The organism is Frankia sp. R82 (assembly GCF_023716925.1).
Lineage (GTDB): Bacteria > Actinomycetota > Actinomycetes > Frankiales > Frankiaceae > Frankia.
On the sequence record NZ_JAMQQG010000001.1, the window covers coordinates 127,887 to 180,920 of the forward strand.

The 53,034-nt window shown below is 70.0% G+C and carries 47 protein-coding genes and 3 pseudogenes; 26 read left to right on the forward strand and 24 right to left on the reverse strand.

Going from position 1 to position 53,034, the window contains the following annotated elements; genetic code table 11:
• Positions 1-284: 284 nt before the first annotated feature.
• Positions 285-1,739, reverse strand: coding sequence for a recombinase family protein (locus tag ND747_RS00555; protein ID WP_251730901.1), 1,455 nt, complete (start codon positions 1,737-1,739; stop codon positions 285-287).
• Positions 1,740-1,802: 63 nt separating this feature from the next.
• Between ND747_RS00555 and ND747_RS00560 the strand changes: the two are divergent.
• A pseudogene (locus ND747_RS00560) lies at positions 1,803-2,291 on the forward strand (SAM-dependent methyltransferase); the annotation flags it as partial.
• Between the two features lie 72 nt (positions 2,292-2,363).
• Positions 2,364-3,401: a GTP-binding protein gene (locus ND747_RS00565; RefSeq protein WP_251730902.1), complete on the forward strand. Its 1,038-nt coding sequence runs from the start codon at positions 2,364-2,366 to the stop codon at positions 3,399-3,401.
• 24 nt (positions 3,402-3,425) lie between these two features.
• On the opposite strand, the gene ND747_RS00570 is transcribed toward ND747_RS00565, so the two are convergent.
• Positions 3,426-3,710: a hypothetical protein gene (locus tag ND747_RS00570; protein WP_251730903.1), complete on the reverse strand. Its 285-nt coding sequence runs from the start codon at positions 3,708-3,710 to the stop codon at positions 3,426-3,428.
• A gap of 394 nt (positions 3,711-4,104) precedes the next feature.
• Here ND747_RS00570 and ND747_RS00575 point away from each other — a divergent pair, with 394 nt between their 5' ends.
• The 3 genes from ND747_RS00575 to ND747_RS00585 all read left to right on the forward strand — a co-directional run bounded on the left by ND747_RS00575 (position 4,105) and on the right by ND747_RS00585 (position 9,610).
• Positions 4,105-5,178 (forward strand): CocE/NonD family hydrolase, encoded by a 1,074-nt coding sequence (locus ND747_RS00575; RefSeq protein WP_374216113.1) that lies wholly within the window; start codon positions 4,105-4,107, stop codon positions 5,176-5,178.
• Between the two features lie 314 nt (positions 5,179-5,492).
• Positions 5,493-6,686: a phosphoglycerate dehydrogenase gene (gene serA / locus ND747_RS00580; RefSeq protein WP_251730905.1), complete on the forward strand. Its 1,194-nt coding sequence runs from the start codon at positions 5,493-5,495 to the stop codon at positions 6,684-6,686.
• A gap of 26 nt (positions 6,687-6,712) precedes the next feature.
• Positions 6,713-9,610, forward strand: coding sequence for an FAD-binding and (Fe-S)-binding domain-containing protein (locus tag ND747_RS00585; RefSeq protein ID WP_251730906.1), 2,898 nt, complete (start codon positions 6,713-6,715; stop codon positions 9,608-9,610).
• A 210-nt stretch (positions 9,611-9,820) separates the two neighbouring features.
• Here ND747_RS00585 and ND747_RS00590 read toward each other — a convergent pair whose 3' ends face one another.
• Positions 9,821-10,945 carry an alcohol dehydrogenase catalytic domain-containing protein gene (locus ND747_RS00590; RefSeq protein ID WP_251730907.1) on the reverse strand — a complete coding sequence of 375 codons (1,125 nt, stop codon included), beginning with the start codon at positions 10,943-10,945 and terminating at the stop codon, positions 9,821-9,823.
• A 227-nt stretch (positions 10,946-11,172) separates the two neighbouring features.
• Here ND747_RS00590 and ND747_RS00595 point away from each other — a divergent pair, with 227 nt between their 5' ends.
• Positions 11,173-11,541, forward strand: a complete 369-nt coding sequence (locus ND747_RS00595; protein WP_251730908.1) for a nuclear transport factor 2 family protein — start codon at positions 11,173-11,175, stop codon at positions 11,539-11,541.
• Positions 11,538-12,551, forward strand: coding sequence for a phosphotransferase family protein (locus ND747_RS00600; RefSeq protein ID WP_251730909.1), 1,014 nt, complete (start codon positions 11,538-11,540; stop codon positions 12,549-12,551). Before ND747_RS00595 ends, ND747_RS00600 begins: the two co-directional genes overlap by 4 nt.
• A gap of 42 nt (positions 12,552-12,593) precedes the next feature.
• Here the strand turns inward: ND747_RS00600 and ND747_RS00605 are convergent, their stop codons facing one another.
• Complete coding sequence (locus tag ND747_RS00605; RefSeq protein WP_251730910.1) at positions 12,594-13,307, reverse strand: TetR/AcrR family transcriptional regulator; 714 nt, start codon at positions 13,305-13,307, stop codon at positions 12,594-12,596.
• A gap of 125 nt (positions 13,308-13,432) precedes the next feature.
• Between ND747_RS00605 and ND747_RS00610 the strand changes: the two genes are divergently transcribed.
• Together ND747_RS00610 and ND747_RS00615 are read left to right on the forward strand one after the other, a co-directional pair.
• A complete protein-coding gene (locus ND747_RS00610) occupies positions 13,433-15,160 on the forward strand; it encodes an amidohydrolase family protein (protein WP_251730911.1) in 1,728 nt (575 codons plus the stop codon).
• 60 nt (positions 15,161-15,220) lie between these two features.
• Positions 15,221-16,447, forward strand: a complete 1,227-nt coding sequence (locus ND747_RS00615) for an amidohydrolase family protein (RefSeq protein WP_251730912.1) — start codon at positions 15,221-15,223, stop codon at positions 16,445-16,447.
• Between the two features lie 114 nt (positions 16,448-16,561).
• Here the strand turns inward: ND747_RS00615 and ND747_RS00620 are convergent, their stop codons facing one another.
• The 4 genes from ND747_RS00620 to ND747_RS00635 form a co-directional block, all read right to left on the reverse strand.
• Positions 16,562-17,221 carry a TetR/AcrR family transcriptional regulator gene (locus tag ND747_RS00620; RefSeq protein WP_251730913.1) on the reverse strand — a complete coding sequence of 220 codons (660 nt, stop codon included), beginning with the start codon at positions 17,219-17,221 and terminating at the stop codon, positions 16,562-16,564.
• A 185-nt stretch (positions 17,222-17,406) separates the two neighbouring features.
• Complete coding sequence (locus ND747_RS00625) at positions 17,407-18,279, reverse strand: TIGR03619 family F420-dependent LLM class oxidoreductase (RefSeq protein WP_251730914.1); 873 nt, start codon at positions 18,277-18,279, stop codon at positions 17,407-17,409.
• Positions 18,276-19,061, reverse strand: coding sequence for an SDR family NAD(P)-dependent oxidoreductase (locus ND747_RS00630; protein ID WP_251730915.1), 786 nt, complete (start codon positions 19,059-19,061; stop codon positions 18,276-18,278). Before ND747_RS00630 ends, ND747_RS00625 begins: the two co-directional genes overlap by 4 nt.
• Entirely contained in the window at positions 19,058-19,570 is a 513-nt protein-coding gene (locus ND747_RS00635; RefSeq protein ID WP_251730916.1) for a nuclear transport factor 2 family protein, read from the reverse strand. Before ND747_RS00635 ends, ND747_RS00630 begins: the two co-directional genes overlap by 4 nt.
• Before the next feature lie 179 nt (positions 19,571-19,749).
• Between ND747_RS00635 and ND747_RS00640 the strand changes: the two genes are divergently transcribed.
• The 3 genes and pseudogenes from ND747_RS00640 to ND747_RS29960 form a co-directional block, all read left to right on the forward strand.
• Entirely contained in the window at positions 19,750-20,475 is a 726-nt protein-coding gene (locus ND747_RS00640; RefSeq protein WP_251730917.1) for a hypothetical protein, read from the forward strand.
• Between the two features lie 68 nt (positions 20,476-20,543).
• Positions 20,544-20,783, forward strand: coding sequence for a hypothetical protein (locus tag ND747_RS00645; RefSeq protein ID WP_251730918.1), 240 nt, complete (start codon positions 20,544-20,546; stop codon positions 20,781-20,783).
• Positions 20,735-20,872: pseudogene (locus ND747_RS29960) on the forward strand (LuxR C-terminal-related transcriptional regulator); the annotation flags it as partial. The gene ND747_RS00645 and the pseudogene ND747_RS29960, both read left to right, overlap by 49 nt.
• 110 nt (positions 20,873-20,982) lie before the next feature.
• Here the strand turns inward: ND747_RS29960 and ND747_RS00650 are convergent.
• The 3 genes from ND747_RS00650 to ND747_RS00655 are packed head-to-tail and all read right to left on the reverse strand — an operon-like array spanning position 20,983 to position 22,060.
• A complete protein-coding gene (locus ND747_RS00650; RefSeq protein ID WP_251730919.1) occupies positions 20,983-21,207 on the reverse strand; it encodes a hypothetical protein in 225 nt (74 codons plus the stop codon).
• A complete protein-coding gene (locus ND747_RS29965; RefSeq protein ID WP_374216110.1) occupies positions 21,165-21,356 on the reverse strand; it encodes a hypothetical protein in 192 nt (63 codons plus the stop codon). The genes ND747_RS00650 and ND747_RS29965 overlap by 43 nt, the downstream gene beginning before the upstream one ends.
• On the reverse strand, positions 21,353-22,060 hold the full coding sequence (locus ND747_RS00655) for an alpha/beta fold hydrolase (protein WP_251730920.1): 708 nt from the start codon (positions 22,058-22,060) through the stop codon (positions 21,353-21,355). The genes ND747_RS29965 and ND747_RS00655 overlap by 4 nt, the downstream gene beginning before the upstream one ends.
• Before the next feature lie 183 nt (positions 22,061-22,243).
• Between ND747_RS00655 and ND747_RS00660 the strand changes: the two genes are divergently transcribed.
• The gene (locus ND747_RS00660; protein WP_251730921.1) at positions 22,244-22,462 is read left to right on the forward strand and encodes a DUF1330 domain-containing protein; all 219 of its coding nucleotides are present in this window, start codon (positions 22,244-22,246) and stop codon (positions 22,460-22,462) included.
• Positions 22,428-22,652, forward strand: coding sequence for a DUF1330 domain-containing protein (locus ND747_RS29970; RefSeq protein WP_374216114.1), 225 nt, complete (start codon positions 22,428-22,430; stop codon positions 22,650-22,652). The genes ND747_RS00660 and ND747_RS29970 overlap by 35 nt, the downstream gene beginning before the upstream one ends.
• Here the strand turns inward: ND747_RS29970 and ND747_RS00665 are convergent.
• A complete protein-coding gene (locus ND747_RS00665; RefSeq protein ID WP_285899745.1) occupies positions 22,577-24,040 on the reverse strand; it encodes a DUF2252 domain-containing protein in 1,464 nt (487 codons plus the stop codon). The two genes, ND747_RS29970 and ND747_RS00665, sit on opposite strands and share 76 nt — an antisense overlap.
• Positions 24,041-24,315: 275 nt before the next feature.
• Between ND747_RS00665 and ND747_RS00670 the strand changes: the two genes are divergently transcribed.
• Entirely contained in the window at positions 24,316-24,921 is a 606-nt protein-coding gene (locus ND747_RS00670; RefSeq protein WP_251730923.1) for a potassium channel family protein, read from the forward strand.
• Between the two features lie 533 nt (positions 24,922-25,454).
• Here ND747_RS00670 and ND747_RS00675 read toward each other — a convergent pair.
• The 5 genes from ND747_RS00675 to ND747_RS00695 all read right to left on the reverse strand — a co-directional run bounded on the left by ND747_RS00675 (position 25,455) and on the right by ND747_RS00695 (position 31,156).
• On the reverse strand, positions 25,455-26,165 hold the full coding sequence (locus tag ND747_RS00675) for a response regulator (protein WP_251730924.1): 711 nt from the start codon (positions 26,163-26,165) through the stop codon (positions 25,455-25,457).
• Between the two features lie 73 nt (positions 26,166-26,238).
• Positions 26,239-27,147: a potassium-transporting ATPase subunit C gene (locus ND747_RS00680; protein WP_251730925.1), complete on the reverse strand. Its 909-nt coding sequence runs from the start codon at positions 27,145-27,147 to the stop codon at positions 26,239-26,241.
• A 3-nt stretch (positions 27,148-27,150) separates the two neighbouring features.
• Complete coding sequence (kdpB, locus tag ND747_RS00685; RefSeq protein ID WP_251730926.1) at positions 27,151-29,355, reverse strand: potassium-transporting ATPase subunit KdpB; 2,205 nt, start codon at positions 29,353-29,355, stop codon at positions 27,151-27,153.
• Positions 29,356-29,357: 2 nt separating this feature from the next.
• Positions 29,358-31,067: a potassium-transporting ATPase subunit KdpA gene (kdpA, locus tag ND747_RS00690; RefSeq protein ID WP_251730927.1), complete on the reverse strand. Its 1,710-nt coding sequence runs from the start codon at positions 31,065-31,067 to the stop codon at positions 29,358-29,360.
• Positions 31,067-31,156 (reverse strand): K+-transporting ATPase, encoded by a 90-nt coding sequence (locus tag ND747_RS00695; RefSeq protein WP_035953673.1) that lies wholly within the window; start codon positions 31,154-31,156, stop codon positions 31,067-31,069. Before ND747_RS00695 ends, kdpA begins: the two co-directional genes overlap by 1 nt.
• Positions 31,157-31,468: 312 nt before the next feature.
• Between ND747_RS00695 and ND747_RS00700 the strand changes: the two genes are divergently transcribed.
• The 3 genes from ND747_RS00700 to ND747_RS00710 all read left to right on the forward strand — a co-directional run bounded on the left by ND747_RS00700 (position 31,469) and on the right by ND747_RS00710 (position 37,220).
• A complete protein-coding gene (locus tag ND747_RS00700) occupies positions 31,469-34,198 on the forward strand; it encodes an ATP-binding protein (RefSeq protein WP_251730928.1) in 2,730 nt (909 codons plus the stop codon).
• 191 nt (positions 34,199-34,389) lie between these two features.
• Positions 34,390-35,937: a Na+/H+ antiporter gene (locus ND747_RS00705; RefSeq protein WP_251730929.1), complete on the forward strand. Its 1,548-nt coding sequence runs from the start codon at positions 34,390-34,392 to the stop codon at positions 35,935-35,937.
• Between the two features lie 11 nt (positions 35,938-35,948).
• The gene (locus ND747_RS00710; RefSeq protein WP_251730930.1) at positions 35,949-37,220 is read left to right on the forward strand and encodes an APC family permease; all 1,272 of its coding nucleotides are present in this window, start codon (positions 35,949-35,951) and stop codon (positions 37,218-37,220) included.
• A gap of 144 nt (positions 37,221-37,364) precedes the next feature.
• Here ND747_RS00710 and ND747_RS00715 read toward each other — a convergent pair whose 3' ends face one another.
• The 5 genes from ND747_RS00715 to ND747_RS00735 all read right to left on the reverse strand — a co-directional run bounded on the left by ND747_RS00715 (position 37,365) and on the right by ND747_RS00735 (position 41,236).
• A complete protein-coding gene (locus tag ND747_RS00715) occupies positions 37,365-37,988 on the reverse strand; it encodes a DUF305 domain-containing protein (RefSeq protein WP_251730931.1) in 624 nt (207 codons plus the stop codon).
• An 89-nt stretch (positions 37,989-38,077) separates the two neighbouring features.
• The gene (locus tag ND747_RS00720; RefSeq protein WP_251730932.1) at positions 38,078-38,545 is read right to left on the reverse strand and encodes a DUF6153 family protein; all 468 of its coding nucleotides are present in this window, start codon (positions 38,543-38,545) and stop codon (positions 38,078-38,080) included.
• A 281-nt stretch (positions 38,546-38,826) separates the two neighbouring features.
• Positions 38,827-39,345 carry a hypothetical protein gene (locus ND747_RS00725; RefSeq protein WP_251730933.1) on the reverse strand — a complete coding sequence of 173 codons (519 nt, stop codon included), beginning with the start codon at positions 39,343-39,345 and terminating at the stop codon, positions 38,827-38,829.
• Between the two features lie 5 nt (positions 39,346-39,350).
• Positions 39,351-40,232 carry an ABC transporter permease gene (locus ND747_RS00730; RefSeq protein ID WP_251730935.1) on the reverse strand — a complete coding sequence of 294 codons (882 nt, stop codon included), beginning with the start codon at positions 40,230-40,232 and terminating at the stop codon, positions 39,351-39,353.
• A complete protein-coding gene (locus tag ND747_RS00735; protein ID WP_251730937.1) occupies positions 40,229-41,236 on the reverse strand; it encodes an ABC transporter ATP-binding protein in 1,008 nt (335 codons plus the stop codon). Before ND747_RS00735 ends, ND747_RS00730 begins: the two co-directional genes overlap by 4 nt.
• Before the next feature lie 172 nt (positions 41,237-41,408).
• On the opposite strand from ND747_RS00735, the gene ND747_RS00740 reads away from it, so the two are divergent.
• Positions 41,409-41,867, forward strand: coding sequence for a BlaI/MecI/CopY family transcriptional regulator (locus ND747_RS00740; RefSeq protein ID WP_251730939.1), 459 nt, complete (start codon positions 41,409-41,411; stop codon positions 41,865-41,867).
• Complete coding sequence (locus ND747_RS00745; protein WP_251730940.1) at positions 41,864-42,790, forward strand: M48 family metalloprotease; 927 nt, start codon at positions 41,864-41,866, stop codon at positions 42,788-42,790. The genes ND747_RS00740 and ND747_RS00745 overlap by 4 nt, the downstream gene beginning before the upstream one ends.
• Before the next feature lie 119 nt (positions 42,791-42,909).
• Here ND747_RS00745 and ND747_RS00750 read toward each other — a convergent pair whose 3' ends face one another.
• A complete protein-coding gene (locus tag ND747_RS00750) occupies positions 42,910-43,617 on the reverse strand; it encodes a M23 family metallopeptidase (protein ID WP_251730941.1) in 708 nt (235 codons plus the stop codon).
• A 413-nt stretch (positions 43,618-44,030) separates the two neighbouring features.
• Here ND747_RS00750 and ND747_RS00755 point away from each other — a divergent pair, with 413 nt between their 5' ends.
• The 4 genes from ND747_RS00755 (at position 44,031) to ND747_RS00770 (ending at position 50,074) form a co-directional block, all read left to right on the forward strand.
• On the forward strand, positions 44,031-44,783 hold the full coding sequence (locus tag ND747_RS00755) for a serine/threonine protein kinase (RefSeq protein ID WP_374216111.1): 753 nt from the start codon (positions 44,031-44,033) through the stop codon (positions 44,781-44,783).
• 61 nt (positions 44,784-44,844) lie between these two features.
• The gene (locus ND747_RS00760; RefSeq protein WP_251730943.1) at positions 44,845-46,572 is read left to right on the forward strand and encodes a protein kinase; all 1,728 of its coding nucleotides are present in this window, start codon (positions 44,845-44,847) and stop codon (positions 46,570-46,572) included.
• 385 nt (positions 46,573-46,957) lie between these two features.
• Positions 46,958-48,793: an alkyl/aryl-sulfatase gene (locus ND747_RS00765; protein WP_251730944.1), complete on the forward strand. Its 1,836-nt coding sequence runs from the start codon at positions 46,958-46,960 to the stop codon at positions 48,791-48,793.
• Positions 48,794-49,189: 396 nt separating this feature from the next.
• Positions 49,190-50,074: a slipin family protein gene (locus ND747_RS00770; protein ID WP_251730945.1), complete on the forward strand. Its 885-nt coding sequence runs from the start codon at positions 49,190-49,192 to the stop codon at positions 50,072-50,074.
• Positions 50,075-50,174: 100 nt separating this feature from the next.
• Here ND747_RS00770 and ND747_RS00775 read toward each other — a convergent pair.
• Positions 50,175-50,956: pseudogene (locus tag ND747_RS00775) on the reverse strand (SDR family oxidoreductase).
• Between the two features lie 118 nt (positions 50,957-51,074).
• On the opposite strand from ND747_RS00775, the gene ND747_RS00780 reads away from it, so the two are divergent.
• Together ND747_RS00780 and ND747_RS00785 are read left to right on the forward strand one after the other, a co-directional pair.
• Complete coding sequence (locus ND747_RS00780; protein ID WP_374216115.1) at positions 51,075-51,962, forward strand: MerR family transcriptional regulator; 888 nt, start codon at positions 51,075-51,077, stop codon at positions 51,960-51,962.
• 23 nt (positions 51,963-51,985) lie between these two features.
• A partial coding sequence (locus ND747_RS00785) for a DEAD/DEAH box helicase (RefSeq protein ID WP_285899746.1) occupies positions 51,986-53,034 on the forward strand: 1,049 nt, incomplete at its 3' end.

Sequence of the window (53,034 nt, forward strand, 5' to 3'; positions counted from 1 at the left end):
CAACGAGCCTCACAGGCCGACCAGCGGACAGGAACCGACCAACGAGCCTCACAGGCCGACCAGCGGACAGGAACCGACCAACGAGCCTCACAGGCCGACCAGCGGACAGGAACCGATCCCCTCGCCACGGTCATCCGCCCCGACGGTCGTGATTCTCGCGGCGCGCGATTTCAGGCTCCCTGACGTGCTCGGGCATGTGGAAGCCGGACGGGTCGTGCTGGTTATTCCGACTTCCCCGTGAGCCACCTGCGGCGCGGACGCGAGGATGGATTTCCGTTCCGTGCTTAACGTGCTCGGCGGAAGCAAAGACCGTTTCCGAGGTCGCAAAGGCCGTTTCCGAGGTCTACGATTCCGTCCGCGCCGCTGGTGTCCGCGAAGCCCGCACCAATCTGAATTACCCACGCCCCGCCATGCTCGGAAAGCGCCATACCCCAGGCGCGCTGAATAGCGCGGACCATTCCCCGCTTAGCGTCGGTGTCGCTGCTTGTCCACATGTGGCCGACTGTCTGCCCGGTCTCCGCGTAGTCGTAGGAGTCAGGGACAATCTCAAATTGTTCGATGGCCGCCCGCAGGGCCTTACGGCTAGCAACCAGCTCATCAAGTTCGTCGTCGTCGTCCGTAGCGGAAAGACGACTTTTGATCTTGGCGAGTTCGGCGTGCATCTCGTCCAGCGTGTGCGCGTTTCCTGCCACACGCTGATAGGCAAGGATGGGTGTCGTGTCGCTGGACAGCATCGTCTCGATAGCGTCGATGATTGGCTGTGCGTCGCACCCCCGGAAAATACCGCACGCCAGACGCTTTTTGGGGTGCCCTCCGCACCGGAGCTTCGGAGTGCGCGGGTTTCCGGCCGGGGTGTGACCAGCATTGACGTTCAGCTTCGCACCGCACGACGGGCAGTCCAAAATGCCAGAGAGCCAGTTGACGTCTCGCGCGATGGGACGACCGCCCCTGTTTCCTCGGGCGTCCGTCAAATTGGCGGCAAGCACCTTGTTAGCCTGCCACCACAGCGGCGAGTCGACCACCGGAGTGACCGTGTGCGCCCACGTCTCGGTAACACCCTGATGGGTGTAGCGGCACTCTTCAACACCCGAATGGTTCGCAGCAAACCCGATAAGCTTTTTGATCGACCCCGGATACAGATCGTAGACGCGAGCAATGGACTGCAAAGATTCACATCTGGCGACACGCTCATAAATGTCCCGAACGGATTCCGGGTCGATGCAGAAAGCGGCCTTCCCGTAGCGGTCCCCCCTCGCCTTCCAGAACGCCGGAAGCGGACCATGATGGGCATTGTTCGCAATAATCATAGAAATACCACGGTAGGTGGTTGATTTTACCATCATGGACTTCTCGGCATTCGCTTGCTGGGCAACGAGAGTAACGATACGGCCGGCAAAATCTGTCTTTCCGAACTGAGGTTCGGAAATCGAGATGATGTCACCACCAGCCGACCGAATACTCAACAGGATTTCCGCTTGCGCATCAAGATCCTCGCGGCGGTCAAGGCGGGACGACTCTGTAACCATAAGAATCGTGTAATCTCCGCGCTGCATATCGGCGATTGCCTCGCGTAGGGCAGGCTCTTGCGCACCATGACTAGCGGAGTAGCCATGCAACCGAAACCACCTGACGATCGTGATACCGCGTTCGGTGGCCTCACCTTCAATGATCTTGATCTGTGAGCTCTCATCCTGGCTACCCGTCGACACCCTGACAAATCCGGCGCCCAGCTCGCCCATGTCCCAGTCCTCGCAGTCGGTGCGGATCGCGGCCTACGGCGTGCACACTACCCGACACTCTAGGACCCGATTGTTCTCACGCACGCCCGCGCACTGCTGAACAGCACCGCTGCGGGTGCGACCGCCTATCTCGACGCCGACCTGCACTCCCCCGAGGACATTCTGGCCGCGCCGCAGCTGCGTGACACCCTCGACTTCAGCCAGCCGATCGCGTTGTCGGTGCTGGCGATCCTGCACTTCTTTCCGGACGCAGACGACCCGCACGCCCTGGTCGGCCGGCTGCTGCAGGCGCTGCCCGCCGGCAGTTACCTGACCGTCACGCACGCCACCGCCGACTTCGACGACGGCATGGAACGCCTCGCCGCCACCTACCGCGCCAGCGGCATCCCCGCCCAGACCCGTTCCCGGGCTGAGATCCTGCGCCTGTTCAGTGGTCTGGAGCTGCTCGACCCGGGCCTGTGCACGGTGCACCGCTGGCGCCCCGACGCCAACACCCCGACCGACCTGACCGACGCCCAGGTCAGCTTCTACGGAGCAGTGGCCCGCACGTAACAGTGCGCAGCGCCGGCATCGGGGGTGCGCCAAGCAGTTCGGTGGGCCGCGAGCGTGTGCAAGGGTGCAGGAATGGGACTGCGGGTACCGGTGATCGCACTGACCGGGTATCTCGGTGCGGGCAAGACGACCGTGCTCAACCGTCTGCTGGCCGCCCCCGGTGCCCGGCTCGGGGTCGTCGTCAACGACTTCGGGGCGATCAACGTCGATGCCATGCTGGTCACCGGCCAGGTGGACGAGCCGGCCTCGATCGCCGGCGGCTGCGTCTGCTGCCTGCCCGACACCGACGGCCTGGACGAGGCGTTGGAGAGGCTCTCCCACCCCCGGCTACGCCTCGACGCGGTGATCGTCGAGGCCAGTGGCATCGCCGACCCGCCGAACCTGGCCCGGCTGATCCGCTTCAGCGCCGTGCGCCGGGTGCGTCCCGGCGGCCTCGTCGACGTCGTGGATGCCGCCGCCTACTTCGACACCGTCGACCGGGGTGGCCTGGCCCCGGCCCGGTTCGCGTCCGCGTCCCTCGTCCTGATCAACAAGACCGACCGGCTCCCGCCGCAACAGCGCGACGCGACGGTCGCCCGGATCACCGCCCGGATCCGCGCCAGCAACCCCCACGTGCACGTCCTCGCCACGACGCACGGCCAGGTCGATCCGGTTCTGGTCTTCGACGCGGCCCACCCGCACGACCCGGTCGACGAGCTTCCGCTGGCGGCCCTGGCCCGGCAGGAACGCGCCGCACGCCACGACCACGGGCACGGGCCGCATCCACACGTCGCCGCGGTGACCGTGCCCGCGCCCGGTCCGGTCGACCCAGGCCGGCTGCTCGACCTGGTGGAGAACCCGCCCATGAACGTCTACCGGCTCAAGGGCACCGTCACCGTCGACACCGGACGCAGCCACCGCGACCATCTCGTCAACCTGGTCGGACGACAGATCCACATCACCGCAAGGCCGCCCACGGACAGTGGTTCTCCCGGGCTGGTCGCGATCGGCACCGACCTCGACGAGCCGGCCGTCCGCGCCCGACTCGAGGCTGCCCTTGCCCCGCTCACGGACCGCCCCGGCCCGGACGGCGTCCGCCGCCTCGCCCGGTATCGCCGGCTGGGCCAGTGACCACGCGCGCGGCTCCGGCGGCGGTCACGCCGGAACACGCACCGCGAAGACCTGCTCATGGTCCGCCGGTGTCCACATCCAGCCGGCCCCCAGCCGCGAGCCCGGCAGCTGGTTCGCCCGCACCGCATACGGCTGTTCGGGATTCGTCATTCCCCACCGCTGCGCGATCGTGTGCGCCTCCTTGCGGGCGGTTTCCACGGCCTGCTGCTCATCTCCGAACATCCCGATGATCGCGAGTGCCGGTTCTTCTATCACGCCGCATTCGATGCAACCGACCTTGCAGACGAGCCAGGTTTCCGTGCCGCTCACATGCATTCCCTTCGACCACGCCGCCCGTGGCGGCTACCAATGCTATCCGGGAATTCTTGCCAGGACGTGTCGCGCCGACACCGCACTGGTCCACGTGAGCCGAACCTCGGCACGCTCGGACGGACCCGGGCAGGTCAGGGGATCGAGCTCCGGGCCGCCACCACCACTTTTCTGGCGTTCTTCCGGGGGATTGCCGCGCGGCCGTGGAACGGCGACCAACCCCCCGGCCGGCCGCCGCTGCTGCTGCTGCCAGGAAGCACGACCACCACCGGGAGGCGGCTGTGCTGCTCTCCCGACGGCCACCAGATGCTCGCCGGACGTGCGCCGGTGAACCGGCACCTTCGCGTGACCGGCGGCGCACCCCTCCCACCCGACCGAACCCGGCCACCCTCACCTGGCAAAGCAGCCCGACAACCACCACCGCCCCTACGGACGACCGGACGGCGGTGGCCACACGAACGCCGCAGACCCGGCCGACCATTCGGTCAGCCGGCCCGAACGGGCCACCGTCACCGGACTGTTCCCTTCCCCTCGGTTGACAGCTGATGACAGCTCCCACCAACTTCTGGCCGCAGAATTCTTCGTGAGCCGGGGCTACATCTTCGTCTCGGTGGACGTACGCGGCACGAACCGCTCCCAGGCACCGAATGACGGGCCGCTGGTGAACCCCCTGTTCGGCCCGCGCATCACGAAGGACGGCGTCGAGGTGGTGGACTGGGCCGCGCACCAGCTGGCCGGGTCGAACGGCGTCATCGGGCTGTACGGGTGTTCCCAGCTCGGGATCAACCAGCTTTTCACCGCCGCCGCCGTGGGCCCGCACGCACCGGTGAAGGCCGTCATTCCGGCCTGCGCCTCGAACAGCTACAACATCTACTTCTCCGGCGGCGTTCCTTCCGCTACGGTCCCGCTGTTCGGCCAGGATCTCCCGCTGGGCGGTGACAAGCACCGGGCGGAGAACCTGGCCTTCGGCCGACAGCTGGTCGCCGAGATCAACGCCAGCGGCCATCGAGCTCGAGTGGTACGACACCTGGCTGAAGAACCGCAAAACCGGCATCGACGCCACGAAAACGCCGCTGCACCTCTACGAGCACAGCAGCAACCGGTGGGTCAACGCCAGCAGCTACCCGCTGGTCGCCAGGTACACCCCGTACTGCCTCAACGCGAACTCCGGGCTCACCACCAGCCAGCCCGGCCCGACAGGCGCCGACCACGTGGCGTTCGCCGCCCCCGACCAGTCCAGCACCAGGCCGAGAAAAACGACTGCGGCGGCCTGCTCGGTCTGCCCCAGCCCTGTGCCTACACCGCTGCCCAGCAGGCCAGCCTGGCCGGCGGCTCCTACCAGATCGTGCGCAACAGCACCGGCCGCTCGGTGGTGAACCTGCCGCCGCTCCCCAGGGGGCGGCTCCCCGCGGCCCGCAGCGGCGTCACCCCCACCAGCGGCTTCGCCACTGAGCCTCTGGGCTGGTGACGGGCGCATCCCTCCCTGCGCCGCGGGCTCTCCGGCATGGCCCAGGAAAGCCGCAGCGGACGCGGGTCCTTCGACCAGGAGTAAACGGGCCAGAAGGCGCCGAAAACCCAGTATCAGGACCACAGAGATCGACCCGCCGGGCGCGACACGCCGATATGGCGGACCGCACGGGAGTCGACGGAGCCTGATCTGGGAGTCGGCGATGTCCGGCGATGTCCGGCACCGCCCGAGGGCGGGACGGGACGGGTGCGGAGGAGTGCCGAGGGGTCCGTAGACTACGGGCGTACTGTTGCCAGCCACTGAGGGCGTCTGCTGTGCGTGCATTGCTGCTTGAGAGTGTTCATCCCGATGCTGCGGCGATCCTGCGCTCCGCGGGAGCGGCGGTCGAGACGCTCGACCGGGCGCTCGGTGAACAGGCGCTGATCGAGGCGCTGGCCGGCTTCCAGCTGTTGGGCATCCGGTCGAAGACCGAGGTCACCGAGGCGGTGTTCGAGGAGGCGTCCGATCTGCTGGCCGTCGGTGCGTTCTGCATCGGCACGAACCAGATCGATCTGGCCGCCGCCGGCGACCGCGGCATCGCGGTGTTCAACGCCCCGTTCTCCAACACCCGCAGCGTGGTCGAGCTCGCGGTGGCCGAGATCATCGCGATGACCCGGCGGCTGACCGAGAAGAACGCCGGCATGCACGCGGGCCTGTGGGACAAGTCCGCCGAGGCGGCACACGAGGTCCGCGGCCGGCGCCTGGGCATCGTCGGCTACGGCAACATCGGCGCCCAGCTGTCGGTCCTCGCCGAGGCCCTCGGCATGAGCGTCTACTTCTACGACACCGACGACAAGCTGGCGATGGGCAACGCGCGGCGCTGCGCGACCCTGGCCGAACTGCTCGGCACGGTGGACGTCGTCACCCTGCACGTCGACGGCCGCCGGGGCAACCTCGGGATGTTCGGCGACGACCAGTTCGCCCTGATGCGCCCCGGCAGCCTGTTCCTCAACCTCTCCCGCGGCTTCGTCGTGGACCATCACGCGCTGCGCGTCCACATCGAGTCCGGCCACCTGGCCGGCGCGGCCGTCGACGTCTTCCCGCAGGAGCCGGCCGGCCGCGGCGACGAGTTCGTCTCCGAGCTGCGCGGGCTGCCCAACGTCATCCTCACCCCGCACATCGGCGGGTCCACCGAGGAGGCCCAGCAGGACATCGGCCACTACGTCGCCGGCAAGCTGCGCGACTACGCCCACGACGGCAACACGACGATGAGCGTCAACCTGCCGCACCTGTCGCTACCGCCCCGCCACGGCGGGCGCCGGATCGTCCACCTGCACCGCAACGTCCCCGGCGTGCTCGCGAAGATCAACAGTCTGCTCGCCGAACACAAGGTCAACATCGAGGGCCAGCTGCTCGACACCCGCGGCGAGTACGGCTACGCCATCACCGACATCGCCGTCGACTACCCGTCGGCCCTGTTCGACTCGCTGGCCGCCATGCCCGAAACCATCCGCGTCCGCTCCCTGTGACCGTCGGTTCCGATCTGGTTGGGGGGATGCGGGCCGCGGGCCTGGAGGTTCGCGACGATCGCGCGACGTTGGCGATGTACGCGACCGACGCGTCGCTCTACCGGGTCCCGCCGCTGGCCGTGGTGCGTCCCCGGCACGTCGCCGACGTGGCGAGCGCGCTCGGGATCGCCCGGGAGCACGGGGTCGCCTTCACCGCCCGCGGCGGTGGCACGTCCATCGCGGGCAACGCGATCGGGCCGGGCGTGGTGCTCGACTTCAGCCGGCACCTGAACCGGGTGCTCGAGGTGGACGCCGACGCGCGCACCGCGGTGGTCGAGCCCGGCATCGTGCACGCGGATCTGCAGAAGGTCGTGCTGCCGCTCGGGCTGCGTTTCGGCCCCGACCCGTCCAGCCATTCGCGCTGCACCATCGGCGGAATGATCGGCAACAACGCCTGTGGCAGCCGGGCGCTGGGCTACGGGCGCACCAGCGACAACGTCGTCGCGATGACCCATCTGCTGGCCTCGGGCGAGACGCTGCGCACCGGCTACACCGGTATCGCTGGCGGTCCCCGCACCGGTGCGGCGCCCGTCGTCGACGGCCCGGAACGCCTGCTGACCGACCTGCGGGCGGCAGCCGGGCGTCATCTCGGCGCGGCCCGCACCGAGTTCGACACCTTCGGTCGCCAGCTGTCCGGCTACGCCGTGCACCATCTGCTGCCCGAACGGTTCGACCTGGGACAGGCCCTCATCGGCTCCGAGGGCACCCTCGGCATCCTCACCCAGGCCACCGTACGGCTGGTGAAGGATCCTGATCATCGGGTTCTGGTCGCGCTCGGCTTCGCCGACATCGTGCAGGCCGGGCACGCGGCACCGACGGTGGTGACGTTCGGTCCGACCGCCTGCGAGGGGATGGACCAGCGGCTGGTCGACGTCCTGCGCTCCCGACGCGGCGACGGTGCGGTCCCATCGTTGCCCCGTGGCGGCGCCTGGCTGTTCGTGGAGATCGCCGGCGACGACCGCACCGAGGTCCTGGACCGGGCGACCGCGCTGGCCGCCGCCGACCTGGGCACCGAGACCCGGATCGTCACCGATCCCGCGGAGCAGGCCCGGCTGTGGCGCATCCGCGAGGACGGCGCCGGCCTCGCCGGGCGGGCGCCGTCGGGCCAGCCGGCCTGGCCCGGGCTCGAGGACGCCGCGGTGCCGCCCGCGCGGCTCGGGGACTATCTCGCGCGCTTCGACGAGCTGGTCGCCGACCACGGGATGACGTCCGCGCCCTACGGCCACTTCGGCGACGGCTGCATGCACGTGCGGCTCGACTTCCCGCTGGCCCGTCCGGACGGGTTGGCGGTACTGCGCCGGTTCCTGACCGCGGCCGCCGCGCTGGTCACCGAGTTCGGCGGCTCGATCTCGGGCGAGCACGGGGACGGCCGGGCCCGCGGCGAGCTGCTCGCCCAGATGTACTCCGCCGACGCCATCGCCCTGTTCGGCGCGGTCAAGCACGCGTTCGACCCCGACAACCGGCTCAACCCCGGGGTCCTGGTCAACCCCGACCCCTTCGACGCAAACGTGCGGATGAGCGGGGTGACCTACCGCAGGGACCTCGCGTTCACCTATCCGCACGACGGCGGCGACCTCGCCCAGGCCCTGCACCGCTGCACCGGCGTGGGCCGCTGCCGCGCCGACAACACCGCGGCCGGCGGGGTGATGTGCCCGTCGTATCTCGCCACCCGGGAGGAGAAGGACTCCACCCGCGGCCGGGCCCGGGTCCTGCAGGACGTCGTGCGCGGCGACCTGGACTGGCGGGCCCCCGCGGTGCTCGATGTCCTGGATCTGTGCCTTTCCTGCAAGGGCTGCGCCGCCGACTGCCCGACCGGCGTCGACATGGCCACCTACAAGTCCGAGGCCCTGCACCAGCGCTACCGGCACCGGCCGCGGCCACGCTCCCACTACAGTCTGGGCTGGCTGCCGCGCTGGGCACGGCTCGCCGGACGGGCGCCGCGGCTGGTGAACCTGCTGGCGAAGACCCCCGTCCTCGGCAAGGCCGGGCTCACCCTGGCCGGAGTGGACCGACGCCGCACCGTCCCCGCGTTCGCGCCGGTCCCGTTCCGTCGCTGGTGGGCCGACCAGCCCGAGGCCGCCACGTCAGGCCCGTCGACGCCGGGCCTGACGGCTGCGGGCCTCTCGGCTGCGGGCGTCTCCGGCTCGGGGACCCCGGTGCCGCCCGCGACGCCGGTGCTGCTGTTCGTCGACTCCTTCTCCGAGTCCTTCTCACCGGCGGCCGCGGCGGCCACGGTGCGCGTGCTGCGCGCGGCGGGGTACGAGCCCCGGCTGCCCTCGTCCGGTACCTGCTGTGGCCTGACCTGGATCACCACCGGCCAGTTGGACGCCGCCCGCCGCATTCTCGGACGGACGGTGACCGAGCTCGCGGCCGCCGTCCGCGACGGCATCCAGATCGTCGGCATCGAGCCGTCCTGCACCGCGGTGCTGCGTTCCGACGCCGTCGAACTGCTCGGCGGCACCGACCAGGCGCAGGACGCGCACCTGGTGGCCGGCGCCACCCGCACCCTGGCCGAACTGCTGGCCGGCACGCCCGGCTGGACGCCGCCCGATCTGACCGGCACCACCGTCGTGGCCCAGCCCCACTGCCACCACCATGCGGTGCTCGGGTGGGCGGCCGACCGGGCTTTGCTCGAACGCACCGGCGCCACCGTCACGACCCTCGCCGGCTGCTGCGGGCTCGCCGGCAACTTCGGCGTCGAGATCGGGCACTACGAGGTGTCGGTCGCCGTCGCCGGCCAGCAGCTGCTGCCGGCCCTGGACGCCGCCCCGGACGCCGTCGTGCTCGCCGACGGCTTCTCCTGCCGTACCCAGATCGCCGACCTGCGCCACCGCCCCGCCGTCCACCTGGCCGAACTGCTCGCTGCGGCTCCTCAGCTCAGCTGACTGGCCGGTTCAGCTGGAACTTCACCGAAGGTCCGCGTCCAGTCGAAGCCTGCAGGCCCGGCTCGGCGGCCGGTCAGCGCCCCTCAACCGCCACCAGCCCTTCAAGCACCCGGCATCACCCACGGGCCGGCCGACCTCAGCGGAGACGCGTCGAGACGGACGGCATTGCCGCCGGCCGCCCGGTGGCACCGGGGCGCCGGGGCACCGGGGTCAGGACATGTCGACCAGGAGTTTGGCTTCCTGGGCCTGGTCCAAAGCCTCGAAGGCGGCGCCGACGCCAGCGAGCGGGACCGGGCGAACCCAGCCGTCGGTCGGGAAGGCTCCGGCGCGCAGCAGGTCGATGACGCCGGGAAAGTCGTCCCGGTAGGCACAGGAGGCGACGAGGTCAATCTCGCCGAAGAACACGTCGAGTGGCCTGAACGTGACCGGTCGGGTGTAGACGGCGATGGTGACGACGCGTCCGCCCGGGCGCACGACGCGCAGCCCCGCGTGGAAGGCCGGCTCGGCACCGGCGGCGTCAAAGGCGACATCCACTCCATCACCGTCGGTCAGTCCCGTGACGACGGACGACAGGTCCTCCGCCGCCGGGTCGACGACCCGCAGCGTGGGTCCGGGAGCTGTGCCGAGAACACCGGCGGTGCCGGGAGTACCGCCAGCGGCAGCAAGACCCGCGGTGACGGCGACGCCGGAATCCTCGACACCCACGGCGGCAAGTGCGGTGCGCAAAGCCGCACGGCGGACGGGGGACGGTTCGGAGGCAACGATCAGGTCGACACCGCGTGCGACGAGGTTGAGGGCCACCGCGATCCCGATCGGACCGGCGCCGAGGACCGCGCCGGTTCCGCCCGGGCTGATTCCGCTTCGTCCGACCGCGTGATGGGCGACCGCGAGCGGCTCGACGAGCGCACCAGCCAGGGCGTCGACGCCGGGGGGCAGCGGATGGGCCATGTCCGCCCGCACCGCGGTCAGCTCCCCCAGGCCGCCGTCGTGCGCCGACAACCCGTGCCAGACGAGATGGCGGCACAGGTTGTAGGCGCCGCGCCGGCAGGGTGCGCAGTGTCCGCAGGTCCACATCGGCTCGACCGCGACCAGCATCCCCGGCTGCAGCCGATCGTCGGTGACCTGGCCGCCGACCGCCACGATCTCGGCGGAGAACTCGTGGCCGAGCACCATCGGACCGAGGTCGCCGAGCGGTCCGGTGTGCCAGACGTGCAGGTCGGACCCACACAACCCGGTGAACCGCGGCCTCAGCAGCAGACCGTCCAGGGGGAGGGACGGCTCGGGCACGTCATCGAACCGGATGTCCCGAGCACCATGAAGGCGAGCGGCGCGCACGGCGACCTCCTGACGAGGATGCGGCAAGGAACGCGGCGAGGCCCGGTCGGGTCACGACGCGCTCCGTCGGGTCGCCGGGCTGTGCTCACGCCAGGTTCCAGGTCGGCTGGCCCGCTGGTCGACTGAAGAAACGTTGGTTGACTTTCGCCTACCCCGCTTACTAGTTTCACCAAACATACGTCGAAAATGATCATGTCGCATCGGGGCGCAGGCCGGGAGTCGGGCTCATGAGATCACCACGTGAGGTCGTCGAGCTCTACAACTACGAACTCTGGAACAACCAGCGTTACGAGCTCGCCGCCGAACTGATCGGTGAGACGGTGGTGCGCCACGAGATCGGCGGCGTGCGCACGATCAGCCACGCCGAGGCTGTCGCGCGGGTCGTCGACACCTGGGCGATGGTGAAGCATCTGACGTTCGTGCTGCTCCAGGTCATCGCCGACGGTGACCGGGTCTGCATCGTCTACGAATGCCACGCCGAGCGAGCGGCCGGAGAGCCGGTCTCGGTGACGTCGAGCATGGAGATCTTCCGCGTGGTGGACGGCCGGATCCGCGAGGTGTGGAACATGGCCTACACGAAGGGACGCTGGCAGTGACCAGAACCGGTGGCGAGACCCCGACCTTCGATCTCGTCGCCCTGCAGACGCGGTTACGTGACCTCACCGGCGTCGACCATGACCTGCGCGGCTGCCGGAGAGCGGGTACGGGCCACGTGAACACGACCTGGTTGCTGGACGCGAACCCGATGGATCTCGTGGTGAAGGTCCAGTCGACACCGAGCGTCGTGTTCCAGGCCGCACCCGAGATCGAACCCCGGGTACTGCGGGGGCTCGCCGCAACGACCGTGCCCGTGCCCCAGGTCCTGGCCACGGACCCCGCCGGAACCGTCATCGGCACACCGTGGTTCGCGATGGAGCTGGTCCATGGCACCGGGCTCCCCGACGAACCGTCGACCGGCTACGCCGAGCGCGGCTGGTTCGCCGACGCGGACCCCGACCGGCGCACAGCCGTCTGGAACGGCTTCGTCGATCTGCTCGCCGACCTGCACCGCCTTCCGGCCGACACGTTCGGCCCGGCGCCGCGGGGCGGGAACCACTCGGCGATGCTCGCGTTCTGGGTCGCCAGCCTGCATGACACGGTGTCCCCCGGCGCCGCGAAGGTGCAGGAACGCGCGCTGCGGTGGCTGCAGGACAACGCCCCCGACGATGCCGACACCGCCTGCGGGCCGTGCATGGGTGACGCCCGGCTGGCGAACGCGATCGTCGACGGCGACACGATCGTCGCGCTGGTCGACTGGGAGCTCGCCCATGTCGGCAACCCACGCGGCGATCTCGCGTACAAGCTCTACCTCGACGACCGGTACGCCCGGATCGCAGGCGGGCGGCCCACCGGGCTACCGACAGCGGAGCAGACCTGGCGACGGTGGGCACAGCGGACCGGGTTCACCATCGGTGACACCCGGTACTGGGAGCTGTTCGCAGCGACGTTCATGGCGGTCACCTCGACCCGGGCATTCCGACTCCTGCGCGGGACCGCCGAGGCGGAGGTCGAGAGCATTCATCCTTCCCTGGTCGACCTCGAACGCCTGCTGTCCGAAGTTTCCTGACGCTCGGCCCCTGTTTCCTGACGCTCGGCCCCGCCCGCAGCCTCACGTCAGGTCAGACGTGGCGGCCTGGGCCAGACCTCCGTTCTCGTTCGTCGGATCCGGTCGGCCCTGCCCGCGCGGCGCGAGGGCGGAGGCGATCCAGGCCCGGCCGGCTCGGCGGCCCTGGCCCCGTTCGAGGAGATGGATGTCGGTGAGCAGGTTCGCCGCGAGGCCGCGAATGAACCCCTGCAGGAGGACCGCCGCGGTGCGGGCGTCGAGGTCGGTGCGGATCGAGCCGTCGCGCTGGCCACGTTCGATCAGATCGGCCCAACCCTCGCGACTGCGCCGGTCGGCGTCGATCATTCCCGCCACCGAGGCCTCCGTGGGGAAAGTGGCTCCCCACATGACGATCAGGGCCCGGTCGTCGCTGCTGGGGTCCTCGAACCGGGTCAGGTAGGTGTCGACCGACAGCAGCAGCAGGTCGAGGCCGCAGGAGTTGCCGGGGTGGCGGCCGTCCCGGGCCGCGTTGGCGTGGTTCTGCTCGTCGATCCGATCCTGGGCCCGCTGGGCCAGCCGGGCCACCAGGCCGTCCTTGGACCCGAAGTGATGGGTCGGTAGACCCCGGCTCGCTCCGGCACGGGTCCCGATGCGGGCCAGAGACGCTCCGTCGACCCCTCGTTCGGCCACCAGATCGGCGGCCGCGTCGAGCAGGGCCTCCTCGGACTCGGTCCGCCGCTCGAGCTGGGTCCGGCGGCGAGGAGCGGCGGCGGAGCTCATGGCAGCAGAGTACTTTCCCGACCACGCAAAACATACTTGCCGAGCGACCAGCAAGAAGTTACCGTGGCACTTTGGTGTGACAGCCGTGTCCCACTGGTGGGCGTGCAGCGGGAGGAAGTGGGACAGTGGCCCTGTTCGATATCGTGATCAAGGGGGGCACCGTCATCGACGGGCTCCGGACGCCTCGCTACAAGGCCGATGTGGCGATCAAGGATGGCAGGATCGTCCAGATCGGGCCGGTCGATGCCGCCGATGGTGCCGAGGTGGTCGACGCCACCGGCAAGATCGTCGCCCCCGGGTTCGTCGACGTGCACACCCACTACGACAGCCAGCTCTTCTGGGACCCGTGGTGCACGATGTCGGGCTGGCACGGCGTCACCACCGTGCTGGTCGGCAACTGTGGATTCGGCTTCGCGCCGTGTCGACCGCAGGACCAGGACCGCGCGATGCTCAGCCTCTCCCGCAACGAGGCGGTGCCCATCAAGACGATGCGGGCCGGAATGCCCTGGGACTGGGAGACCTATCCCGAGTTCCTCGACAGTGTCGAGCGGACCCCCAAGGGCGTCAACGTCATGTCGCTCGTTCCGTTGGCGCCGCTGTACGCCTACGTGGTCGGGGTCGACAAGGCCAAGAAGCACCGGGCGTCCGACGAGGAGCTCGAGCGGATGTGCCAGCTTGTCATCGAGGGGATGGAGGCCGGCGCCGCCGGCTGGAGCTCGCAGATCTCCGGTGACCTGTTCAACGTCCAGCTCGACTACGACGGTTCACCGATGGTGACCGACATGATGACGGAGCGGGAGATCACGGCGTTCTCCCGGGCGCTGCGCCGGGTCGGTCGCGGCACCACCCAGATCACCGGACAGCTCGAGACGGCGGCGCTGATCGCCCGGGAGAGCGGCCGCCCGATCATCTGGAACGCGCTGGCGCCCACCGGATCGGTCAACCAGCACGGCGAGTCGCAGTTCCCGCACCTGGAGACCATCGACCGGCTGGAGGAGCTGAACGGGCAGGAGGGCCTGCGCGTCTTCGCCTCGGCCCAGATCGTGCGCTTCCAGTCCGAGATCGTCCTGGAGAACTACAACCTCATGGACATCTTCCCGGCCTGGAAGGAGGCCGGCCTCGGCACCCTCGAGGAGAAGATCGCCAAGTTCTCCGACCCGGATCGCCGCCCGGCGCTGCGGGCGGCGATCGACGAGATGGAGGGCGGTTTCGGGGCCGCCCGCTATCCGCTTGCCGACATCACGGTGAACTGGATCACGAGTGACGCCAAGGACGCCCTGGCGCTCAAGGAGAAGTACGAGGGCTACACCATCGGCGAGATCGCGGCCCGCGAGGGCAAGCACCTGGCCGATGCCCTGCTCGACATCGCCGTCGCCGGCGACCTCAACGTCGGCTTCGGCACCACGATGATCGACATGGACACCCAGGCCGTCCGGGAGGTGACGTCCTGCTCGGTGGCCCTGCCCGGGATCAGCGACGGCGGCGCGCACACCAAGTTCGTCACCACGGCCCGGTTCGCCACCGAGCTGATCGGTCACTGGGTCCGCGAGCACGAGATCATGTCGCTGGAGGAGGCGCACTGGCGCCTGTCGGCCTACCCGGCCATGGCCATCGGGCTGCACGACCGTGGTTCGATCGCCGAGGGGCGGCCCGCGGATGTCATCATCTACGACCCTGAGACCGTCGACGCCCTTCCCCAGGAGCGGTTGTTCGACTACCCGGCCGACGAGTGGCGCCTCGTCCAGAAGGCGGTCGGCTATGACCGGATCATCGTGAACGGCAAGACCACCTTCATCAACGGTGTCTGCACCGAAGCGACGCCCGGCAAGCTGCTGCGGCACGGTACGGCCTAGCCGGCGGCCAGCCCGGACGACGGACCCGCAACGAACGATCGACGGACCAGGGAGACGACCATGACCAGCTCCGACCCGGCCACGGGCGCCTTAAGGCTTTTCGACGCCGACAACCACTACTGGGAGACGAGTGACGCCTTCACGCGTTTCCGTGACCCGAAGTTCGCCGATCGCGGCGTCCAGATCAGGGAAATCGACGGTGTGGCCCGCTATGTCGTCGACGGCGTACAGACCGAGTGGCTGCCCGGCCCGGCCGACGTGCACCCACGTCCCCTGCCGGGCGCGTTCCTGGACTACTTCCAGGGCGGCACCAGCCGGGACGTCTTCCTGTCCGGATTCACCGAGAAGGCGGCGGACCATCCGGACTGGTTCGAGCGGGACGCCCGGCTGAAGGTGATGGACACCCAGGGTGTCGACGCCACCTGGGTGTTCCCGTCCCAGGGGGTGGTGCTCGAGCCGCTGCTGCACACCGACACCGAGGCGGCGGTCGAGTGCTACCGCGCCTTCAACCGCTGGATCGACGACCAGTGGGGCTTCGCCTATCAGGACCGTATCTTCGGCGTACCTTTCATCACCCTGTGCGATCCGGACGAAGCCGCGCGGGAACTGCGCTGGTGTGCCGAGCACGGTGCCCGGGTGGTGAACATCCGGCACGGGGCTGCCGTCACCCGGGACGGTAACCGGTCGCCGGCCGACCCGATCTTCGACCGTTTCTGGGGTCTGGCCGCGGAAGCCGGCATCGTGGTCGCCAGCCACGACGGCAGCGACGAGACCTATACCCCGTTGAACCAGGTGATGGACGACGTCTGGGGCGAGGCGCACATGGCCGGGATCGCGCCGGGTGACACCAACCGGCTCGGCCAGTCCTCGACCTTCGCTGGGCTCACCAAACACCGGACGGTGCACGACTTCGCCTATGTGCTCGTCGCCCACCGGCTGTTCGAGCGGTTCCCGAAACTGAAGTTCGCCTACATCGAGAACGGCTGTGCCTGGGTGCCGTCGCTGCTGCTCGCGCTCGACTACCTGGGTCACGGCGGCGGTTTCAGCACCAACCCGCGCGACCAGTTCATCGAGCACTGCTGGGTCGCTCCCTTCGTCGAGGAGGACGTCCGCGAACTCGCCCGGCATCTGCCGGTGGAACGCATTCTCTTCGGCTCCGACTGGCCTCACGGCGAGGGATTCCCCGCGCCCGGCGACTTCCTTGCCAACGTCGCCGACTTCAGCGCCGCCGAACAGCAGCGCATCATGTATGACAACGCGCGGGAACTCACCTTCCCGACAGGCTGACGCGGGTCCCACGAACCAGCGATCCCCGCGGTCCGGTGCTTCCGGTGGGCCGATGCACCACGCGAGGGCAGGCGTGTCTCCCAGTGGGTGGCACGCCTGTCGTTGTTCACCTGATCAGCGGTCGCTCCCGCCGCTCCCGGCGCCCCTGTCGTCCTGGCCGGTGACGAGGGCGCGCACCACATAGTGGTCGAGGAACTCGCGTTTGGCGGCGTCCGTGCGCTGCGTCCACGGCGGGGACAGCAGCAGCAGCCCCACCGTGTTCAGCCACCGGCTCGTCTCCCGCAGGTCGAGGTCGGCGCGCAGCTGTCCGGCCGCCTGCCAGCGGGCCAGCAGGGGATGCAGGTGCTCGTGGTAGGCGTCCACGACAAGCTCCGACTGCACCTCGATCGAGGTGACGATCCAGCGGCTGTCCGGCGCGAACAACTCCTCGTTGAACGGGTTTCCCGGCACCAGACCGTTGAAGTACATGAGCATGTCGCTGATGGACCGGCCGGCATCGTCCGGATGCTCCAACATGTCGATGACGCGTCGCATGGCCGCGTCAATCCGTTCGAGGAGCACGGCCAGGATCAGCTCGTCGCGCGACCCGAAGTAGCGGTAGACCGTCGACCGCACGACGGCGGCCTCCCGGGCCACCTCGTCGACCGTCAACCGGACGACCCCTCGGGCGAGCAGGCAGCGGCCAGCCGCCGCCACCAGCCGCCGCCGCGCCTCGTCGTCATCCACCAGCGCGGTGTCACTGCCCCACCGCACCCGGCCACCCGAACCGGCCACGCCGGAAACCCAGCCCTTCCGGCCATGCGGCGCCGCCCGGTGGACACTCCACCCGGTACTCCACGCCTGCCTCGGACGAGGGTACCGCCCGCTTCCGACCCGGCAACGAGGGTTTGCAGTGGCCGTCCGGCTCCGCCTGTTCCGGCCCGGTTCGGGCGGCGGGGCGGACGACCACTGTCCCGCTGCTAGCTCGGCGGGTAAATGGCCGCGAGTGCTTCGAGCTGGTCGATGAAGTGCTCCGGGGAGTCGTGGACGAACCACGTCGAGGCGACCGTCGTGCCCACCTCGGCGAGCGCGGCGAGCTCCTCAAGGGCCCGGTCCGGATCCCTGATCGGGTCCAGCGGACGGGCCGGCGGCAGCAGGACCTCGAACCCCGGGGGCAGTTCCTCCTGCTCGAGCCACTCCTTGGCCTGCGCGAGTTTGAGGCCGAAGGGGCACCAGGCATCGGCCAGGGCGATCGCGCGCCGCAGCGACCGCCGGGTGCGCCCACCGATCCACAGCGGCACCTTGTCCTGCACGGCGCAGGGGTCGATCTTCAGCCCACCGAACGAGTAGAACTCGCCCTCGTAGCTGGGGACGGGCTGGGACAGCGACGCCCGCAGCGCCCGCAGCGCGTCGTCGGCGCGGGCTCCGCGGTCCTCGAACGGCACGTCGAGCAGGTCGAACTCGGCCTTGAGGGTGCCGACCCCCAGGCCGAGAATGAGCCGGCCGTTGCTGACCACGTCGAGGGTTCCGTACCGCTTCGCGATCTCCAGCGGATGGTGGTAGCCGAGGACCAGCACCATCGTCGCCAGCCGGATCCGGCTGGTGCGGGCGGCGATGTACCCGAGCGTCGCGAGTGGGTCGTAGTAGCGCCCGCCGCGGCGCACAGCCTCGTCCGCCGGGACGCCGACGTGCTCGCTGCAGCTGAGGTGGTGATAGCCCAGCCGGTCACCGACCTCGGCGATCCGGGCCACGTCCTCGATCGTGCCGGTCTGCTCCCAGGGTGAGCTGACGCCCGGGAGCGTGGTGACGACCGGGGTCGGAATGGACAGTCGCAGTGCCGTGGGCGCGCTCATCCGACGAAGACGCTGCCGGCGTCCACCGGAATGGACTGACCGGTGATCGTGCGGGCCTCGTCGCTGGCGAGGAACAGCGCCAGGTTGGCGACGTCCGTCGTCGAGGAGATGTCCCGCAGGGCGGTGCTCGCCAGGGTCTGGGCGCGGCGCTCCTCATAGGAGATGCCCTGCTCGCCCGCGATGCGCCGAACCCAGTTGCGGTAGAGGTCGGTGTCGATGCCGCCGGGCACCACGCAGTTGCAGCGGATGCCGTACTCGCCGACCTCGTTCGCCACGGACTTGGTGAGCGCGCGCAGCGCACTCTTGGCAGTCACGTAGTGCGACTTGCGTGGCATCGCCAGGTAACTGGCGGTGGAGGAGAAGTTGAGGATGACGCCGGAACGGCGCTCCAACATCGACTGCTTCAGCACCTCGCGGGTGCACAGCATCGCCGCGGTGACGTCGATGGCGATGGTGGAGTTCCAGTTCTCCAGGGTCTGGTCCCAGATGAAGGTGTCCTTGCCGGGCGCGGCCGCGTTGTTACACATGATGTCGACCTGGCCGAACTCCTTCACCGCCCGGGCGACCATCGCGATGACCTCGTCCTCCTGGGTCACGTCGGTCCGGATGCCGATGGCGTTCGGACCGCAGGCCGCCGCCGCCTCCAGCACGAGTTCCTCGCGCCGGGCGCTGATCAGGACCTTCGCTCCCTGCTCGACGAACAGCTTCGCCATATCCGGCCCGAGGCCGGTGCTGGCACCCGTGATGATCGCGACCTTGCCGGCCAGGCGTCCCCCGGTCATCGGGCGTCCGCCCCGCGGGTGTCCTTCAGGGTTGCGCCGAACAGTTCACGGCCGGCGGCGGTGTCGTCGAGCAGGCGGTTCGTCCGGCGTGTCACCCCCCAGGAGCCGTCGGCGCGCCCCAGGTCCCAACGCACGGCGCTGACCCGCCACAGGTAGAACGCGTCGTTCTCGGCGTCCCGCCGCATGATCAACGAGTAGGTGATCGCGACTGCCGTGTCACCGTCGATCTGGATGAGGGGCGGCCCGGCGAAGTGGGCGACGCCCGCCTTGGTCAGGCCCTGGTGCGCGTCGGTGAGCAGCATGGCCTCGACCCCGGCCCGGCCCACGTGCGGGTCGCCGTTGGCGTCCCAGTCGTAGAGGCCGTCCTCCTGCCACACCGAGGCGGCCAGCGCGGCCATCCCGGCGTCGGCGGCGGGGCCGTAGGACAGGATCAGTCGCCTGATCTCGAGTTCGTCCTCGACGGCCCGCAACCGGGCCTCGAGGGCAGGCAGATCGCCTGCTGCAACCATGAGAATCTCCTTAGCGCCTGCACGGGGCAGGGAAAATCGTGGCTTGCGTCTGATTTGTCGTTTTTTCGCCCCACGCATGGGGGAAGATCGGACACCCTTGCCCGACTGTCCGATCCTCGGTCATGATGCCCCTGACCCAGCGCCCGTGTCAGGCGGTCGCGTGCCGCGGAGGGGGAACGATGATCAAAGTCAGGTCCACGATCTTCAGTCTGACTGGACAGGAACCGGCGCAAACCGACTACCTGCGGTGGCACCTGCTTGACCACATGCCGGAGCAGTACCAGCTGCCAGGCATCGTGTACGCGCTGCGCTACATCGCCGACGGCGACTACCCGAGCGCACGCATCGCCGGAAACGGACCTTTGGCAAATATCGGCAACATCGTCAATTACTTCGTCGGTGAACCGGTCGAACAAACCCACCAGGAGTTTCTCGAACTCGGCCTGCGCCTCGCCGAGATCGGCCGGTTCCCCGAACACCGGCCGTCCCTGGGCCTGCGCTCGCTGGCCCTGCTGCGCTGGTACGCGGCACCGGCTGCGCTGGTGTCCGCCGAGGTGGTCCCGATGCGACCGCATCGCGGAATCGTGCTGATCCTCGAGGAGCCGACCCAGGAGGACGTCTCCCCGTGGCTGAAGTGGCTGCACACGGATCACTACCCGGAGGTCCTCAAGGTGCCGGGCGTGGCCGGCGCATGGGTGTACGGCTCGACCGGTCACTGGAATCTCAACCCCAACTTCCTCGGCGAACCGCTGTACGCCAGCGTCATCTACCTGGACCAGGACCCGCTGGAGACACTCAAGGCGCTGACGCCGCTGCTCGAGCAGCGGTGGGCGTCCAGGCAGGTGCGACCGCTGTTCGCCGGGCCCCTGCGCACCCCGATCCGGTGGGACGCCTGGCCGGAGTGACACCGCGCCGGGCTGGTGTCGGTCGGGCAGGGCGGGTGACGTTCGCTCATCCCCTGGGGTGAGCGGCGGTGGCCCTGGCGCAGGTGCGGGACGAACGCCGCTTCGCCGTCGAGACCCGGGCCCTTCCTGCCCTGGCCCGGGCTCGGGCCCGACTGGCGCCGACCGATGACGCCGAGGCGCACTCCGCGGCGGCCGTCCACGAACCCGCCGCCGCACGCTGGCCGTTCGATCACGCGCTGGCGCGCCTCGACCACGCCGAATGGCTTCGCTGGCAGCGCCGGGTATCGCGGCCGCCCCGCACCAGCTGACCCATCAGCAGTGGGAGATCACGAAACTGACGACGGAAGGACTCAGCAACCCGGAGATAGCGGACCAGCTGTTCCTGTCACCGCGGACGGTCGCCTCCCACCTGTATCAGCTTTTCCCCAAGCTCGGCGTCCGCAGCCGGGCCCGGTTGCGAGACGTGTTCGCCATCAATGCCCACGAAAACCCGCCGGCGCCGCGCCGTCAGTCGACCGTGGCGACCCCGTACGGATTGTCGATCGAGAGCAGCCAACCGCCATCGGGCTGCTTTTCGAAGACGTCCGTCGACGTCCCCGCGAAATCGATGCCCGAGCCCTCCTCGCCTTTGGGTGTCCAGCTCGAGTAGTGCAGCGCGGTCATGTCCGCCGGCAGAATCTGGCGAGCCGTCACGGTGAGGCGGGCGCGGAAACCGATGGATCCCTCGAGCACCGTCCTGGCCCCCTCCTGGCCGGGACGGTCCCGGGCTGCGCCACCCGGGTCGGATTCGGCGAGTAGCAGGCCAGCGCAGCGGCCACGTCGCCCGCGTCGCGGGCCGCGACCAGCGCGACGATGGCCTCCAGCGGGGTGGCGAAACTCATGCCTGCAGCGCCTGCTTGATGAACGCGGCCACCTTCGCCGGCTGAGCGATGAAGGCCGCGTGGGAGCCCACAATGGTCTCTGTCGTCGCACCGGCGCGCTTGGCCATGAACTGCTCGGTCTCCGGTGAGATCGCATTATCCTCGGCGGAGATCAGGTACCACGACGGGATGGTCTTCCACCCCTGCGAGCCGGCAGGCTCCGTGTAGGCGGCAGCGCTCAGGTGGCGCTGGGTGGCCTCCAGCACGGCTGACCGCTCCTCGGTCAGGTCGGCGGAGAAGGTCACGTGGAAGTCCTTCGCGATGTAGGCGTCCGGGCCACCGGGAGCGCCGACCGCGTCGTAGCTCGTGAAGGCGATGTTCGATCCGAGCAGCGTCGGCGGGAACGGCTCCTGCACCGATGCGAGGCTCTCGCCTTCCTCAAGCGCAAAAGCAGCCAGGAAAACCAGAGCGGTGACGTTGTCCAGACTCGCCGCGGCCTGCGAAATGACGGCGCCTCCGTAGGAGTGCCCCACCAGGACGACCGGGCCCTCGATCGCCGAGACGTAGGCCCGGATCGACGCCGCGTCCCCGCTCAGCGTGCGCAGCGGATTCGCCGGGGCGAAAACCCGGTATCCGTCGGATGTCAGCTCGGTAATGATCCCGGCAAACCCGGAAGCGTCCGCAAACGCTCCGTGAACCAGGACGACCGTCGGCGCACCAGCCATGTCCGATACCCCTGAATCCTTGATCTGTTGTGCACCGCTCGGACCGAACGGCCGTGGCCAAGCACAGAGGCTGGGGCGCCCGGCGTCAAGGGGTCGACCGAAAATGCAGTCGCCATACTGAGGCCAGATCGGTGCCGGATGGCTACGCTCGGATCACCTTCCGCCTGCTTCCACGGAGGACGGATGAAGACCTACCTGGTCTCCCAGGTCGAAGTGATCGACAACGAGGTGTGGCAGCGCTATCGCGCCCTGGCCGCGCCCGCGATCAAGAAGTTCGGCGGCCGATACCTGGTTCGGGGCGCGTCCCCCGAGCTCGTCGAGGGCGACGACTGGGCACCCCCCCGCAGCCGACAGACAGCAGATCGTCATCGTCGAGTTCCCGAACAGCCAGGCCGCTCATGACTGGCACGCCTCCCCCGAGTACGCCCAGGCCCTCATGTACCGCAAGCAGGGCGCCCGCCGCCGCCTGCTGTTCGCCGACGGCATCGACGAGTCTGCCGGAGGCGCTCGGCCTCGTCAGGGTGCTGCGGCGGTACTGACCCGCCCGGTCCGGACCGCCTGCACCAGCGCGGCGTGGTCGGCCTCGTTCTGATCGGCGTAGGCCTCCGCGAACCGCGCGATCGCGTGGTCGAACGCCTCGCCGGTGCCGAGGTAGGCCGCGATCGCGATGCGGTCGCCCGACCGGGCGTGGGCCCGGGCGAGGGTGCCGGCACACAGGCGCCCGAACAGCGTCATGCCATGCGGGACCATGTCCTCCGCCACCGCAACGCCCTTCCAGTCCTGCAACTGCCGGACGTAGAAGTCGCGTCGCTGCCCGTCGAGGCCGTCCACGCGCTGCCAGCCGAGCAGGATGTCGGTGGTCGCCTGCATGAGTCGCTGTCCGGCGACCACCCGTTCGCCCTGGTTGTCGTACGTGCTCCCGGGCAGGTGATCGGCGAGGACGGACGTCCCGGCCTCCTTGAGCTGCAGCAGGAGCGGATCACCGTCGTCGCGGCCGAGCAGCAGGACGACCCAGCAGCGGGTGCCCACGCTGCCGACGCCGACGACCTTGCGCGCCACGTCGACGAGCCGGTACTGGGCGAGCAACGAGCGCCGATCGGCCGACAGGGTGCTGGCATACCGATCGACGATGGAGCCGAGCCATCCCGTCAGCAGCTCCTGCTCGGCCCCGGCGAGCAGCTCGTGGACCGGCACGAGCAGCGGCGGGTCGCTCGCGAAGCGCCGCTGGCCGTCCGCCACCTCGGTCAGCCTGGCGAACGCCCGCAGCCGGTCACGCGACCGGGCCCGCGTCGTCGCCCGCGACAGGCGTTTCGACGTCCGCCCGCCCAGAACGTCCGCGAAACGCGTGGTCAGCTCGTCGACGTCGACGTGCGTGTACCAGACGTCGAGGTTGGTCATCGCCGCGAACCGATGCATCCACGTGCGGTATGCCCCGACCGCCGCGGTGACGATCCGGCGTCGTTCGGACGGAGTGAAGCCGTTGGCCCGCCCGGCGATGACCAGGCTGGCCGCGAGTCGTTTCACGTCCCACTCCCACGGGCCGGGAAGGGTCTCGTCGAAGTCGTTGATGTCGAACACCAGGCGCCGTTCGGGGGACGCGAGCAGCCGGAAGTTCAGCAGGTGCGCATCGCCGCAGAGCTGGACGTCGATGCCCGACGTCGGCGTCCCGGCGAGATCCGCCGCCATGATCGCGGCGGCGCCCCGGTAGAACCGGAACGGCGACTCGAGCATGCGCTGGTAGCGCAGGGGGACAAGCTCGGGCACACGGGTCCTCGACTGCCGGTCGATCACATCGATCGGGTCGGCCCGGTCCGGTGCCGGCTCGTACTCCGCATGGGCCCGCCGTGGGGCCCGGGCCCGCGCTTCCTTTCCCCGGGCCGCGCGCTCGGCCGGTGTCGGCAGGGTCCGGTCCGGCGCTGTCCTGACGGGCCGTCGCGACTGGGAAGCGCGCGCGACGGAAGGCGTGCCAACAATGGTCATAACCGACCTCTCATGGGCCTGCGAGAGGGCCCGTTCACGTTCCACGAGAATCGGGAACGGGTATCTCCTGTCAGCCTTACCGCCACCGTGCCCCGCAGCGGAACGCGCTAACCGGGCTGGATCCAGCATCGGGGTGAATGAACCGTCATACATCGGGGTGAATGAACCGTCATGTGTTGTGTCCTGTCGTTTCGCCAATACCGGCGACCTCTTCCTCCCCACACTGATCATTCTTGTCGCGGTAGCGCCGTCCACCGCAGGGCGCAGTCCACTCCATGACCACACCCGAGGTGGGCGGGGAACCACCCGCGCCACCGGATCCGGCCACCCGGCGGCGTCTGGCGCGACACGCGGTGCGGCGGGCCGCACTGAACATCACGGTGCTGGTGACGCTTTACTACGTGCTGCCGCTGCGGGGGGCATGGGACCTGGCGGCGATCCTGCTACTCGTCGTGGGACTGCTGGCGTTCGCGGTGCTCGCCGGCTGGCAGCTGCGCTCGATCCTGCGGTCGCGGTACCCCGCCGTCCGGGCCATCGAGGCGCTCGCACTGTCGATCCCCCTGTTCCTGATCCTTTTCGCGAGCACGTATTTCCTGCTGAGCCGGACGGGAACGGGGGTTTTCACCGAGCCGATGAACCGGACCGACGCGCTGTACTTCACCGTCACCGTGTTCGCCACGGTCGGATTCGGCGACATAGCGCCGCATTCGCAGTCCGTCCGGATCATCACGATGGTGCAGATGCTGGCAGATCTGCTCGTGCTGGGCCTGCTCATCCGCACGGTCTTCAGCGCGATCGAGCAGGGGCGACGGCGCCAGACCGCGCCACCGCAGACGCCAGCACCCGCACCCGCACCCGCACCAGAGACCCGACAGCCCTGACGAACCCGGCCAGCCCGTTCGCAGAGAGGTTTCCCGGACCGCCCAGACGGTCAGCCAGACCGCGGTCATCGCGACCAGGACCGGGATGTCGATCTCCGGGTGTGGCAGCAGGACGCCGCGGCCGTTGAGCCTGATGCCGTTGAGGCACAGGCAGGACGAGACGACGGTGAGTGCACCGGCGGCAGGCCGGGCTGTCCACGCGAGGACCGCGACGGCCACCGCGAGGAGTGCGATCTCCAGCCCCAGGGGAACCAGCCGCCCCAGGGGAACCAGAGCTCCACAGATGACCAGTGGGATCAGGAAGGCGAGTGGGGCGGCCAGATCGGCCGGGCAGCGTGGATCCCCGGAACCGTGGTGCGTCGTGGGTGCCCCGGCGGAGGCCGGCTGGTCGCCGGGGTAGGGCAGCCATGCGGTATCGGACCTCCCCCATCCCATAGTGATCATTTCTCCTGGTCGTCGAGGACATGGGCCGGCCGGGTCCGTGGCCTGGCGAGCAGCCCCCACCAGCGGCTCCTACGGCTGCCCGTCGGGCCCTACGGCTGGTAGCGGTAGCCCATCCCGGGTTCGGTGGTGAGGTGGCGCGGGCGGGTGGGGTCCGGTTCGAGCTTGCGGCGCAGCCGGTTGATGTACAGGCGCAGGGAGGATGTGTCGTCCGCATAGGCCTTGCCCCAGACCTGGGTGACCAGGGCCCGGCTGCTGACGAGCTTGCCCGGGTTGCGCAGGAGGGCTTCGAGCAGCCGCCACTCCGTCGGGGTCAGATGAACGGGGTCGCGACTGCCGTCCCGGCAGGTGACGGACTTGGCCGTGAAGTCGACCCGGTAGTCGCCCACCTCGGCGATCGGTCCCGCGCGGACGGCGCCGCCGCGCCGGGTGACGGCGCGCAGCCGGGCGAGGAGCTCCTCGATGGAGAAGGGCTTGGTGATGTAGTCGTCGGCGCCGGCGTCCAGAGAAGCGATCTTGTCGTGTCCGGAGGTGCGCCCGGACAGGACGATGATCGGGACGCTGGTCCAGTCGCGCAGACCGCGGATGACGTCGATGCCGTCCATGTCGGGCAGGCCCAGGTCGAGGACGACGATGTCGGGCGGATGGGCGGCGGCCTCGGTCAGGGCGTGCCCGCCGTCGACCGCCGTCCGGACCTCGTATCCCCTGGCCTGCAGGGTGATCCGCATCGCCCGCAGCAGCTGCGGTTCGTCCTCGACGAACAGCACCCGGCCGCCGTGATGTGGATCGGGTCCGTTGCCCATCAGCCACTCCTGTCAGTACCGGCCCGTTCCTGCCGGCGCGTCCTCTCGGCCCGGGTCTCAGCCGGCCCGGGTCTCAGCCGGCCCGGGGCGCCGCTGTGGCGCGGTCGAGGTCGAGGTTCAGTTCGAGGACGTTGACGCTCGGCTCACCGATGAAGCCCAGGGCCCGCCCGGTGGTGTTCTCCTCGACGAGGTGACGGACCTCGCCGACGGGCAGGCCGCGTTCACGGGCGATCCGCGGGATCTGCAGCCTGGCGTAGGCCGGGCTGATGCCAGGGTCGAGGCCGCTGCCGCTGGCGGTCACCGCGTCGGCGGGCACGGCCGGGGTGTTCGGGGCATCGCCGCGGACGAGGACCCGCTCACCCGCGGCGACGTCGTCGCCCGGGGCGCGGCAGGCGACCGTGATGCCCTGGTAGGCGGCAAGGAACGGGGTGGCGGGGCAGGCCTCGTTGACGCTTACCACCCGGGTGATCGGGCCGTTGAACCCGGGCCCGGCGTGGTAGACCGCGAGTACGGCGCCGACTCCTGACCGGGTGCAGTACTTACGGGCGCCGTCGACTCCTTCCAGCCTGCCGATCGCCAGGCTGCGTGCACAGACCTGGGTGAGCAGGCTCTGTTTGCCCTCGTCCTCGCCGTGGGTGGCCGGGTCGTCGAAGCTGTCGACGACGTCCTCCGGGCCCAGGTTGGACGCCGAGGTGGCGGTGGGGTCATAGCCGTCGCCGGCGGCGGATGGACGACTCTGGAAATAGCGGGGCAGTGCGTTGCCGTCGGCATCGGTGAACGACTGACCGATCAGGGCCGAACCGACGCGCTGGCCGGCGGAGTTGGTGACGAAGGACCCGTCCGCGTGGTCTTTCAGGCCGGGGATCTGGGCGATCCCCAGGATCGCGAACGGATAGGCCAGCCCGAGCAGGACGGTGAGCACGAGCAGGGCGCGCAGGGCCGCGAGGTGCTGGCGCAGCCAGGACGGAAGCCGAGTTGACATGGTTCAGCCCACTCCCGGGATGAACTGGACGAGAAGATCGATGATCTTGATGCCGATGAACGGAACGACGATCCCGCCCAGGCCATAGATGTAGAGGTTGCGGCTGAGCAGCTTCGACGCACTGGCCGGCGTGTAGCGCACACCGCGCAGCGCGAGCGGGATCAGCGCGACGATGACGAGGGCGTTGAAGATGACCGCGGAGAGAATCGCCGACTCGGGGCTGGCCAGCCGCATGATGTTGAGCCGGTCCAGGCCGGTGTAGACGCCGGCGAACATCGCCGGAATGATCGCGAAGTACTTGGCGACGTCGTTGGCGATGGAGAAGGTTGTCAGCGCCCCGCGGGTGATGAGCAGCTGCTTGCCGATCTCGACGATCTCGATGAGCTTCGTCGGGTTGCTGTCGAGGTCGACCATGTTGCCGGCCTCTTTCGCGGCCGACGTGCCGGTGTTCATCGCCACCCCGACGTCGGCCTGCGCGAGCGCGGGCGCGTCGTTGGTGCCGTCGCCGGTCATCGCGACGAGGTTCCCGCCGGCCTGCTCCTTGCGGATCAGGGCGAGCTTGTCCTCCGGGGTGGCCTCGGCGAGGAAGTCGTCGACACCCGCCTCGTCGGCGATCGCCTTCGCGGTCAGCGGGTTGTCCCCGGTGATCATCACGGTGCGGATACCCATCCGGCGCATGGCGTCGAAACGCTCCCGCATCCCGGACTTCACGACATCCTTGAGCTGGATGACGCCGAGCACCCGCGCGACCGAGCCGGCCGGGCCCTCGATGACGTCGCCGACGACCAGGGGAGTGCCGCCCGAGGCGGAGATGCCGTCGACGATCTCCCCGAGCTGGGCCGGGACCTGACCGCCCTGTTCCCGCACCCAGCGGGTGACCGCGCTGGCCGCGCCCTTGCGCACCTGCCGGGCACCGGTGGTACCCGGCTCTGCCGCGAGGTCGACACCGGACATCCGGGTCTGGGCGGTGAAGTGCACGAACGTCGCGTGCCGCAGCTCGCCGGGGGTGCGTTCACGCAGGCCGTGGTGCTCCTTGGCGAACACGACGACCGAACGTCCCTCGGGGGTCTCGTCCGCGAGGGAGGACAGCTGGGCGGCGTCCGCCAGCTCCGCCCCGCTCACACCGTCGACGGCGAGGAACGCGCTGGCCTGCCGGTTCCCCAGGGTGATGGTTCCGGTCTTGTCGAGCAGCAGGGTGTTGACGTCACCGGCGGCCTCGACGGCCCGGCCGCTCATCGCGAGCACGTTGCGCTGGACGAGCCGGTCCATGCCGGCGATACCGATCGCGGACAGCAGCGCGCCGATCGTGGTCGGGATCAGGCAGACCAGCAGGGACGCCAGCACCATCCCGGTGATCCCGTCGCCGGTCAGGGTGGAGCTGTCCGGCAGCGCCGGCTGCTGCGCCTTCGAGTAGATCGCCAGCGGCTGCAACGTGGCGACGGCCAGCAGGAAAATGACCGTCAGCGCGGCCAGCAGGATGTTGAGCGCGATCTCGTTCGGCGTCTTGCGCCGGTTCGCACCCTCGACCAGGGCGATCATGCGGTCGATGAAGCTCTCGCCCGGTTTCTGGGTGATTCGGACGACGATCCGGTCGGAGAGGACCTTCGTCCCCCCGGTGACCGAGGACCGGTCCCCGCCGGACTCGCGGATGACCGGGGCCGACTCGCCGGTGATCGCCGACTCGTCGACGCTGGCGATGCCCTCGACGATGTCACCGTCCCCGGGGACGAACTCCCCCGCGTCCACGACGACGAGGTCGTGCTGGGCGAGCCTTGGTGCGGGGATGGTCTCCACCGTCGCGGTCTCGACGGGCTGTCCCGCCTGCCAGCCGACCAGCCGGCGGGCGACGGTCTCGGTCTTCGCGCGGCGCAGAGCGGCCGCCTGCGCCTTGCCCCGCCCCTCCGCGACGGCCTCGGCGAGGTTGGCGAAGATCACGGTGAGCCACAGCCACACGGTGATCAGCCAGCCGAACGTCGACGGATCGGTGATCGCGAGGACGGTGGTGAACGCGGCGCCGATCTCGACGATCAACATGACCGGGTTGTGCCACAGGGTGCGCGGGTCGAGCTTGCGTACCGCGCTGGGCAGCGACGTCCAGAGCTGTTTCGGGTCGAGCAGGCCGCCGCCGACCCGCCGCGGCTGGGCGGGCGAGGCTTCCCGGTGCCCGTCGGCGTTGTCCTGGTGCGCGGCGAGAGTGGTGGTACTCATCGTTAGTGAATCCCTTCCGCGAAGGGCCCGAGAGCCAGCGCGGGAAAGAAGGTGAGCGCCACGATGATCAGGGTGACGCCGGCGAGCATGCCGACGAACTGGGGCCGGTGCGTCGGCAACGTTCCGGCGGTGACGGGAACCGGAGCCTGCCGGGCGAGCGACCCCGAAAGCCCCAGCACGAAAATCAGCGGCAGGAACCGGCCGAACATCATCGCCAGGCCGAGCGCGGTGTTGTACCAGGTGGTGTTCACCGTGATTCCGGCGAAGGCCGAACCGTTGTTGTTCCCGGCGGAGGTGAATGCGTAGAGAACCTCGGACAGCCCGTGCGCGCCACCGTTCAGCATCCCGGCCCGCTGACCCGGCATCGCCATCGCGACCCCGGTTCCCAGCAGCACGATGATCGGTGTGGTCAGGAAGTACAGCGACGCGAACTTCATCTCTCGCGCACCGATCTTCTTTCCGATGTACTCCGGCGTGCGCCCAATCATCAGCCCGGCGACGAAGACCGTCACCACGGCGAGCACCAGCATTCCGTAGAGACCCGACCCGGTACCGCCTGGTGCCACCTCACCCAGCATCATGTTGAACAGCAGCGAGGCACCGCCGAGACTGGTGTAGGAGTCGTGGAAGGAGTTCACCGCACCGGTCGACGTCAGCGTCGTGGCGGTGGCGAAAACCGCCGAGTTCGCGACGCCGAACCGGGCGTCCGTGCCCTCGGTGGCGGCACCGACGGCCTCGGGAACAGTCCCGTGGTGGGCGGCCTGGAAGGCCATGTTCACCGCGAGGCTGCCCAGCGCGATCAGTGCCATCGCGGCGACGATCGCCAGGCCCTGCCGCTTGTCCCCGACCAGACGGCCGAACGTCCGCGGCAGTGAGAAACCGATCATGAGCAGCAGGTAGATCTCGAACAGGTTCGTCCACGCCGCCGGGTTCTCGAACGGATGCGCGGAGTTGACGTTGTAGAAGCCGCCGCCGTTGGTGCCGAGCTCCTTGATGATCTCCTGGCTGGCCACCGGCCCCCCGGTGATCGCCTGCTTGCCGCCGGCCACGGTCGACACCACATGGTTGCCGTGCAGATTCTGGATCGCCCCGCCGGCGATCAGCACAATCGCCCCGAGGACGCAGATCGGCAGCAGGATCCGCACGATCGTCCGGGTCAGATCGACCCAGAAGTTGCCGATCTCGTCGCCGGTGCCCACGACACCGTCCATGCTGCCTGGCCCGGTCGCGACCGGCGCCCGACGGCGCGCGAAGCCCCGAACGACGGCGATCGCCACCGCGATCCCGACCGCGGCCGAGGCGAAGTTCTGCACGGCGAGACCCGTCATCTGGGTGACGTGCGACATCGTCGACTCACCCGAGTACGCCTGCCAGTTGGTGTTGGTCGTGAAGCTCACGGCCGTGTTCCAGGCCAGTGCGGGCGACACCCCGGAGAAACCCAGATTCCACGGCAGATGCTCCTGCACCCGCTGCATCAGGTACAGGAACAGCACGGACACCAGCGAGAACGCCAGCACGCTGCGGGCGTACACCGTCCACCGCTGACCCACGTTCGGATTCACGCCGGTCAGCCGGTAGATCGCCCGCTCCGCCGGCAGGTGCTTCTCGCTCGTGTACACCCGGTACATGTAGTCGCCGAACGGCCGATACGTCACCACCAAAGCGGCGACCAGCAGCAGGACGACCAGAATACCGGCAGTCGAGGTCGACACTAGAAACGCTCCGGAAAAAGCAGGGCCGCGATCATGAGGATACCCAGCCCGATCGCCAGGACGAGGCCGGCGATGTTCTCCGCGGTCACAGCCGCTCGACCCCCCGCAGAACAAGCGCCAACAGCGCGAAACACGCCAGTGTCAGCGCCACGTACACCACGTCGAGCACGAGTCCTCCCTCTCCAGCGGCGAAAGCCGGTCCCGCTGGACCACCGAGAACGGACGGTCGAGCGGGCAGCGTCGCCAGTAAAGCGCGATCGCTCCCGGTTTTGGTGATCTCTCACGGGTTTCTAACGGCGGCGGGACCCTTTCTCACAGGACACTAACGCCGATCATGAAAATCGCCGGATGAAGCGGCCGCGGGCCTTCCGGCGGGGCGTCGTCGCCCGCACCATGGGCAGGTGACACGAGGAACTCTGCGGATCTATCTGGGCGCGGCCCCCGGCGTGGGCAAGACCTACGCCGCGCTGGACGAAGCCCACCGGCGGGCCGAACGGGGCACCGACGTCGTCGTCGGCTTCCTCGAGACCCACGGCCGGCCGCGTACCGCCGCGATGCTCGACGACCTGGAGATCGTTCCCCGGCGGATCCTGGAGTACCGGGGCGGATCGTTCACCGAGATGGACCTCGACGCCGTCCTCGCCCGCCACCCCGAGGTCGCGTTCGTCGACGAGCTGGCGCACACCAACATCCCCGGCAGTCGGCACACCAAGCGGTGGCAGGACGTCCAGGAGCTGCTCGCCGCCGGCATCGACGTCATCACCACCGTCAACGTCCAGCATCTGGAGTCACTCAACGACGTCGTGGAGACCATCACCGGCGTCCCGCAGCGCGAGACCGTGCCCGACGACATCGTCCGCCGGGCCGACCAGGTCGAGCTCGTCGACATGGCCCCCGAGGCACTGCGCCGCCGGATGGCCCACGGCAACATCTACGCCCCGGAGAAGGTGGACGCCGCGCTGTCGAACTACTTCCGCGTCGGCAACCTCACCGCCCTGCGCGAGCTCGCCCTGCTCTGGCTGGCCGGCAAGGTCGACGACCAGCTTGACCGCTACCGTGCCGACCACGGCATCGGCGGCACCTGGGAGACCCGCGAACGCGTCGTCGTCGCGCTCACCGGCGGCCCGGAGGGCGACACGCTGATCCGTCGGGCCAGTCGCATCGCCGCCCGCAGCAAGGGAGCCGATCTGCTCGCCGTCCACATCGCCCGCTCCGACGGGCTCACCGGCGCCGACCCCTCCGCCCTCGCCCGCCAACGAGCCCTCGTCGAGAGTCTCGGCGGCAGCTACCACCAGGTCATCGGCGACGACGTCCCCACCGCCCTGCTCGACTTCGCCCGCGCCGAGAACGCCACCCAGCTCGTCCTCGGTGCCAGCCGCCGCGGTCGCCTCGCCCGCATCCTCAGCCCCGGCATCGGCACGACCACGACGAGCAGATCCGGCTCCATCGACGTCCACATGGTCACCCACGCCGAGGCCTGGGGACACCGACCGGCCCCAGCGAGCGTCGAGGACGGGCACACACGCCGGATCGGCAGGTCCGAATGGCGGTTGCCCCGCACTCGGACCGCCCTGGAGCCCCGTCGACGGATCATCGCCACGGCGCTCACGCTCGCCCTCGTCCCGGCGCTCACCGCCGGGCTCACCGCCAGCCGCGGCACGTTCAACCTGACCACGGAGATGCTCGCCTACCTGCTCGTCGTGGTCACCGTGGCCCTGGTCGGCGGGTTCGGCCCCGCGCTGCTCTGCGCCGTGGCCAGCTCGCTGTTGCTCAACTACTACTTCACCGCCCCGGTCAACGAGTGGACCATCGCGGACGGCGACAACGCCCTGGCGCTGCTGGGCTTCGTCCTCGTCGCCGGCCTGGTCAGCCGGGTCGTTTCCACCTCCGCCCGGCGCTACGGGCAGGCCGTGCGCGCCTCTGCCGAAGCCGCCACCCTCTCCGTGCTCGCCGGCAGCGTCCTGCGCGGCGAGGACGCGCTGCCCGCCCTCCTCGCCCGCGCCCAGGAGACCTTCGGGATGACCTCGGTGACGCTGCTCGAACGCACCGGGGACGGGCAGGCCGCGGCCAGGTGGCACCCGGTCATGACCGTCGGCACCGATCCGTCCGCCGTACAGGACGGTACCGGGCAGAACAGTGCCACCCAGAGCGGTGCCACACAGAGCGGTGTCGCACAGAGCGGTGCGTCGCCCGACCGCGGCGGCCACGACGACCGGGTCGACATTCCCGTCCGCGACAACCTGTGCCTTTCCCTGACCGGACGATCACTCCCCGCCGCCGACCGGCGGATTCTCACCGCCTTCGCCGCCCAGGCCGCCGTCGCCCTCGACCAGCACCGCCTGCGCGAAGCCGCAGCCGAAGCCGCGCCGATCGCCGCGGCCGACCGGGTCCGCACCGCCCTGCTCACCGCCGTCAGCCACGACCTGCGCACCCCGCTCGCGGCGGCCAAGGCCGCCATCAGCGGGCTGCGCGGCCACGACATCACCCTCACCGACGACGAACAGGCCGAACTCCTCGCCACCGCCGACGAATCCCTCGACAAGCTGACCCGACTCGTCGAGAACCTGCTCGACATGTCCCGCCTGCAGGCCGGCGCCCTCAGTATTTTCTCCCGCCCCATCGGCCTCGACGACATCGTCGCCCCCGCCCTCGACGAGATCGGCCCCTCCGCGGGCCGGATCGGGGTCCAGGTCCCCGACGACCTGCCCGCCGTCCTGGCCGACCCGGCCCTGCTGGAACGGGTGATCGTCAACCTCGTCGCCAACGCGCTGCACCACGCCCCCGCCGCCACCCCGCCGATCATCACCGCCAGCGCCCTCGCGGACCGCGTCGAGCTGCGGGTCATCGACCGCGGCCCCGGCATCCCCACCGCGCAGCACGGCACCGTCTTCCAGCCGTTCCAACGCCTCGGCGACCACGACAACACCACCGGGGTCGGCCTCGGCCTCGCGCTCTCCCGCGGCCTCACCGAAGCCATGAACGGCACCCTCACCCCCGAGGAGACCCCCGGCGGCGGCCTCACCATGGTCCTTTCCCTGCCCGCCGCCCCCAGCCCGACGACCACGACCCCGCCGGACGCGCTCACCGACCCGACAGCACAGCAGCCGGAACTGCCCACCGGGCCGCGCTGAGTCCCGGCCGAACCGCCCAGGCTGTCTTCGGTTGACCAGGCACCCGCGGCGGGCGTCGTGCGTAGGCTGTCCTCGGAGCGCCGGGAAGTCTGGTCGGCACGCAAGCCTGGCTGATGAGAGCCGTCTGTTGGAGTCTCGTCGGACCAGGGCTTCAGGCAGCGTGCGAACCGGGCGGAGTGGAGGAAACCGGCGTGGGGATCGTGCTCATCCTGGTCATCCTCGCCACCGTCGTCGCGACGTTCGCCCACCGGCTGTCGGTACCGGCACCGTCCCTGCTCGTCGTCGCCGGCGTGCTGGTGGGCCTGCTGCCCGGCGTGCCACAGGTACGGGTCGAGCCGGACGTGGTGAGCACCGTCGTGCTCCCGCCGCTGCTGTACGCCGCGGCCGAGGAACTGTCCTGGCGCGACCTGCATGCGGTGCGGCGGCCGGTGGCCGTCCTCGCGCTCGGGCTCGTCCTCGCCTCGGCCGCGGCCGTCGGGCTGCTCGCGCTGGCGGTCACCCCGTTGTCGGCGGACATGGCCTTCGTTCTCGGCGCGGTGCTCGCCAGCACGGATCCCGTCGCGGTCTCCGCGCTGGGTCGTCGGCTGGCATTGCCGCCCCGGGTGCAGGCACTGGTCCAGGCCGAGAGCCTCTTCAACGACGCCACCAGCCTGGTGCTCTTTCGCGTCGCGGTCGGTATCGCGGTCGCCTCGGGGGCGATCTCCTGGGTGCACGTGGCCGGGGAGTTCGGCTGGCTCGCGGGCGGCGGAGCGGTGGTCGGCGCACTGGTCGCCGCGGGCGTCACCCTGATCCGCCGCCGGACCGAGGACCCGGTGCTCGAGACCGTGATCGCCCTCGTGACGCCCTACGCCGGCTACCTGCTGGCGGAACGGCTGGGTGCCTCCGGGATCAGCGCCGTCGTGGTCGCCGGTGTCGTCCTCGGCACGCAGACCGCTGACATCACCACCAGTCGCATCCGGCTACAGCTGCACGCCGTGTACGGCACCGTCGTCTTCCTGCTGGAAAGCGTCGTGTTCGCGCTGATCGGGCTCCAGCTACCCACCCTGGTCCGGGATCTCTCCGGGCCCGGAGCGTGGTGGCCGCTGGCAGCACTGGCCATCAGCGGCATGCTCCTGGCCATCCGCGCGGTCTGGGTGTTCCCGCTGTCCGCGGCCATGCAGCGGCGCCGGGGAGCCCGCCCGTCGTGGCGGATACCGCTCGTCGTGTCCTGGGCCGGGGCGCGCGGCGTCCTCCCGCTGGCCGCCGCCCTGTCGATCCCGCTGACCGACCATGCCGGCCACCCGTTGCCGGACCGTGAGCTCGTTCTCCTGCTGACCGCCAGCGTCATCGTCGTGACCCTCACCGTCCAGGGCTTCACCCTCGCCCCGCTGGTGCGCCGGACCGGCATCGCCCGCACGCCCCAGGACATCGTCCTGGAGGGCCTCCGGACCAGGCTGCGGATCACCCACGTCGCCCTGGAACGCCTGAATGAGATGACTGGTCTGGAGGTGGCTCCGGAGGTCGTGATCGACCGGCTCCGTCGGGAGCTGACCAACCGAATCGACCAGCTGGACGCCGGCAAGGACGACGGGCGTCCCGATCCGACCGCGGCCTCCTACCGGGGGTTGCGTCGCGACCTCATCGCCCTGGAGAACGCCGAGCTGAACCGGCTCTACGAAACCGGACACATCAGTGACACCACGCGTCGAAGCATCCAGCGCGCACTCGACCTGGAAGACATCGGACTGGGCGACGACTGACAGGAGTGGCCATGAGTACGCCGTCGACGGCTGTATCGCGGGAGCTGCCTCGGCGGTTGGGGATGTTCGACGCGGTGATGATCGGCCTGGGGTCGATGATCGGGGCGGGGGTCTTCGCCGCACTGGGACCGGCGGCGCAGGCGGCCGGATCCGGGTTGCTGCTCGGGCTGGCCTTCGCCGCCGTGGTCGCCTACTGCAACGCGACGTCGTCCGCGCGGCTGGCGGCCCGCTATCCGGCGTCGGGCGGCACCTACGTCTACGGTCGTGAGCGGCTCGGTGTCTTCTGGGGCTATCTGGCCGGATGGGCCTTCGTCGTCGGCAAGACCGCGTCCTGCGCGGCGATGGCCCTCACCGTCGGCTACTACGTCTGGCCCGGCCAGGCCCATGCGGTGGCGGTGGTGGCGGTGATGGCGTTGACCGCGGTGAACTACGTCGGCGTGCGGAAGTCCGCCTGGCTCACCCGGGTGATCGTCGCGGTCGTCCTGACCGTGCTCGCCGCGGTGGTGGTCGCCGCCCTCACCTCGGCCACGTCGAACGTGGCCCGGTTGGACATCGGTGCGGACGCCACGTTCGGCGGGATACTCCAGGCGGCTGGCCTGCTGTTCTTCGCGTTCGCGGGATACGCGCGCATCGCCACCCTCGGCGAGGAGGTCCGTGACCCGGCCCGCGTCATCCCCCGCGCCATCCCGACCGCCCTCGGTATCACCCTGGTCGTCTATGCCGCGGTGGCGATCGGGGCCCTGCTGGTGCTGGGTCCCCAGCGGCTGGCGGACGCCACCGCGCCGCTGTCGGACACCGTGCGTGCCGCCGGGGTCGGTTGGCTGACGCCGGTCGTCCGGGTCGGGGCGGCGGTCGCCGCGCTGGGTTCCCTGCTCGCGCTGATTCTCGGGGTTTCGCGCACCACCCTGGCGATGGCCCGCGACCGGCACCTGCCGCATGCCCTGGCCGCGGTCCATCCCCGGTTCGCGGTGCCGCACCGGGCCGAGCTTCTGGTCGGCGCGGTGGTGGCGATCCTGACCGCGGTCACGGACGTGCGCGGGGCGATCGGTTTCTCCTCCTTCGGCGTGCTGGGCTACTACGCCATCGCGAACGCGAGTGCCTGGACCCTCGCCCCGGACGAAGGCCGTCCACCGCGCGTCGTACCGGCGGTCGGGCTCGCCGGCTGCCTGGCCCTGGCCTTCGCCCTGCCGCTGTCCTCGGTGGTCGCTGGAGCCACGGTGCTCGCCGTCGGCGCCGCCACCCACGGCATTCGCCGAATCACCACCGCCCAGCCGCGGGCATAGCCCCGCCCACCCCCACGCCGCCTGCCCGGTAACGACGAGACCGCGATATCGGAATCCGGGTGCGCGGCGGTCACGGAAACGAGGTGGTCACGGAAACGAGGTGGTGGCGCGGATTCATGGTCCGCGCCACCACCTCCATGGGCGTCAGACCTTGGTGAGCAGGGTCTGCATGGTGGCGATCTGGGTGTTCTGGGTGTTCTGAATATTCTCGGCGAGGCGTGTCGCCGACGTGTTGACCCCGTCGCGGATTTCCGTCTTCGCCATGGCGATGGCACCTCGATGATGCACGATCATCATGGTGAGAAACATTGTGTCGAAGGCGGATCCGGTCGCCATCTTCAATGTCGCCATGTCGTCGTCGCTCATCATGCCGGCCATGGTCCCGCCCGACATCATGGTCCCGCCCGACATCATGGTCGAGCCGTGGTCACCCATACCGTGCCCGGAACCGCTGCCCCCGACGGGGGGCACCGTGGGCTGCTTCCAGGCGTTGAGCCACCCGACCATGGTGGCGATCTCCGGGGCCTGTGCCGCGCGGATCTGACGGGCTAGGGTCTTCACCTGCGGATGACCGGCGCGGGTTTCGGCCAGATCGGCCATGGCGACGGCCTGCCGGTGGTGGGGGATCATGTTCTGGGCGAAGGCGACGTCGGCGGCGTTGTGATCGGCGGCACCGGTGTTCGTGCTGCCGTTGCTGCCGTTGCTGCCGCAGGCGGTGAGAACGATCGCGGCCAGGGCCGCCGCGATGAGCAGTGCCAGTCGTCTCATGTTGGTACCTCGTCTGCCGGAGGTGTGTAGTCCGAAGGAGTTCGGCGCACGTCACAGGAGCCCGGAAGGTCCGGGCCGGACGTGTCGGTCTACAGGCGGAGCACGCAGAGCGAGGCGAGTGAGGGTGGCTGAAGTAATGATCGACCGGGGGGCGCCCGCCCGCGGTGGGGGGACGCCGCGCGCAGGGCTGCCCGTCGCACCGACGTCGAGGAGAACAGCCGGGTAAGCAGCAGGACGATGACCAGCAGGATCGTCAGACGGAGAAACGCCAGGCACATCGCGCCACCGTGCCCGTCATGATCCATCTCCGTTGCGGACGAGGTCATGACGGGCTGTGGAGCGGGGTGGCGCACCGGCAGGGCCGATGGTGGGGGGTACATGTCCGCCCCGTGCATCGCCGACGACCCGATCTGGCCGGTGGTGTCGGCGTGCCGGCCGGGTGCCAGGTGGGTGGACAGGCCGCCGTGCATGAGCAGAATGCCCAGCAGGACAGGTACAGCAAGCAGGAACAGCGGCAGCCCGGCAGGGGTGCTCTTTCCGTGGGGCCGGGCGCTCATGGATCCAGTCTGCCCGGCCGGGGGCTGGTCGGCTGGTCGACCATGGGTCCGATCCTTCTGCGCCGGGACACGAGCACCGGACCCGGCCGACCCCGCCGGGGCGGCATACCGGATCCGGGAACACGGGTCATCGCGTTGAACTGCTGGTGGGCGGTGCGGGGCAGTACCACCCGAACTGTTTGTCAACGTCCCTGGGCACAGCGGTCCCTGGGCACAGCCATTCCTGGGCACAGCCGGAACAGTCGAAGGCACGGGGTCCCGCGGCGCCCCGGACGTGGGGTTCAGGTGGTGTCGAAACAGCCGTCGAACTCGAACACCGGATTTATCACGTTCTTGCCGGCAGCGTTTCTGATCATGATGGGTCCGATGATTTTCGTGGGACCGCCGGCCTGGTAGCAGCCGTTGGAGCGGACCTGGAGTTCGAACTTGCCGCTCTGGGGTCTGCCGGTGCCGTCGGTCCAACCGACCTGGCAGATCCAGTCGCTGCCAGCGCCCTTGTCATGGGATCCGGGGGTGCTGCGGTGACAGGTGGGTCTGGCGGCCACGGAGGTCGGGGTGAGTCCGGGATGACCGAGCAGGGTCTGCTGCTGGACGTAGAGGTTGGCGAACACGGGGCCGAGCGAGCCTTCGACTCGGGGTCGGGTGACATCGGCGGAGCAGCCGACCAGCATGGCGGTCAGGGCGGCGGCGATGACCACCGTGCCGGCCAGACGAGCCCGGCCGGCCAGCCGAGCCCGGCGGACCAGCCGACCGCGGGGTGCCCGGACACCGCACGACCGGTCGGGGGTGGGACGGGGCATGTGGGTCAGCCTCCGGTGATGTCGCGCCGACGCAGCGCCGTGAAGGCGACGGCCAGGCAGAGGACGAGGTAGCCGGCGCTGACGAGCGTGCCGTCGCGCAGCGGTCCGTAGTACGGGTGCGCCGCGAGCAGGCCGTGCCAGGCGTCGAAAGGGGTGACGAGCAGCAGGTGGCGGATGGCATCGGCGCCGTTGAGGAAGGCGTAGAGCTGCATGAGCAGGCCGAGGATGATCGGTCCGACGATGCCCGCGGGGCTGCTGCGGGTAAGCACCGAGATCATGATCCCCAGGGCGGTGAAGCCGAGCAGCGGTGGCAGGGCGGTGGCCCAGGCGGCGAGGACCAGCCCGGCGGCGCGCCCCGCGGGCAGCAGGGTGCCGGACAGGCTCTCCAGCGGCTGGTGGCCGACGAGCAGGACGCCGGCGGTCAGGCAGCTCAGCGCGAGGACGGTGAGGACGGCGGTCGCGAAGGTGGTCGCGGCCAGAGTCTTGGCCCAGAAGATCTGGCTGCGGCTGTGGGAGCGGGTCAGGATCGTCTTCCAGGTACCGTGCTGGTCCTCGCTGGCGAAGATGTCGCCGGCGACGAGGCAGGTGAGCAGCGGGAACACCCATTGGGCGGCGAAGCCGAGGATGAGCAGCGGCGTGGCGAAGCCGCTCGCATGGACCCATCGGCCGTAAAGGGTGTCCTTCGGCAGGCGGTCCTGGCGGTCGAGGAGCACCACGAACACGAACGGGGCGACCAGGCAGACGGCGAGGGTGGCCCGGGTGCGGGCCTGGGCGGCGAGTTTGGCGATCTCCCACCGGTAGGCGGTGATCACCCGGCCGCGGCCGACCGGACGAGGCCGGACCATCGCCGGACCGTCGGTGGACGTGGTGGTGACGGGCGCGGTCATGGAGTCGCTCCGGTGACGTTGTGGGACCGGGGTCGCAGGCCGGCCGAGGTGGAGCCGGTTGCCGAGCCGCTCGCCGAGCCGGCTGCCGAGCCGGTCTCGGTGAGCATGAAGAACAGCGATTCCAGCGGTGCGATCTCCAGGTGCAGGGCGCGTACCGCGATGCCGGCGCGGCCGAGGGCGATGAGGTAGCCGTCCGCGTCGGCGGTCTGGGCCCGCAGTGCGAGACCACCGGCGTGATGGGCGGTGACGGACACGCCGTGATGTTCGGCGGACAGGCGCAGCGCGTGGTCGTCATCGCTGGTCGCCAGCCGGTGGGACGGGTCCGGGGCCTGGGCGCGCAGCTCGTCGATCGAGCCGTGGTATGCCACCCGGCCGGTGCGCATGATGGTGACGTTGTCGCAGATCTCCTCGACCTCGTCCATGTTGTGGCTGCTCAGCAGCACGGTCAGCCCGCTGCCGGCGAGCCGGGTGACCAGCGCGCGCATGTCCCGGATGCCGGCGGGGTCCAGCCCGTTGGCCGGCTCGTCGAGCACGAGCAGCTGTGGGTCACGCAGCAGGGACGCGGCGACACCCAGCCGCTGGCGCATCCCGAACGAGTAGCCCCCGACCTTGTCGCCCGCCCGATCGGCGAGGTCGACCACGTCGAGCACCTGGTCGATGTGGCTGTCCGCGTCACCGCCGTCGAGGCCGGCGAGCAGCATCAGGTTGCGCCGGCCGGACAGGTACGGATAGAAGCGGGGGCTCTCGATGAACCCCGCGACCCCGTCCAGCGTCGTCGGTCCCGCCTCGGCCCACGTCCGGCCGAAGACCCGCAACGTCCCGGCATCCGGGCGGATCAACCCGAACAGCATCCGCAGAAACGTCGTCTTCCCCGCGCCATTCGGGCCGAGGATGCCGTACACCTCGCCGACATCCACCCGCAGATCAACGTGATCCACGGCGGTGAGCCCACCGAAGCGCTTGACCAGCCCGACGGCTTCGACCGCCGGCACCCCATCCACCATCCGCCATCCCCTCGCCGAGCCGTCTACTACTCATCGAATAGTAGACGGCCGGACGGGGAGATCCATGGCGGGCTGGCCGCCAGCTGTCTGCGGCATCAGGTGTGGCGCGTTGCGGCCTACCCCGCTCGCCCGACCCTTCGTACTATCAAGCCAGTAGTAGCGAGGAGGTGCGGTGGCCAGAAAACCCAGACGTGAGCCGGGAACGCTCGAACGCGAGGTGCTCGCCGCGATCGCCGCGGCCGGCCGGCCACTCACCCCGGCCGAGACCCTCGCCGAACTCGGCGAACCACTGGCCTACACCACGGTGATGACGACCCTCGCCCGCCTGCACGACAAGGGCGCCCTGACCCGGGCGCCCGCGGGCCGCTCCTACGTCTACGCCCCGGCCGCCAACCCGGACACCCTGGACGCCGCCCTCACCGCCCGACAGATGTCCCGCCTGCTCGGCGCCGGCCCACACCGGGCCGAGACCCTTGCCCGGTTCGTCGCGGACCTGCGGCCGGAGGACGAACAGCTCCTCGCCGACCTCCTCACCACGCACCGATCCGACCCTGATGGCGACGCCGACCCCAATGGCGACGCCGATGGTGAGAACAGCACCGGCAGCGTGGAGGGCGGGCCGCAGCGATGACGACTGTCGCGGTTGTCCCGTTCGTCGCGAGTCTGCTGCTGGCCGTCGGCGGCGGCTGGCTCGGTCGACGGCTACCTCCCGCCACCGCCACCCGGCTGCTCACCGCCGCCTGCCTGGTGACCGCCCTGGCCACCGGTTTCATCCTGTCGGTCGTGGCCTTCACCCTGCTCGCCCCGATGCCCGTGCTCGCCGCGGTCGGGCACTGGTCGGCCACCGTCGTCCGCGGCCACGACCCGCTGCCCGCCACCGCCGGGTTCCTGCCAGCCGCCGTCGTCGCCGGTCTGCTCGCCGCCGCCCTGCGCCGGACCATCGCCGTCGGCCGGGACCTGGCCGCGGCCGAACTCACCTGCCGCCGGCTCGGACCTGCCCCCACCGGCCTGGTCATCGTCGACGACGACCGGCCCGACGCCTACACCCTGCCCGGACTCACCGGCCGGATCGTGGTGTCCACCGCGATGCTGCGCGCGCTCCCCCCCGACGAACGCCGCGTGCTCCTCGCCCACGAACACTCCCACCTGCACCACCGCCACCACGCCTACACCCACCTCGCCGACCTCGCCGCCGCAGCCAACCCGCTGCTGCGATCCCCCGCCGCCGCCGTCCGACTCGCCGTCGAACGGTGGGCGGACGAAGACGCCGCCGCGGCCAGCGGCAACCGGGCTGTCGCCGTCCGGGCCCTGGCCCGCGCCGGACTCGCCCGCGCCCGCACAGTCGCCATGCCGAGCGCGGCACTCGGCGCCGCACATACCGACCTCGCCCATCGGGCCCGGGCACTACAGCAGCCGCCACCGAAACCGCAGCCCGTTCTGACCCTCATCCTCTGCGCGCTCATGGTGGCCACCGCAGCCGCCGCCCTCGACACCTCCCATGCGACCGAACGAAGGTTCGAACACGCGCAGGCGGCGTTCGCGCACCGGACCTGACGAGACCGTCCGGCGCGGGGAAAGGGACTGCTGGGGCATGCGTGGTCTCACGCCCCAGCAGTCCCGCTGTTCCAGGTGATCGCGATGTGCCAGGCGGGTGTGGTCCAGGTCCGGTCAGATCACCGACGCGGGCAGTTGTGGCTGACGGCGCGGGCGGTCTGGCCGTTGCGCCCGGCGTAGGTCACGCCGTTGAACACCGGGGTGACGCGCTCCTGGTTCGGCGTGCCCCATGTGGCACGGCCGTCGCCGTTGCGGTCGATCGCCATCTCGAAATGCAGGTGGGACACACCGTTGGAGGTGACACCGGTGTGACCCACCCGGCCGATCACGGTGCCGGCGGAGACGTGCTGACCGACCCGCACCGCGCGGGACTGCAGATGAATGTAGGTGGTGAACCACCTACCACCATGGTCGATCTGAATGATGTTTCCGGCACCCTGCGGGGCCGAGTAGGACTGCTTCACCACGCCGGCGGCCGGAGCCACGAGGACGGTCTTCTCGGTGGCGCTGGTCGGCACCCGGAAGATGTCCACGGCGGGAGCGTGCCCGAACGACTCCATCCGGACCTGGGTGCCGCAGGCGAACGGCAACTGGAACGCCGGCCGGGCCGATGCCTGCCCGGCGGCTCCACCGCCCAGGTCGGCCCGGGCGACGCCGACGCCGACCAGGGCCGGGACGAACGACGCGACGAGTCCCACAACGGCGAGTCTGAGCCAGCGCCGGGACCGTCGGGCGCCCTCGGGCCCGCGCGTCCGCCGGACGGTGGATTCCGGTGGCTCCACCATCTCGGCGAGGCCTGTCGATACATGCTCCGTCGACCGATCCATGGTTCTTCCTCTTCTCGGTTCTGGCGGGGACAAAGAAAACTCGGTGCCCGGAGGTCCGGTGGCCGACCGCATCGACGGCACGTGGCGCGGGCGGTCATCGCCGGACTCCCCGGCCGTGTCGAGGCCATGATTGGCGCGGTCCGGACCGATCCGGAACCTCCTGGCCAGCAGGTTGCGCGACGCCGGCTTATTCGGTATGCGAATCGCCGCCCGCACGCTTCGGAAGAGTGTGCGACATAGGCCGGTGCGCCCCGGTGGGAAGTTCGACCGGTTGTCCGGACAACGATGGCGGCCGGGATCGCGACACCGCTTTTCAGCGCCGCCCGGGTCTGCCCGCGTAGCATGGCCGCGGGAGGGTGATACGGGGTCTGTAAAGGTGCGGGAGCGCTGTCTCCTGACCAGAGAGGACGTCTGTGGAAACCGTTCTGATCGCGCTACCCCACGCGGGCGATCGACGGCGGGTAACCTCGCTGCGCCCCGGAGAAAGGGTGCGTTTCGGGCGCGGCGGCGACGGCTCCGAGGTCGAACTGGAGCTGCCCGACGCCGCCGTCTCCCGGCTGGCCGGCGAGATCCTCGCCACCGCCGACCACTGGTGCCTCAGTAACCTCGGCCGCGAGAGCACGTACGTCGTGGAGAATCCCGAGGGCGCCGGCGAGCACATGAAGGTCCCACCGGGTCGGGTTGCCGCCCCGGTGCCGTTCGAGATCTCGCGGGTACTCGTGCCCAGGCAGCGCGACGTCGCCTTCTTCGAGGTGTTCGCTCCCGCGCACGCCTACCTCGAGATACCGGCGGCCGGGGACGGCGAGCCCACCGTCTCGGCGTTACCGCTCGACGTGACCTCGAAGTATTTCCTGGTGCTGTTGGCGCTGTGCGAGCCACGGCTGCGCGACGAGTCCCAGGTGCGCATTCCCACCATCGCTGACGTGGTGAAACGTCTCCGGTCGCTACCGAACTGCCAGGAGATCACCACAGACGCGGTAGCCTTCCACATCGATTATCTGACGCGGACCAAACTACGTTTCCGTGAGCCAGGAGAAAGCACTGAGGCAGGGAGTTCCCGCCGCGAGGCCCTGGTTTCCCGCGCGATGCGGTTCAATCTCGTCCGCGAATCGCATCTCACCCTCCTGCCACCCCGGTCCCGTCCGGCGAAACGCACCTCCAACTGATGTCCTGGCCCGCGACCGGCTGCGGCCAGATACCACGACCGTCGCCTGACACGACCGTCGCATGACGCAGGAGCAGGTGGATATGGGGCCCGACTTCTCGGTGGCCGCCGATCCGGCAACGGAAGGCTGGGCGGTGAAGGTGCCGCGCGGGTACCGCGTCGGCCGATGGACCGTGACCGAGCCGATCGCGACCGGCGGTTGGGGCAGTGTGTACGCCGCCCGCCACGGCGAGGTGGGCGGCCAGGACGGTGACGCCGACCTACCACGCGAGGTGGCGTTGAAGTTCCTCCCGACCGGCACGCTGACTCCACGCCAGGTCGGCCAGCTCGCCGACATGGCGACCCGCGAGACCCGCAACCATCGGCTGCTCGCGCACGCCAGGCTGATCAGGGCGTATGAGACGCTGATCGTCGACGATCCCGCGCGGCCGGTCCTGGACGGGGCCGTCGTGATCGTGATGGAACGTGCCGCCGGCTCCCTGCGCGACCTGGTGCTGCGGGCGGACGACGGGCCCGTACCGGACGCACCGCGACTCGTCGAGCAGATCTGCGCGGGCCTCGCCTACCTGCACCGCGCCGGCTGGGTGCACGGCGACCTCAAACCCGCGAACGTGCTCATGATGGCGGACGGAGCCGTCAAGCTCTCCGACCTGGGCCTGGCCGACGAACTGCACGGCACCCACGCCTACGCGCCGCCGGTCGCGTCCCCCGATTTCGCCCCACCCGAACGATGGGAGGAACGCCTGGGCGAGCGTGGCTTCGCCATCCGTCCGACAGCGGACATCTGGGCTCTGGGCGTCACCGCACATCTGCTGCTCAGCGGCGCGCACCCGTTCGACGGCGCCACCGGGCACACACGGGCTCTCGCGGCCGCCCGCTACTGCGCCGGCGCCACGCCGCTGACCCTGTCCAGCCGGCTCCCCGCCGGTTGGGACGACGTCGTCCGCGACTGCCTCGCCCCCACCCATGACCACCGCCGGGCGCATACGGCCGATTCCCTGCTGGCCCGGATGCGTGACCTCAACGGCACGGGCCCACGGGATCCGGCCCCGCCGCGACCGCGGTGGTGGCGGCGGCTCGGCCGGCGGCGCCGCCTTGCCGTCCTGGCCGCAACGCTGCTCACGGGCACCACCGCCACGCTGGTGACGTGCGCCGTCGACACCGACGATGCACGGCCCGCGCGCCTGGCCGGCAGGGCACCGTCTCTGGCCGCCGCACCCCCGGCCGCCACATCCTCGGCCGCGTTCCCCTCGGCCGCGTTCCCCTCGGCCACGTCGTCTGCCGCGGCGTCGTCGGCGCAGCCGTACCAACGTGATCTGCTGCGCACCGACGCCGGGATACCCGACGCCTACCGGCAGCTCATCGTCGATGCCGGCAGCGCCTGTCGGGAACCGGGTCTGAGCCCCGCACTGGTCGCGGCGATGCTGCGGGTCGAGAGCAACTTCGACCCGAACCTGTCGGACCCGGCTCACGACGAGTACGGCATAGCCCGATGGACACCGTCGGTTCTGCGCAATTACCTGCCCGCGGGGAATCGCGGCACCGATCCGCGCCCGCCGTTCCCTCCGGAGATCTCGATCCCGGCAGTCGGGTGCTTCCTGTGTTTTCTCGGGCCGAGGCTTGCCGGGGTCCATGGTGACCCCGGCCTTCTACTCGCCGCCGCGTACCGGACATCCGCCACCGCCGTCGTCCGCACCGGTGGTCCCCCGCCTACCACGCTCGAATATGTCTCCCGGGTTCGCGAGTTCCGCGTCCGCTATGATCCACAAGGGCATACCGTGACAGACTGACCGAGCGGTTGTGCAGCTCGAGAAGCGGACGGTCGGAGGACGGCTGAGTAGACGGGGAACCGGTCCGGATCCCCACGCTCGTGACAATCATGCCCATGCTGTCGGGGACCGTGGGCAACCGGCGTTTCCGACCCGAGGTCGGGATCGACCTCCACGCCACCGTCGGGTCGAGCATTCCATGGGGTCGACTTGCCGAGGGCGACGTTGTGGCTGACGCTGGTACACGCAGGACGCTTCACCGGCACCTTCCGTCGGAGATGTTCGGATTTTTCTGCCAGTGTCTTCGCACCACCCGAAACCCACGAAGTCCTGCTTGACCGGGATTCTCCAGAGAGCCGAGTCAGTGCACCCTCCGGTGTCGAGAAACGATATTGGGAGACGCGATATGAGTGACGCGGATTTTCCCTTCGACGATCGACGGGACTTCGCTGACGCGGGCCGTGGTCTGATCGCGACGTTGAACCCCGGTGTGGTCAAGGACGAACACGGAACGGTGGTGTGGGACAACGACTCCTATACGTCGTTCCTTTCCGGCGACAGCATGGAGTCCGTGCACCGGAGTCTGTGGCGGCAGTCCTCGCTGGTCGCGCGCCAGGGTCTGTTCGAGGTTGTGCCCGGCATCTACCAGGTACGCGGCCTCGACCTGTCGAACATCTCGTTCGTGGAGGGCGACACCGGCGTCATCGTCGTCGATCCGCTGATTTCGGTGGAGACCGCGCGGGCCGCCCTGGAGTTGTACCGGTCCCAGCGCGGTGCCCGGCCGGTCACCGGTCTGATCTACACGCACAGTCACGCGGACCACTTCGGCGGGGCGAAGGGCGTGGTGACCCAGGAAGATGTCGACGCCGGCCGGGTGCCGGTGATCGCGCCGCAGGGTTTCCTGACGCACGCGATCGCCGAGAACGTGTACGCGGGCACGGCGATGGCCCGCCGGGCCGGGTACATGTACGGCGCCGTTCTGCCGCGTGGGCCCCGAGGTGGGGTGGGAGCCGGGCTGGGGCAGACGACCTCGACCGGAACGGTCAGCCTGATCCCGCCGACGGTCGACATCACCCACACCGGTCAGGAGCTGACTGTCGACGGGGTCCGGCTGGAGTTCCAGCTGGCCCCGGATTCCGAGGCGCCGGCGGAAATGCACTTCCTGCTCCCGAAACAGCGCGCGCTGTGCATCGCCGAGAACGCCACCCACACGCTGCACAACGTACTGACGCTGCGCGGCGCGCCGGTGCGGGACCCGCGTTCCTGGGCGGGCTATCTGACCGAGGCGATCGAGATGTTCGCCGACCGGGTCGACGTCGTGTTCGCGTCGCACCACTGGCCGACATGGGGCGTGGACAACATTGTCGAGTTCCTGCGGCTGCAGCGTGACCTGTACGCGTACCAGCACGACCAGACGGTCCGACTGATCAACAAGGGCTGCACCGGCGCCGAGATAGCGGAGACGTTCGAACTGCCACCGGCCCTGCGGCGCGCGTGGCACACGCACGGCTACTACGGATCGGTCAGCCACAACGTCAAAGCCATCTACCAGCGCTATATGGGGTGGTATGACGGGAACCCGGCACGGCTGTGGCAGCACCCCCCGGCGGAGGCCGCGCGCCGCTACGTCGATTTCATGGGCGGCGCCGATGCCGTGGTCGAAAAGGCGCAGCGGTCGACCGAGCAGGGTGATCTACGGTGGGCGGCGCAGGTGCTCGACCATGTCGTGTTCGCCGAGCCCGACCACAAGGAGGGCCGCGCCCTGCTCGCCGACGTGCTCGAACAGCTCGGCTTCGGTTGCGAGAACGGCACCTGGCGCAACAGCTACCTGTCCGGCGCGCTGGAACTGCGCGACGGAAACTTCGGCACGCCCGCCGCGACCAACTCACCTGACCTGGTCGCCCAGCTGCCGCCGGAGATGTTCCTCGACACGCTCGCGGTCCAGGTGGACGGGCCCAGGGCATGGCAGCTCGACCTGGCGATCCGCTGGGTGTTCCCCGACCACGGGTCGACCTTCCGCACGACACTGGCCAACGGCGTGTTCACCCCGGTGCGGGACGGTCCGGGGGACGTCGCACTGACGATCACCGTGCCGCGGGTGGCCATCGCGCACCTGGCCGCCGGTGACCTCGACACCGCCCGCGGCGCCGGGCTTTCGTTCGATGGTGACGAGGGAACACTGCGACGGCTCCTCGGCGTACTCGATCCCGGGGATCCCCGTTTCAACATCATCGAGCCGTAGCCGGACGGCGGCGGACCGGTCGGCCGGCACCGCCGATCGCCGCAAGGAGGCCGACCAGCCGGTGACCGACCAGACATGGGACGTCCCAGCCCCGCCGACCTGCATGCCCGCGATCCGCGGAGCCCGGGGATCTGTCCGCGGGTTGCCATATACAGGTACAGGCGAGTAGCGTCAAGCACACTGAGATGTTCAGCTGGTCCGGAACGCACTGGCCCGGAACGCACTGGCCGACCGCCGCCGTCCTCAATCCTGGCTCATAGTGGGCCGGCATCCCAGTCGATGCGGACATCGACTGAATATTGGTTCGGCTGGCCTCCGTCGAATCCGGAAGCGGCGCTCAGAACCCGGACTGGAACCTGACCTCTCGCGATCGTCATTTCTCTGGAGCGCACCGCCATGAAGATCCTGGTCATTTTCCTCATCGTTTTTGCCGTCCTGATCCTCCTGGCCGCCGCGATGTCGATACGAATCATCAAGCAGTACGAGGACGGCGTGCTGTTCCGGCTGGGACGGGTGATCGGCGACCGTAAGCCCGGCTTAAGGATGATTATTCCGCTGGTGGACGTGCTGCACCGGGTATCACTGCGGATCGTGACGATGCCGATCCAGTCGCAGGGCATCATCACCCGCGACAACGTCAGCGTTGACGTCTCCGCGGTCGCCTACTTCAAGGTGGTCGACGCGGTGAAGTCGGTCGTGGCGATCGAGAACGTCCACGCGGCCATCGACCAGATCGCCCAGACCACGCTGCGCAAGGTCGTCGGCCAGCACACGCTGGATCAGACGCTGTCGGAGACCGACCGGATCAACCTGGACATCCGAAAGATCCTCGACGTCACCACCGCCGACTGGGGCGTCGAGGTGACCCTGGTCGAGCTCAAGGACATCCAACTGCCCGACAGCATGAAGCGGGCGATGGCCCGGCAGGCCGAGGCCGAGCGGGAGAAGCGCGCCAAGATCATCAATGCTGAGGGCGAGTCGCTGGCGGCCGCCGCGCTGGGCGACGCCTCGGACACGATGATGGCCCATCCACTCGCCCTGCAGTTGCGCAACCTGCAAAGCCTGGTCGAGATCGGCGTCGACAAGAACACCACCGTCGTGTTCCCGGCCCCCTTGATGAGCACCATCGCAGAGCTCGGCACCTTCCTCACCCGCGAGTCGAACGCGGCCGGGCTGTCGGTCAGCGCCCCGGCGTCCGGCCAGGGCCCGGACGAAATCCCCACCACGCCCGCCGTGCCTGACGCCAGCGGCAACGGTCACGCCGATCTGACGAAACGATGAGTCCCGCCGGCCCGACATCGCCGGCTCGCTGTCCGGCGACCACATCGCCAGCCGGGTCCCGACCCGACGCGGGCAGGTGAATGTCCTCGCGGGTAGCGGGTCAGCCGACGGTCGGTACGGTGCCGCCGTCGATGGTGTACTCCGCGCCGGTCACGGCAGCCGCGCGGTCGCAGACGAGGAAGGCGACGAGCTCGGCGACCTCGGTGGGGTGGGCGGGGCGGCCGAGCGGGATACCGCCGAGGGAGTCCATGATCTGCGCCAGCGCCTGCTCCCGGGAGACGGCCCGGCTCGCCACGATGCGATCGATCAGGCCGTCGGCGCCGGCGGTCCGGATGAAGCCAGGGGACACGACGTTGACGCGGATGCCGTGCGGACCGACCTCGTTGGCCAGACCCTTGCTGTAGGTGGTCAGCGCGGCCTTGGCCGCGGCGTAGCCGAGGGTTGCCTCGTGCAGCGGCATGCGCCGTTGGATGGACGCCACGTGCACGACCGCTCCGCCACCGGTGTCGATCATGGCCGGCAGCAGTGCCCGGTCCAGCCGGACGGCAGCGAGCAGGTTGAGCTGTAGCGCGTGGTCCCAGTGCCGGTCGGTGAGGGCGGCGAAACCGCCCGGTGGGGCGTGCGATCCGCCGAGGGTGTGCACCACGATGTCCAGCGGGCCGAACCGGTCCCGCACCTGGTCGACGACGGCGGCGGCGCCTTCGACGGTGCTGAGGTCGGCGGGGATGAACAGCTCCGGCTCGGCCTGGCCGGCCGGGTACGGGCGGTGGCCAGCACGGTGGCCCCGGCCGCACGGAGTCGGTCGGCGACGGCGGCGCCGGTGCCTTTGCTGGCCCCGGTGACCAGCGCGCGTCGGCCGTCGAGCCGGTCGCTGATGGTCATCGCGGCCTGCCCGGATTCGAGGTGGGTGTCATGCGGCCAGCGTGGGGTCTCCCCCCGGGAGAGGGTCAAGCTCCTGACGGCGGAACCGCGCGAGACGGAGAGGATGCACGATGTGGGGATGTGGCCGGGACTGACCATCGGCGAGTTCGCGCAGCTGACCCACCTGAGCGTGCGGACGCTGCGCCGCTACCACGACAGCGGCCTGCTCGTGCCCGCCTCGGTCGACCCGCACAGCGGCTACCGGTACTACACCGCCGAGCAGATCCCGTCCGCCCAGGTGATCCACCGGCTGCGGGAGCTGGACCTGCCGCTGGCCGATGTGGCCAGGATCCTCGCCACCGAGGATCCGCACGCGCGGGCCGAGCTGATCACCGGCCGTCTCCACCGGCTGGAAGCCGTGCTCGACCGCACTCGGGCCGCCGTCACCTCGCTGCGTCAGTTACTGCGGCCCGACATCGCGGGCCTTGAGGCACGGCTGTGCTCCCTCCCGGCCCGGACCGTCGCCGCGATCAGCGGCGCCGTCGACCGGAGCGAGGTGCTGGCGTGGTACGCCGAAGCGACGGCCGAGCTCGACGCGGCTCTGGCCGGGCTCGAACCACTCGGCTCTCCCGGCGGCTGCTATGACAACGAGCTGTTCACCCTCGGCCGTGGCATGGTCATGGTCTACCGGCCGGCCGTCGCCCCACCGACCCGGGGCCGCGTCACCCCACGGACCCTGCCGGCCGTCGAACTGGCCACCACCGTTCATCACGGCACTCACGACGACATCGATGTCACCTACGGCCGGCTCGGCGCCTGGGTCGTCGAGCATGCCCTCGCCGTCGACGAACCTGTCCACGAGATCTACTCGATCGGCCCACATGACGACCCCGCACCGCGGTCCTGGGGTGCCAACCAGGCCGGTCGCCTCGGCGACCCCACTCACCCGGTCCCGGTCCCGGTCCAGGTCCCCCGGCTGCGCGCGTCAGGACAGTCGCCGGTTCGGGCTTCACTGCGTATGCCGTGAGGTGAGCCGAGGACACTGGGCACATGTTGCCCGACCTCACGGTTGCCGGGGCGGACCTGCCGGTCCGAGCCGCGCTGCCAGCGCTCGTCGCCGCGCTGACCGCCCACGACCAGCACGGGTCGGGCGGGGCCGGCGGGGCCGCGGTGCTGGTGGCCCCGCCGGGCACAGGTAAGACGACGCTCGTCCCGCTCGCGCTCGCCGACCACGTGCCCGGCCGGGTACTGGTCGTCGAGCCGCGGCGGATCGCCGTCCGCGCCGCGGCACGGCGGATGGCCAGCCTCGCCGGTGGTCGCGAGGTGGGGGGCGCGGTCGGTTACACGATCCGCGGCGAGCGCAGGGCCGGGCCGTCCACCAGGGTCGAGGTGGTCACGACGGGAGTGCTCGTCCGGCGGCTGCAACGCGACCCCGAGCTGCCCGGTACCGATGCGGTCATCCTCGACGAGTGCCACGAGCGCAGCCTCGACGCCGACCTGGCGCTCGCGTTCCTGCTCGACGTCCGCGCCGCGCTGCGCCCCGACCTGCTCCTGCTCGCCGCCTCCGCGACAGCCGACACCGGGCGGCTCGCCGCGATGCTCGGTGCGCCCGGCGAGCCCGCGCCGGTCATCGGGACCGACGCCTCGATGCACGACGTCGACGTGGTCTGGGCGCCCCCACCCGGGGTGATCACCCCGGCGCACGGTCTGCGGGTCGACCCGAGGCTGCTCGACCACGTCGGGGCGACCGTCGGGCGCGCGCTGCGGGAGACGTCCGGGGATGTGCTCGTGTTCCTGCCCGGAGCGGGTGAGATCGCCGCCGTCGCCGGCCGGCTCGCCGGGCACCGCAGCGCGGTCGACGTGCTCACCCTGCACGGCCGCCAGACCGGCGGAGTACAGGACGCGGTGCTGCGCGCCGGCCCGCGTCGCCGGGTCGTGCTGGCCACCGCGGTCGCGGAGAGCAGCCTCACGGTGCCCGGCGTGCGGGTCGTCGTCGACGCCGGCCTGGCCCGCTCCCCGCGGATGGACCACGCCCGCGGGCTGGGCTCGCTGGTCACCGTGCGGGTGTCGCGGCCGTCCGACGGATCAATGATCTGCAC

What these genes read in the sequence shown, in the direction of transcription:
- ND747_RS00555 (WP_251730901.1), bottom strand. Translation starts at nt 1,739, where the DNA reads ATGGGCGAGCTGGGCGCCGGATTTGTCAGGGTGTCGACGGGTAGCCAG.
- ND747_RS00565 (WP_251730902.1), top strand. Translation starts at nt 2,364, where the DNA reads ATGGGACTGCGGGTACCGGTGATCGCACTGACCGGGTATCTCGGTGCG.
- ND747_RS00585 (WP_251730906.1), top strand. Translation starts at nt 6,713, where the DNA reads ATGCGGGCCGCGGGCCTGGAGGTTCGCGACGATCGCGCGACGTTGGCG.
- ND747_RS00595 (WP_251730908.1), top strand. Translation starts at nt 11,173, where the DNA reads ATGAGATCACCACGTGAGGTCGTCGAGCTCTACAACTACGAACTCTGG.
- ND747_RS00605 (WP_251730910.1), bottom strand. Translation starts at nt 13,307, where the DNA reads ATGAGCTCCGCCGCCGCTCCTCGCCGCCGGACCCAGCTCGAGCGGCGG.
- ND747_RS00615 (WP_251730912.1), top strand. Translation starts at nt 15,221, where the DNA reads ATGACCAGCTCCGACCCGGCCACGGGCGCCTTAAGGCTTTTCGACGCC.
- ND747_RS00625 (WP_251730914.1), bottom strand. Translation starts at nt 18,279, where the DNA reads ATGAGCGCGCCCACGGCACTGCGACTGTCCATTCCGACCCCGGTCGTC.
- ND747_RS00630 (WP_251730915.1), bottom strand. Translation starts at nt 19,061, where the DNA reads ATGACCGGGGGACGCCTGGCCGGCAAGGTCGCGATCATCACGGGTGCC.
- ND747_RS00635 (WP_251730916.1), bottom strand. Translation starts at nt 19,570, where the DNA reads ATGGTTGCAGCAGGCGATCTGCCTGCCCTCGAGGCCCGGTTGCGGGCC.
- ND747_RS00640 (WP_251730917.1), top strand. Translation starts at nt 19,750, where the DNA reads ATGATCAAAGTCAGGTCCACGATCTTCAGTCTGACTGGACAGGAACCG.
- ND747_RS29965 (WP_374216110.1), bottom strand. Translation starts at nt 21,356, where the DNA reads ATGAGTTTCGCCACCCCGCTGGAGGCCATCGTCGCGCTGGTCGCGGCC.
- ND747_RS00655 (WP_251730920.1), bottom strand. Translation starts at nt 22,060, where the DNA reads ATGGCTGGTGCGCCGACGGTCGTCCTGGTTCACGGAGCGTTTGCGGAC.
- ND747_RS00660 (WP_251730921.1), top strand. Translation starts at nt 22,244, where the DNA reads ATGAAGACCTACCTGGTCTCCCAGGTCGAAGTGATCGACAACGAGGTG.
- ND747_RS00665 (WP_285899745.1), bottom strand. Translation starts at nt 24,040, where the DNA reads ATGACCATTGTTGGCACGCCTTCCGTCGCGCGCGCTTCCCAGTCGCGA.
- ND747_RS00670 (WP_251730923.1), top strand. Translation starts at nt 24,316, where the DNA reads ATGACCACACCCGAGGTGGGCGGGGAACCACCCGCGCCACCGGATCCG.
- ND747_RS00675 (WP_251730924.1), bottom strand. Translation starts at nt 26,165, where the DNA reads ATGGGCAACGGACCCGATCCACATCACGGCGGCCGGGTGCTGTTCGTC.
- ND747_RS00680 (WP_251730925.1), bottom strand. Translation starts at nt 27,147, where the DNA reads ATGTCAACTCGGCTTCCGTCCTGGCTGCGCCAGCACCTCGCGGCCCTG.
- kdpB (WP_251730926.1), bottom strand. Translation starts at nt 29,355, where the DNA reads ATGAGTACCACCACTCTCGCCGCGCACCAGGACAACGCCGACGGGCAC.
- ND747_RS00710 (WP_251730930.1), top strand. Translation starts at nt 35,949, where the DNA reads ATGAGTACGCCGTCGACGGCTGTATCGCGGGAGCTGCCTCGGCGGTTG.
- ND747_RS00715 (WP_251730931.1), bottom strand. Translation starts at nt 37,988, where the DNA reads ATGAGACGACTGGCACTGCTCATCGCGGCGGCCCTGGCCGCGATCGTT.
- ND747_RS00720 (WP_251730932.1), bottom strand. Translation starts at nt 38,545, where the DNA reads ATGAGCGCCCGGCCCCACGGAAAGAGCACCCCTGCCGGGCTGCCGCTG.
- ND747_RS00725 (WP_251730933.1), bottom strand. Translation starts at nt 39,345, where the DNA reads ATGCCCCGTCCCACCCCCGACCGGTCGTGCGGTGTCCGGGCACCCCGC.
- ND747_RS00730 (WP_251730935.1), bottom strand. Translation starts at nt 40,232, where the DNA reads ATGACCGCGCCCGTCACCACCACGTCCACCGACGGTCCGGCGATGGTC.
- ND747_RS00735 (WP_251730937.1), bottom strand. Translation starts at nt 41,236, where the DNA reads ATGGTGGATGGGGTGCCGGCGGTCGAAGCCGTCGGGCTGGTCAAGCGC.
- ND747_RS00745 (WP_251730940.1), top strand. Translation starts at nt 41,864, where the DNA reads ATGACGACTGTCGCGGTTGTCCCGTTCGTCGCGAGTCTGCTGCTGGCC.
- ND747_RS00750 (WP_251730941.1), bottom strand. Translation starts at nt 43,617, where the DNA reads ATGGATCGGTCGACGGAGCATGTATCGACAGGCCTCGCCGAGATGGTG.
- ND747_RS00760 (WP_251730943.1), top strand. Translation starts at nt 44,845, where the DNA reads ATGACGCAGGAGCAGGTGGATATGGGGCCCGACTTCTCGGTGGCCGCC.
- ND747_RS00765 (WP_251730944.1), top strand. Translation starts at nt 46,958, where the DNA reads ATGAGTGACGCGGATTTTCCCTTCGACGATCGACGGGACTTCGCTGAC.
- ND747_RS00770 (WP_251730945.1), top strand. Translation starts at nt 49,190, where the DNA reads ATGAAGATCCTGGTCATTTTCCTCATCGTTTTTGCCGTCCTGATCCTC.
- ND747_RS00780 (WP_374216115.1), top strand. Translation starts at nt 51,075, where the DNA reads ATGTGGCCGGGACTGACCATCGGCGAGTTCGCGCAGCTGACCCACCTG.